Raw genomic sequence first — 56596 nt, forward strand, 5'->3', positions numbered from 1 at the left:
CCCTGACGGGCGCCCGGCAGTCCCCGCAGAGTGCTTCGAGGACGACGGACCCGGACTCCGGCCGCCGGCTCTCGCCGAGCGGGAACAGGTGCCACTGCGAGTGGTAGGTCGTGCTCCGCACCCCCTCGGTGCGGGTCATGCTCGCCCGGTGCCCCAGGCGGAACCGTGCGACGTCGGTGGGCACGCTCATTGATCTCGCTCCGTCTCCCCCTGCGCGGTCCCCCGTCCGTCCGCGCGAGCCGCGATGCTAACAAATGGACGTGTACACGAAAAGGCCCCTGAGCCCGGGGCCCGGGACCCGAGGCCCGGGCCCCGGGAGACCCACTCGTCAGCGCGGCACCGTACGCACCGTGATGGTGGTCCACACGCCCAGGTGAATGCGGTCTCCGTCCCGGAGCCCGATCGGCCGCCTGAGTTCGACCTCGTCGCCGGAGCCGTTCATGAACGTGCCGTTCGCCGTCTCCTGCGCGATCAGCACCAGGCTGCCGTCGTCCTGCTGCTGCAGGTGCCCGTGGTGGTAGCCCACCCCCGGATCGAGGGCGAGGTCGATCTCCGGCGGCACCCGGTGGCGTCCCGACAGGCTCCTGCCGATCGAGAACCGGCCCTCACCCGTGATCGGGATGCGCCGCACCGACCGGTCCGCCGGGAAGTCGGGAATCCGGTACTCCGCCCCGTACAGCGCGAGGTTCCTGCGGTAGTACGCCTGGTCGGCGTGGACCTCCACGACCCACCTCTGCTCCCGCATCGGCGTGCTCCCTCCCGGCCCCGATCGCTCGATCTCCGCCGGAGACGCGCACGACCCGCCGCTCGGTTGCGGGAGATCGGCGTCGGGGACGCGGCCGGCGGCCGGCCGCCGAGGGTCAGGCGGAGCCGCCGTGCGGGCGGGCGGCCGCTGCGGCGCGGGCCGGGGCGGCCGGGGCGGCGGCGTGTTGCGGCCACCAGCCCGACAGCGCGGCGGTCACGATCAGGATGAGGGCGATGATCGTGAGCCGGATGCCGCTGTGCAGCCGTCCGCGGGCTTGGGCGAGCGCGAGCGGGCTGACGCCGGAGCCGCCACCGCTGATCGGATAGGCGACTCGGCCGACGGTGAGGATCGCCAGGCACGCGATGACGAGCGCGATCACGGCCAGTGACGCGGAGAGCCACTGGACCGAGGCGGGTGCCGCACCGCCGGTGGGGCGCAGAACGCCGCAGATGCCGACGAAGCCCAGGACGCCGACCTGGATGGTGTGCCAGCCGCGCGCCGACCCGGCCAGCCCCTCCAACGTGTCTGTGCCCGGCGTCGGCTGGGGATCGGTGGAACCCGTCGGTTGTGTCATCGGACCCTTCCTCCGTCACGCTCTCTCCGCCGCCGGGCCGGACGCCAGGCGGCCTGCCGTGCTCCTCCCATCGTCGGAGGCGGCAGGTGGCGGCGGCAGCCGCCGCGTGAGGGAACGGCCCGGTCATCGGAGTGAACGGCCGGGCCGGCCATCCGATCGGCCGTCGTTCGTCGTGGAGCGCAGTGCCGCTTCGACGGCCTCCGGTGCGCGGGGCGGCGGGGTGCGGGGACGGTCTCGGCGGCCTCCAAGCCGTCCGCATATCCCCGGCTTGTACGCTTATCTGGAAGATCTGTGGTTCGTGGAGGGAGGGCCCCGTGCGCGTCCGCCGGTGGATTGGTGTGATCGCGGGAGCCGTCGTGCTGAGCAGCCCGACGGTCGCCTACGCCCGCGGTGGCGGCGGCGGTCACGGGTTCGGCGGCGGCGGGGGCCACGGTGGTGGTGGCGGTGGCGGCCACGGGGCCGGCTTCCACGGGGGCGGCGGGGGCGGAGTCGGCTTCGGCACCGGCTTCGGGACGGGTTTCGGCGCCGGTGGCGGTGGCGGTGGGCTCATCGCCCTGCTGGTGATCGTGGCCGTGATCCTGCTGATCCTGTGGATCAGGTCCCGGCGCCGCAAGGCGGCGCTGGCGGGCGAGCTGAACACCGTCTCGGACCGCACCGCGCACCGCTCCGACGCGCAGGCGCGCGAACGCGCCGCCCAGGTCTCGGCCCGGGTCGACGCCATCGCCGACACCGACGCGACCTTCGAGCGCTCGGCGCTGGAGCGCCGTGCCGTGTGGCTGTACACGACCGCCCAGCGGGCCTGGACCGGACACGACCACACCACGCTGCAGCAGATCCTGTCCCCGGTGCTGTACGGCAAGTGGGCCGAGGAGCTGCGCGACTACGAGTCGCGCGGCGAGGTCAACGTGGTGGAGATCGTCGACGGCCCGGCGGTCGAGCTGGTCCACGTCGCCAACCGGGCGGGCGAGCTGAACGACACCGTCACCTTCCGGATCACCGCGACGCTGCGCGACTACGTACGCCGCGGCGACGGCCGGCAGGCCGTGCGCAAGGACGGCTCGACCCGCCCGGTCGAGTACTGGACGCTGCGCAAGAGCCCGTCCGGCGAGTGGATCGTGTCCTCGATCGAGCAGGCCGCCGAGGGAGCGCACCGCCTGAGCAGCGACATCGAGACCGACGGCTGGGACCAGAAGGAGGTCGCCCGGGACGCGGTGCTCGAAGTCGCGCAGAGGAGCACCGTCACGGGGGCCAGCGACGTCCTCTCCCTCACCAACATCTCGTGGAGCACGGACGCCGACGCCGCCGCCGGCGATCTGAGCGTCCTCGACGGCCGCTTCGACCGGGCGGTCCTCGAAGTCGCCGTCGAGCGCTTCCTTGAGGAGTGGGTGATGAACGACGGCAGCCTCGACTTCACCCCCGTCCGCACGGCCCGCCGGACCGTCCTGCGCGAGGCCGCCATCACGTCGATCACGGTGCGCTCGCTGGTCTCCCGCGAGCCGATCGTCTTCCGCGTCGCGGTCGACGCGCAGGGCGTCTACTACGAGGTCGACCGCCGCACCGAACAGGTGCTGCGCGGCGACGCGCGCAAGCGCCGGCCGCTCGCCTTCACCTTCGACCTGCGGCTGGACGCCGCCTCGGCCGGCTGGACCGTGGTCGCCACCGACACCCAGTAGCCGCGCCCCGCTCCCGCCACTGCGGCACGGGACGACGCGGTGCGGCAACTGGCGGACGACCGGCAGGACAAGGCCGACGCGCAGGACCGGTTCGACAACGAATGCACGGGCCTCGGCGGCCCGGGCAGCTGAGCGGTACCGGGGCGGGTCGGCCGGGCCCGGGCAGTGTGACGGCTACAGGCCTGCCCGGGTCAGCAGCCGCTCCATGCTGCCGAGGGGCAGGAACGGCGAGGCGGCCGCGGCCTCCGCGACGTGCTCCGAGGAGTCGGCGAGCAGGCGGTGCAGGGACGGCAGCGGAAGGTTGGGGTGGGGTGCGACCACACGGCGGACCCGGTCCTCGGGGTCGGCGGCCAGCTGCTCGGCGAGCTCCGGGGGCAGTTCCGGGTCGCGGGGCGCGAGGGAGCGCAGCCGGGGCTCGGGGTCGGTGGCGAAGCGGCGCAGGGTCTCTTGGGGGAACGTCAGGACCTGCTCCTTGTCCCACCAGAAGGTGAACTTGTCCCGTCGGCGGTAGCGGCGCTCGATGGACTCGGCGGTCGCGTGGTCCACCAGGTGCGGGGCGGTGGAGGCCATGGTGAGGCGGACCGACTGCTCCTCGTCGTGGAGCAGTCGGGCCACCGCGTCGGCGGGAAGGTCCTTGCTGCCGGCCGCCGAGGCGCGGAAGCCGACGTAGGGCGAGTCGACGTGCGGCAGCGGGTCGGCCGTCACCCACGGCAGCCGCAGGATCCGTAGTTCCGTGGGCGCGAAGGCGTTCAGGAGGCACTGCACGACGGTTTCCTCGTCGGCGTCGGGGTCCAGGTCCGGGTCGTCGGCCGCTGGCGCGAGCTCGTGGACCGAGGCGTGGATCCGGGCCCGCGTCTGCTCCGGCGTGTCGGGCCGGGCGAAGACCTTCACCCGGACGTTCAGGGCCGGATCGACGGCGAGGGCCTCACGGACCGACGGCGGCAGGTCGGGATGCCGGGCGAGCTCCGCGCGCACGTCGCCGTCCGGGTCGTCGGCAAGGCGCCGGAGGGTCTCCGCGTCGAGCGCGGCGTGGATCACCGCGCCCGCCCGGGTCACCGGGTCCGCGAGCAGGGCCGGCAGCAGGTCCGCGGGCGGTACCGGATGCGGGTGGTGCGGGGAGGTGGTGGCGCAGGCCGCGGCGCGGACGGTCGCCTCGGGGTCGGTCAGCAGGGTCCGGCGCACCGCTTCCGGCGCCTGGGTCCAGTGCTTCGCCAGTGCCGCGCGGACCGCGGGGTCGGGGTCGGCGGCGAGGCGGGCCCGGAGGTCCGGCGGCGTGCCCCGGTTCTGGGCCAGGCTTTCGCGGACCTTCGACTCGGGGTCGTCGATGAGCAGCTCGAACATCCGCCGCGGCGCGGTCGCGGCGCGGCCGGCGAGCGCGGACCGGATCCCCTCGTCCGGATGGGCCGCCAGGAGGATGCGGAACCGGTCCGGCAGCCGGTCGTTGAGGGCCAGGCTGTGCAGGAGCCAGTGGTCGTCGGTGGCGACGATCTCGTCGATCATGGACTCGGTGAGGTCCGGGCGCTTGGCGACCAGTCCCCAGCCGTGCTGCCGGGCGAACATCCGCCGGATCAGGGGGGCCGGCAGTGCGGGGTTCCTCGCCAGCCCGTCCAGCACGTTGTCGAGGTGGACCGGGGTCGGGGTGTCGGCGTCCATGCGGCCAGGATGCCAGGCACACATGACCACCCGTCGGGCCGGGGTCCCGGCTCGGCCCCGGTCCGGTGGGTGGCCGCCGTCGGTGGGTGGGCGCCGTGCGCGGGTGCGGTGGTCGGGGCCGCGGTGGTCGGGGCTGCGGTTACGGGGTGATGCCGGTGCACCGTCCTCGCGGGGATCGGTTCGCCGTCAGACCGGGCGGCGGCCGTCCGGCGGGGCAGGCGGCAGCGGGTCCTCGTCGCCGAACAGGTCGCGCAGGAAGCGGTCGGGCCGGTTCACGAACGCGCGGGTCAGCGCCACGGGTTCGGCCTGGTCGTACCCCACGTGCTCGATGGTGCCGTCGGCCTCCAGCTGCAGGATCCGGGCGCCCGGGTAGGCGAGCAGGATCGGCGAGTGCGTCGCGACCACGAACTGGCTTCCCTGGGCGAGGAGTTCGCGCATCCTGACCATCAGCGCCAGGCAGCCCTGCACGGAGAGCGCCGCCTCCGGCTCGTCGAGGACGTAGAGGCCCTGCGGCCCGAAGCGGTGGATCGCGAGGTCCAGGAACGACTGGCCGTGGGAGCGTTCGTGCGGGGACCGGCCGCCGTAGGCCGGCAGCAGTGGGGTCGGTCCTTCACGGTCCAGGCGTTCGATCTCGGTGGCGACGTTGTAGAAGCTCTCCGCGCGCAGGAAGTAGCCGGTGCGCGGGCGCCGGTTCCAGCGCAGCACCAGGTGCGCCCCCAGGCTGGACTCACTGGACCGGGTGGCGAAGCGGAACGACGTCGAGCCGCCCTCGGCGTTGAATCCGGCGGCCGTGGCGAGCGCCTCGATCAGGGTGGACTTGCCCGAGCCGTTGTCCCCGACCAGGAACGTCACCCCGGGGTCGAAGTCGATCCGCCCCGCCCCCATGAGGCGGGTGACCACGGGCAGGTCGAAGGGGTACCCCCGGGCCTCGGGGTCCGCCTCGACCTGGAGACTGCGCAGGAACCCCGGGGCGAAGATGCTCATCGGGCGATCCTAGGTCCGGGCACCGACACTCCCCCGGTGGTGCGGCCGGGCCCCGGGGATCCCGGCCGCCCCCGCGCTCTTCGTCCACAGCATCTTCACCTGGGGCAGCGACCTCCGAGTCGGCCACTGTCCTGTCATTCGCCGTCCCATTGGATCCGATATTCCGCCTTTTTGACGATTGCGAGGCAATGGTAATTCCTTTGCCAGAACTTGGGATTCCATTATGATCGACCCGCTGGCCGTTGAACCGTCGGTTCCTACCCGAACCAACCCTGTCCGGGGGGACGAACATGTATTCACCACGTACGCGTCGAGGGGCGGTCGGCCTGACGGCGGCCGCCGGGGTGAAACCGACCTAGCTGACAGAAAGGCGCGACGACCGTGCCATTCCCCCACCCGACCACCGTCACGACCGGCGCCCGTATAGCGGTCGTCGCCACCCGGGTCGTCTTGGTCGCCGAGCTCCTCGTGAGCCTGTGGAGCGCCGTCATGCTGTGGACGCTGCGCGACCTGTCCTACCTGGACGACGACGGCACCGACCTCTTCCGGCTCCGGGTGGCGGCCTGGCCCGCCCTGGCCGTGCTCTGGGCGGGGTTCTGCGGGTGGACTGCCGTCGCCTCCCTCCGCCGCCGCACCGATGGGCCCGGCCCGGCGCACCTGTTCACCGCTGCCGCGGTGGCACACCTGCTGGGCTCGGCCTGGACGGCCGCGCAGGGGGCCTGGCCGTTCGCGACCGGCCTCCTCGCCCTCGCTGCCCTGCTGCTGGCTGCGGGCCGCGCGTTCCGGCCGGCCCGCTGAGGCTCGTGAACCTCCGGTCCGGGCAGCGCCTGGCCGTCCAGGGCGCGGGCCGGAACAATGGCGAGAACGTCATCCGGTGGCCCTGCGGTGAGAACGCCGACCACAGACGGACCAGGTGACCGCCCGAGCACCTGGGAGCGGCCCAACGGTCGTACACGGTAGGGGTTTTGGCCCCGTCGACCATCGCGGAAGCAGTGTCGAACATTTGTAGGAATTCGTGGTGCCTGTGTGGCTCCTGTGTGGGAGCATCGGGGCCGCGGGCGGATCAACGCCCGTGCGGGACTTTGCCACCGGCTTCGAGACAAGGATCTGACACATGATCAATCCGCTCAAGCGTGCTCTCGTGACCGCCGTCGCCTCGGGGACCCTGCTGCTGACGGTCGGCGCCCTGCCGGCCAGCGCCCACAGCGCGGTCACCGGGCAGGCCACGTACACGGGCTACGGCTTCGGTGCCTCCGACATCGGGGCCGCCATGGCCGCGCGGGCCGGCGCCTTCCGCAACGGCGTGAACGCGGGTTACACCGTCGCCCAGTGCCACCTGTCCTTCGGCCCGATGACCATGAGGATCGGCACGTACCTCTGGCGCTCCGTCGCCCAGGTCACCTGTAACGCCTGAGGCAGCGCGCGTCCCGGCGGTGTCGCACCGCCGGGACGCGGTACCACCGGGACGCGGTCCGGACGATGAGGTGGCACGGTGACCGATCACGACGAGGCGGCGGCTGTCCGGCCGTTGACACTGGCCTGGGTGAACCGGCACCTGGCGGCCGGCGAGCGGGTCGTCGGCGCCGAGGCGCTGCACGGCGGCGCCACCGCCGACATGCGGAAACTGACCGTCGGCACGCGGGACGGCGGCACCCGGCTGCTGGTGCTGCGCTCCTTCGTCGACCCGACCCGCCAGGGGCCGGCCGAGGAGCTCCTGCACCGGGAGGCCGACGCCCTGACCACGCTCACCGGCGGCGGCGTACCGGCTCCCGGCCTCGTGGCCGTCGATCCGACCGCCGAGCACTGCGAGTACCCCTCGCTGCTCATGACCCACCTGCCGGGCCGGCCGGTCCTCGACGACGAGGGCCTGGAGACGCGCCTGCCCCTGCTGGCCCGTCAGCTGGTGGCGGTCCACGCGGTGCGGCCCGCCGTCCGGCCCCGGGAGTACGTGGCGCTGTCGACCGCCGACACGGCCGTGACCCCCGAGGGCGCGGACCCTGCGGTCTGGACCGCCGCGACCGACGTGATCCGCAGGCCCGCACCGCGCTACCAAGGACGCTTCCTGCACCGGGACTTCCAGCCCGGCAACGTGCTGTTCGACCTGCCGCCCGAGGATCCGGCCGGGGCCGCCGGGGCCCGGATCAGCGGCGTCGTCGACTGGGCGGCGGCCTCCTGGGGCCCGGCCGACCTCGACGTGGCGCACTGCTCCACCAACCTCGCGCTGCTGCACGGCCCGGCGTGGGGCCTGCGCTTCACCGAGGCGTACCAGGAGGCCGGCGGGACGCTGGCCACGGCCGCGGACGAGCGGCGGTACTGGCAGGTGCGCTCGCCCCTGGCGTTCTCGGAGGAGGTGCAGTGGGTGGCGCAGCCGTGGCGGCAGGCAGGCCGGACCGAGTTGACGACCCGGGCGGTGGAGGAGCGGCTGGACGCCTATGTCACCGCCCTGATGGACGCGCCGGGCTGAGCCGGGAGAGGATGCTCCGATGGCGAACTGGACCCGGATCTGGACGATGACCCACACCAACTTCCGTGCGACCGACCGGGTCGAGCGGTGGACCGCGCGCGCGACCTGGGCGGTGCTGACCGCGACGGCCTGGCTGGCGGTGATGTTCACGACCATCTTCGGGGCCGAGGTCGCCGGGGTTCCCATGGGCACCGTGACGTGGCTGGCGATCGTCCTGTCGCTGGCGGTGCCCGCCGTGTCGTGGGCCGCCGTCACCTCCGGGCCGGACGGGCGCGCCGGGACGCCGGCGTTGACCCTGCTCCTCCTGGTGGCGGCCGCCGTGCTCGTCGTCGCCTTCGTCTGATTCGTCTGATTCGTCTGATCAGAAGCGCGGGGCCGGGGGCACGTGGGGGGCGGGTGTCACCCGCGCGAGTTCCGGACGGCCGCGGCGACCGCGGCGAAGCCGTGGTCGAGCATCTGGGCCTCATAGGAGCGGACCGCCTCCAACAGGGGTGCACCCGTGAGGAGTCGGGAGGCGAGCAGCCCCGCGTCGTGGAGCGCGACGCCCGCACTGATCCCGGCCGGCGGCATCGGGTGCGCCGCGTCGCCGACCAGGGTGACCGGGACGGGTGCCGACGGCCCCGGTGCGGGGCGTTCGGAGACCTGGATGCCCGCGGGCACCAGGTGCCCGGGCTCGCTCAGTTCGACCAGCGCGCCCAGTGCGGGGTGCCAGTCGGCGAGGGCGGTCGTCGCCAGCTCCAGCAGGTCGGCGGCGCCGAGTTCGAAGAGGTCGGGGCCGAGGGCGGCGGCCGGGGCGGTCAGGGCCCACATGAGGTAGTCGTCCGCCGACGGCAGCCCGAAGTCGGCCGGGTTGCGGCGGAAGCGCTGCGCGGCCAGGGCGAGGCCGCGGCCGCCGGGGCCGATCACGCTCAGGAACCCTTCGAGGGCCGGCGGCGGTACCAGGCGGCGGGCACGGGCGGTCAGCGGCGTACGGCCGTAGATCAGCCGGGCGTCCTGGTCGGTGACCGGGAAGTCGGGCAGCAGTTGGCGGCGGACCCCGGAGTTGGCGCCGTCGGTGGCGACCAGCAGGTCTCCCTCGGCGGTGGAGCCGTCGGTGAGGTGAACGCGCACCGTCCCGTCGTCCAGCAGCCGGTAGCGGGAGAAGCCGGCGCCGAAGCTGGTCGCGTCCGCCAGGTCCCGCAGCATGATCCGGCGCAGGGTGAGCCGGTCGACGGTGATGCCCGCGGTGCCCGGGAGGAGCTCGATCCGGGTGAACTCCCGCAGGTCGGGGCCGGTGGTGCTGACACCGCCGCCGGGTCGGCAGGAGGTGGCGAGGGCCTGCTCGTAGTCCCGGGCGGGCAGCCACCGGCGCAGGGCCGCGTCGCCGTCGCCGCTGATGTGGATCCGGTACCCCTGGGCCCGGGCGTCGACGGCCGCGTCCCGTTCGAAGAGTCGGACGTCGTGGCCGTGTCGGCGCAGGGCGTGGGCGAGGCAGGGGCCGGCCAGGCCCGCGCCGATGATCAGGACGCGCACATCAGCCTCCTGAGCTGAGATCGTCTCATCTGAGACTGTCTCAGACGCTAGCATGTTGGTCATGGAGACTCAACGGGTCGACCCGGCCGCCCTCGGACTGCTCATCTACCGCGCCCACCAACTCGCCCGCGCCCGGGCCAACGAGGCGGCCCGGCCGACCGGCATCGAGCTGCAGCACGCCGGCGTCCTGACCGCCGTCCGCGACGGCCGGGCCCGCAGCCAGCGCGAACTGGGCGCCGCCCTCGGCATCGACAAGTCCACCCTGGTGCGGATCGTCGACGACCTGGAGCGGCGCGGCCTGCTGCGCCGACAGCGGGCCGCACAGGACCGTCGGGCGTACGAGATCCTGATCACCGAGGCAGGCGAACGGCACCTGGCGGAGGCGAGCGAGCTGTTCCGCGGCGCCATGGGGGAACTGCTGGAGGCCGCCCTCGACGCCGACCAGCAGCACCAACTCCAGCAGCTGCTGGCCCGGTTCGTCGCCCAGGCCCCGGCCTGAGCGGGGCGCACCCGTACCGGACGGCCGGTCCGGGTGCGCCCGCTCAGGCGTCGAGTTGCCGGGACCGTCCGGCCCACCGGACCACGAACGGCATCGCCAGGCCCGCCGCGACGAAGACGCCGCCCATGACCAGCCAGCCGGGGGCGCCCCAGCCCAGGCAGAGCAGGCCGAGCAGGACCGGGGCGACGGTGTAGCAGAGGCCCATGCCGATGCCGAACACCCCGGAGTACTGCCCCTGCGCGTGCGCGGGGGCCAACCGGAAGCGCAGCTCCATCGACCCGGCCGCGTGCCACAACGACCCCACGGTGTGGACGGCGACGCCGGCCGTCATGACCGCCGCGGCGACCGGGCCCGGCAGGCCCGAGGCCGTCGCGATGACCGCCATGCCGACCAGGAACGCCAGCCCGGCCCGCCGGGTGGCCCGGCCGGCGACCCGGCCGCCCTTGATCCCGCGACTGGTGCGGATCTGCAGCAGGACCACCAGCACGGTGTTCACGGCGAGCGCGACGCCGGTGAACCAGCGCGGTGCATGGGTGTGCAGGACCACCCACAGCGGCAGGGCGTAGGTCACCACCTCGCCCTGGATCCACAGGATGCCGTCCAGCACGACGAACGCCAGGTACGGCCCGTCCCGGAGCGCCGGCCAGCGGTCCGACCCGGTCGGGGCGGGCAACGGCTCCAGCCCGGGCACCCGGAGCACAACGGCCGCGCAGCCGAGGAAGGTCAGGGCATTGGCGACGATGAGCGCGCGGTAGGCGGAGCCGGAGTCGAGCTGGATCACCGCACCGGCGGCCAGCGCGCCGAAGGTGCTCGCCAGGAACGCGGTCGAGCGCAGGTAGGAGCGGAACCTCGGCACGTCGTCACCGCCGAACCGGCGGATCATCGGGCCGCGCGCCGCGCCCCCCGAGGCGCCGGCCAGGTCGGTCACCGCCATGGCCGCCGTGAACGCCGTGAACGAGTGGGCGAACAACAGCGACACCATCGACACCGCCTGGATCAGCAGGGTGACCAGGAAGACGCCGCGCGGGCCACGGCGGTCGGCCAGGTGCCCGACGGGCGGGCCCGCGAGCAGGCCGACCACTCCCGCGACCCCGAGACCGAGGCCGACCTGCCCGATCGGCAGGCCGATCACCCGCAGCGCGTACAGCGGCGCCGTGGCCAGGAAGGCCGCGGTGCCGAGCTGGTTGACGAAACCGCCGAGGGCCAGGCCCCGCTGGGGGCCGGACTCCGGGAGCAGCCCCCGTCGTACCGGCCAGGACCGACGGTCCGGGGCAGTGGCCTCCCGAAGGCCGTCGGGAGGCAGCGTGCCGGTCCGACTCACGTGGGGCTCCTGGGCGTTGGTCGTGGCTGGGCGGGGACGCGCCCCCGGTCCTCGGACCAGGGCTTCGAGATCATCCCAGGACCGGCCGCATCCCAGATTTCTGGGATGGAACGACGTCAACCCCTCGGGACAGAATCGGCGCATACCGAAGCACCCCCCACGAACCAACCCGAAGGGATGTGCCTTTGTTGACCCGTCTCTCCCGTTCCCTCGCCGTACTCGCGGTGTCGGCGACCGCTGTGATCGGTGGCATCGCCACCGCCCCCACCGCGTCCGCCGCCAACAGGTGCGACGTGGAGTACACCGTGGCGTACTACACCTACAAGCAGCTCGGCTACCCCGACCTGGAGGCCCTGATGCACGCGGAGAAGAGCTACGGCCTCTGCCAGGTCAACGGCTGACCCGGCTGCCTCCGGAGCCCTCCGGGGCCGACGGCCGGCCGCGGTGCGACACCGCGGCCGGCCGTTCTGCTGAGCGGGTACGGAAAAGGGGAGGCGCGGCGTCGGGGGCCGGGGCTATGCTGCCGGCGTGGCCGTCGTAGCGATCTCTCGCCGATTTACCGGCCCCCTGGCCCCCGAAGGGCGCCGCAGGGGTCGGACTTCGCCACGTCTCCGGAGCTGAGTCGGCCGACCCCACGCGCGGTCGGGCCCAGGGGCTGGGGGGTGTCGCAACCCCTTCACCACCCCGTCACCGCTCTGGGCCAGGAGGCCGACATGACCGCCCATCTCTCCGCCGATCAGCTTGCCCGCGACCTGTCCGTCCGGGACCTCACGGACCCCGCCGCCGGACCGCACGCCCTCCAACTCGTCCTCGGCCGGGCCGTCCAGGCGCTGGCGGACCGCTGGGGCTGCGAGGTCCGCTGGTGGCGCGGCGAGCGCACGGTCAGCGTCGAGGACAACTACGACAACCTCGGCTACCGCCCGGACGACGTCACCCGCGACGCCCGCTACACCCGTTACGTCGACGACCGGCGCATGCTGCGCAGCCACTCCAGCGCGCTCGTCCCGGGGGCGCTGCGGGCGCTGGCCTCGGCTACCGGTGCGGACGCCGAGGCGGCCGACGACGTGCTGCTGGTCTGCCCCGGGCTGGTCTACCGCCGGGACAGCATCGACCGGCTGCACACCGGGACCCCGCACCAGGTGGACCTGTGGCGCCTCACCCGCCGCCCGGCCCCGCTGACCACCGCCGACCTGGGTGAGATGGTCACGACCCTGGTCGAGGGGCTGCTCCCCGGGGCGACGCACCGTCACGAGGACCGCGTCCACCCGTACACCCTCGACGGCCGGCAGGTGGACGTGGACCGCGACGGCGAGTGGATCGAGGTCGCGGAGTGCGGCCTGGCGCACCCTCGGGTGCTCGAACGGGCCGGGCTGGACGCCTCGTGGAGCGGCCTCGCGCTCGGCATGGGACTGGACCGCGTGCTGATGCTGCTCAAGGGCATCCCGGACATCCGGATCCTGCGCTCGGCCGAACCCTCCATCGCCGCCCAACTGACCGACCTGGCGCCCTACCGGGCGGTCTCCGCGATGCCCGCCGTCCGCCGGGACCTGTCCGTCGCCGTCGACCGCGACGACCTGGCCGAGGACCTCGGCGACCGGGTCCGCGACGCCCTCGGCGCCGACGCCGACTGCGTGGAGTCCGTCGAGATCCTCGGCCGGACGCCCTGCGCCGACCTCCCGCCGCAGGCCCTGGCCCGGCTCGGGGCCCGCCCGGACCAGAACAACCTCCTCCTCCAGGTCACCCTGCGGCACCTGGACCGCACCCTCACCGACCGCGAGGCCAACCTGCTGCGCGACCGCGTCTACGCCGCCGTCCACCGCGGCAGCGCCCACCAGTGGGCGACGGCCGGCTGACCCGAACCGCGGCCGGTGCCCTCGCGATGGGGGCGCCGGCCGCTCGGGGTTTTCCCGTTGACGCCGCTGAAATGATGATCGTATGTACGAGTCCACCTCCACTCCACAGCCCGTCATCCTCGGCATCGACGACCTCCGGCCGCTCCCCAGGGCCACCCGGATCGCCCGCACCAGCCGTGAAGGCATCCGGCTCCTGGAGGAGCACCGCGACCGCTACATCGACGAACTCTGGCTCGACCACGACCTCGGCGGCGAGGACGACATCCTGCCCGTGGTGACCCTGCTGGAGGAGGCCGCCTTCAGCGGACGGCCCTTCCGGATCGGTACGGTCTTCGTCCACAGCGCCAACCCGATCGGCGCCGCCAGGGTCGTCCAGGCGCTCGCCCGCTGGGACTACGAGGTGCGGCGGGCGACGGCCTGATGCGGTGACCGCACCGGTTCGCCGCAGCCGCGCCCGCAGCCGCGTCCAGGAGGGGTCGTCCGCCGGGGCGGCAGACCCCTCCTCGACGCGTGCCGTCGGGCCTACCAGCCGCTGGTGAGGCGCAGCGGGCGGGAGAACGACGCGTTCCCGGTGTTGGCCCATTCGTTCAGCACGCCGGTGGCGTCGTTGCGGGCGATCAGGTGGGCGCGGCCGGTGCCGTAGAAGGTGCCGGCGGTGGTCTGGGAGAAGGCTCCCCAGCCGCCGGTGAGCAGGGTCTTCTCCCCGAAGCCGCCGTCCCCGTTGCCCGGCCACAGGTACAGGTTCCCGGTCGAGTCCTCACGGGCCACCAGGTCCGCATGACCGGTACCGCGGAAGTCACCGGCCGTGGTCTGGGAGAAGCCTCCCCAGCCGTTGGTCAGCTGGGTCTTCTCCCCGAAACTGCCGTCCCCGTTGCCCGGCCACAGGTACAGGTTCCCGGTCGAGTCCTCACGGGCCACCAGGTCCGCATGACCGGTACCGCGGAAGTCACCGGCGGTCGTCTGGGAGAAGCCTCCCCAGCCGCCGGTGAGCAGGGTCTTCTCCCCGAAACTGCCGTCCCCGTTGCCCGGCCACAGGTACAGGTTCCCCGTGGAGTCCTGACGGGCGACCAGGTCGGCGCGGCCGGTGCCGTGGAAGTTTCCGGCGGTGGTCTGGGAGAAGCCTTCCCAGCCGCCGGTGAGGTCGACGGGGTCGCCGAAGCTGCCGTCGCCGTAGCCGGGCCATTCGACGAGGTGGCCGGTGGCATCGTTGCGGGCGATCAGGTCGCTGACGCCGTTGCCGTGGAAGGCGCCGGCCGTGGTCTGCGAGTAGTTCAGGGTCAGCCCGGCCGGGGCGGGCCCGGTGGCGATGGAGTCCGCGATCGCCTGGGCGGCGTTGTCGTTGTAGTGGAGGTGGTCGTCGCCGTGGTTGTAGTAGCCGGCGAACAGCGCGCTCGGGTTGAGCGGGTCGCGCAGGGTCCGGTCGAAGTCGTAGTAGCCGTCGATGTCCGTCGTGCCGCGGAGGTAGGCGTTCAGGCACTGGCGCGTCTGTTCGCCGGCCGCGGTCCAGCCGCCGTAGCCCTGGTACGGCGGGATGGTGGCGACCGTCAGCTTGAGTCCGGCCGCGTGGGCGCGCGAGGCCAGTTGCCGGATGCCCGCTTCGAGGGCGGTGTCCGAGGCGTTGTTCATGACGATGTCGTTGATGCCCTCGTAGAGGATGACGCGCTTCGCCCCGGACTGGGACAGGACGTCCCGGTCGAAGCGGCTAAGCGCGCTCTGGCCGAAGCCCGCGAGGGGGACGGTGGCGTCGGTGAGGAGTTGGTTGCCTGAGATGCCCTTGTTGACGATGCCCATCGGCCTCGGGCCGAGGCGCAGGACCCGGCCCAGGTCGTCGGTCCAGCGGCTGTTGGTGTCGTAGCTGGTGTGTCCGCCGTCGACCTGGGAGTCGCCGAGGGCCACCACCGTTCCGCCGCTGCCCGCCGCGGTGACGTCGAGCCCGCTGAGGTAGGCCCACTGGCTGATGGCGTTCGGGAGGTTCGTGCCCGCCCGGTCGAGGGTGTGGTCGGCGCCGTCGCCGGCCGCGGAGGTGTAGGAGGTGGTGAGGGTGTAGGAGTGGAACGGTGCCGTCGTCACCCCGTTCGGGAGCCAGATGCTGACCAGGAGGTTCTGGTCCCCGCCGACCGGGAAGTTCGCGGCGTCGCTGTAGACCTCGCCGCCGGCGGGGATGACGGTCTGCTGGGCGCCACCGAAGGTGAGGCCGACCGGGGCCGCCGTGGCGGAGGAGCCCGAGCTCTGCGCCGCGACGGTGACGTGGCCGATCGTCACCGGGTCCGGGCTGAAGGTGTTCACCAGGTGGATCCGCGTGCTGCTGCCGCCGATGCTCGTGTGGACGACCATCCGGAGCGTCTGCCGGCCGGTCACCCCCGAGCCGGCGGACGTCTCTCCCGACCCCATGGCGGTACCCCAGCTGCCGGTCCACCCGGACGCCGACGGCGCCGCCGCGAGCGGTGCGTTGGGTGCGAGCGGTTCGTTGGGTGCGAGCGGTGTGCGCGGTGCCGGGGCCGTGCCGCAGCCGGCCGCCGTCGCCTGCACGGTGAGGGCCGCCGGCGCCAGGAGCCCGGCGGTGAACACCGTCGCGGCCAGCGCGGCCCTGCGGACGCCTCGACGGCGGCCGGGCTGCTCGGCGAGGGTGGCGTTCTGTTGCATGACTGTCTCTGTTTCCTAGGGAGTTGAAGGGGGCCACGGGTCGCCGCGGCCGGTTCCGGGGCTGTCCCGACCACCGCCAGGGGAAGCACCACCTTCGCTGCCGCCGGAGGCCGCCTGCCATCGTGGGCGACCACGATTTCGGTTCTGCGTACTGCCCGCCGATCGGCTGGGGCCGGCGGCTCGGACGGCTCGTGGTGGCTGGGCCGTGGCCCTCGCCATGCGGCCCGCGCACGGTGCCGGGGCCGGGGCCGGGGCCGGGGCCGGGGCCGCGCGCCGACTACCAACCGCCAACCGCCGCTATCGCACCTCCTCCAGGGCGTACGCCAGGTCCGCGCGGCGCCGGATGCCGAGCTTGCGGTAGCAGTGCGTGAGGTGGGTCTCCACCGTGCGCACGGCGATGTGCAGCAGCGTGGCGATCTCCCCGTTGCCGTGCCCGGTCGCGGCCATCTGCGCGACCCGCAGTTCGCCGGCGGTGAGCGCGCCGACCCCGGTGTGGTCGGTCCGCTGCGGCCTGGCGCCGCACTCCCGCAGGCTTGCGGCCACCGTCGCGCGGGGTGTCGCGGCCCCCAGCCGCTCGGCCTCCTGCGCGGCTTCCCGCAGCACCCCGCGGGCGCGCCGGTGGCGACCGGCGCCGTTCAGCGCCTTTCCCAGCGAGACGAGCGCGGGGACCGACTCCGGCACCGGCTGCGCCGAGCCGCGCAGCACCTCCACCGCCTGCTCGGCGAGTTCCAGACCGCGCAGGCCGCCGAGGCACACCGCCAGGGCCCGCATCGCCCTGCCGACGGCCCGCGGGGTTCCCCAGACCTGGGCGAGCCGCAGCTCCTGGGCCGCGAGCGGCACGGCCAGTTCGGGGGCGCCCAGCGCCACGTGGCAGTCGGCGGCGGCGGACCGCCACGGCGTCACCACCGGGCTCTCGACCTCGCGGGCGGACTGCCGCCGTCCGCACTCCAGGAGGCTGCCGAGGGCCCCGCGCGGATCGCCCGAGGCCGCGAGCAACAGTCCACGCGCGTAGAGGAATTCGTTCCACTCCCAGGACCCGTACGGTCCGCCGGCGCCGATCGCGTCGGCGAGGCGCCGGGCCTCGGCCAACCGCCCGGTCTCGGTCAGCGCGATCAGGGCCTGGGCACGCAGGTGGAGGGTCCCCAGCCGCGGCCGGGGGCCGTCCGGCGCGGGCACCCGCAGCAGCGTGGTGTCCGTGAGCAGGGCGCCGTACCGGCCGCGCGGCACCTGACCGCGCGCCCGGACGTCCAGCAGGCGCTGGTGGCCGGGGTGCAGCGGCTGCGGCCGTCCGGCGGCGAGCCCCCGGGCCACCAGACGGTCGGCCTCCTGCCACTGGTCCGCGCGCTGGGCCAGGTCGGCGGCGGAGGCCAGGAGGTACGGTTCGAGCAGCGGCTCCACTGGGACGGCCGTCCACGACCGGACCCGTTCCATGACCTGGTCCGCCGACAACAGCCCGGCCGCCGCCGCGTGTTCGGTGAGCAGGGCGTGCGCCGTCGGGACGAGGCCCTCCGGCGACCGCTGCTCCGCCTGCCTGAGCTCCGCCACCACCCGCAGCCAGCTGTCGCCGTCGTGCGCGGCGAACAGCGCCGTCGCCGCCTGCAGCGCGTGCCCGAGCTCCGTGGAGTCCGTGCGGCCGTCCGACACGTCCCGCAGCACGTCCAGGGCGGCGTGCACCTCATCACGGGCGGTCAGCGCCGCGCCGAGGGCGGTGGCGGCCCGCACCTTCCCGCCGGGGCTCCGCTCCAGGCGCAGCGCCTGCGCCAGGTACCGGACGCCGCAGGCCCGTTCGGCCCGTTCCTCCAGTCGGCCGAGTTCGCCGAGTACGGTGCTGCGGCGGTCGGCGGGCAGGGGTTCTTCCAGCGCCCGCCGCAGGCAGGCCGTGGCCTGCTCCGACCGCCCGGCGCGGACCGCCCGGCCGGCCGAGGCGATCAGGGAGTCGGCGGCCCAGGTCGCGCCCACGGCGGGGATCGTCAGCAGCTGCCGCACCACCGCGTCCTCCGCGTCGCCGCGGTGGTGCAGGAGTTCCGCGGCGCGGCGGCGCAGCGCCACCCGCTGGCGCCGGCCGCAGGAGGCGCGGACCGCGTCGCGCAGCAGGGGATGGGCGAAGGTCCACCGGCCGGCCGTCCCGCCGCACCGGAGCATGCCTTGGCGGGCCAGCTCGGCGGTCCAGCCCGGGAGGCGGTCGGGGTCCGCGCCGGTCAGCTCCGCCAGGAGTGCCAGGGCGTCCTCCTCGTCCTCCAGTTCGGCCAGGGTCCGGGCCGCGTCGGCCGTCCGCGCACCGGCGCTGCGCAGCCAGCGGGCCACCGCGCCGGTGTAGCCGCCCGGGTACAACTCCGCGCCGGTCGACGGCAGTTCGGTGGGGCCGGCCCCGGCGGCGGTCTCCCGCAGGTCGGCCAGCAGCGCGCCCAGCAGCAGCGGGTTGCCGCCGCTCGCCCGGAAGCAGTCCTGGGCCAGGGAGTGCGGTGCGCCGTCCCCCAGGGCCGCGCGGACCAGGGCGGCGCAGGCCGGCGGACTGAGCGGCCGCAGCGTGCACACCTCGGCGGTGGGCTGCCCGGGGGCGTCGGCGAAGCCGGGGGACGGCGGGGACAGGTCGTACTGCCACCGCTCGGTGACCACCAGCAGGACGGGGAGCCGGTCCAGTCGGCGTGCCACCTGGGCGAGCCAGCGGCGCGAGGGCGGGTCCGCAAGGTGGACGTCGTCGACGGCCAGCAGGACCGGTCCCGCCGCGGCGCTCGACCGCAGGGACCGCCACAGGCGGGACGGCAGGTCGATGCCGTGCAGCGAGCCGTCCCACCGGTCGGCGCCGATGACGGGCGCGAGCGGGGTGGGCTGGCCTTGGAGTGCGGTGTCGAAGAGCTGCACCAGCACGCCGAAGGGGACGTCCGACTCCTGGTCGGAGCTCCGGGCGTGGAGCACGACCGTCCCGTGCGACCGCTGCTCGCGGACCACGGCGTCGAGGAGCGCGGTGCGGCCGGAGCCGGTCCCGCCCCGGATCACCGCCGTGCCTCCGGTACCCGCGCCGGCCCGGGCGAACAGCCCCCGGAGGCGGGCCAGGGAGTCCTCGCGTTCCCGCAGACAGTCGGGGCGCTCGGGGCGGACGAGGGCGAGGGCGTGGACGGTGGCGGTGGGCAACTCGGTCCTCCTGGGATGTCGGGGTGTGGTGGGTGGTGTCCCTCGACCGACCGACCGACCGGCCGACCGGCCGACCGACCGACCGGCCGGTGCGGGCGGATCGCCGCCGTCGCCCCGGGGAGCCGGCGCTGCATGGGAGTGGTCGACCTGCGTGGGGTACCCGACGTGGTCGGCGTACCGCACCGCTTCGTGGCACTCGACGCCGGGTGCCCGAGGTGTCACGGGCCGGCGGTCCAGGACGCGGCCGGAGTGAGCCTGTCAGCTGCGGATAAGCGCTTGATCAACAACGGGTAAGCGCAGGTGGGAGCCGGTCGGCGGCGGGTGGCACTCCGTCAGGTGCCTCGAAGGCGGCGCCGGACACCGGGTGTCCGGCGGCGGTCCGCGACACGGGTCGGCTCCTTGCTGTCCGGGCGGGGATCACGCGGCCCGGCCGGGCCACCGCACCACCGTCGCGCCCGCCCGGTGCGGTGACAAACGGGGCCCCGCCGGGATGTCCCGAATCCTGCGATCCCCGGCCGTCGTTCCCGCTCGGTTAGGGTGTCCGCCGTGACGACGACTGCCCGCCGCATGGTGATCATCGGATACGACCAAGCGGAGCTGCTCGACATCGCCTGCGTGACCGACACCCTGGAAGCCACCAACCGGCTCGCCGGCGCGGCGCTGTACGAGGTGAGCGTGGTCTCGCTGCGCGGCCTGCCCGTACGCGTGTCGGGCGGCCTCTCGATGGTGAGCCAGGGCGCCCTCGAACGCGTCCGGGGCCCGCTGGACACCGTGCTGGTGTCCGGCGGCCACGGCCACACCAAGGCCGCCGAGGATCCCGAACTCATAGCCCAGGTACGGCGGTTGGCGGCCCGCAGCCGCCGAGTGGCCTCGGTCTGCACGGGCGCCACCGTGCTCGCCGCGGCGGGCCTGCTGGACGGACGCCGGGTGACCACCCACTGGGCCTACGCCGACGAGCTGGCCCGCCGGCATCCGGCGGTCACCGTGGACGCCCGTCCGCTCTACGTCGTCGACGGCGACGTCTGCACCTCCGCCGGGGTGACCAGCGCCCTCGACCTCACCCTCGCCCTCGTCGAGGCCGACCAGGGCCCCGACCTGGCCCGGGCGGTGGCCCGCTGGCTGGTCGCCTACATGCAACGCCCGGGCGACCAGGCGCAGTTGTCCGTCTACGTCAAGGACCCGCCGCCCGAGCACCGGATCCTGCGGCAGATCGTCCTGCACATCATCGGCAACCTCGACGCCGACCTCGGCGTCGAGGCCCTGGCCGCCCGCGCCGGGGTCAGCGAACGCCACCTGTCCCGGCTCTTCCTCGCCCAACTCGGCGACTCCCCGGCCCGGTTCGTCCGCACCGCCCGCAGCGAGGCCGCGGCCCGGCTACTGGAGTCCACCGCCCTCCCGCTGACCGCCGTGGCCCGCCGCTGCGGCTTCGGCTCCACCGAGACCATGCGCCAGGCGTTCCGGGCCGACTACGGCACCACGCCCTCCGCCCACCGGGCGGCCCTGCGCGAGGCCCGGCGCAGCCGCGACTGACCGGGCCGGGCGCAGGTCAGAGCGGCAGGCCCTGCCAGTCGCCGAAGGCGGTGGCCGTGGTGCCGGCCCGGTAGTAGACGCGGCCGTCGGTGCCGATGGCGAACACGTGCAGGACGCGGTTGCCGTCGACGATCGCGGTCGGGAAGTCGAGCACGGTGCCGCCGAGGTCCTGCCAGGCGCCGTAGCCGGCGTTGGGGGCGGTCTGGGCGGTGGTGCTGACGCCGCTGCCACCGTTGCGTTCGAACAGGACGACCTGGCCGCCGAGGTTGGCGGCGGCCGGTTCGCCGACGCCGCCGTGTCCGCCGAGGTTGACCGGGGACTGGTTCCACGGGCCGCCGAGCTGGCTCTGGTAGCTGACCGTCATCGCGCCGGTGCCGGCCTCGCGGTAGACGAGTTCGATCCGGCCGTCCTGGTCGAGCACGGCCTTGGGCGGGCTCGCGGGCGCGGCCGCCGGGACCGGGCCGGGGCCGGCGATGGACCCGTTCGGGGCGGTCTGCCACCAGTTGATGATCCCGGTGCGGGTGCTGGCGAAGACCTCGATCCTGCCGACGCCGTTGCGGATCGCGGTGACCGGGTCCTGGATGTCGGTGCCCCCGAGGTCCGTCCAGGAGTCCGTCCAGACGCCGCCCGGGGTGGTCTGCCGGATGGTGCTGAGGCCGCCGCCGCCGTTCTTGACGAACAGCTCCAGGTGCCCGTCCTGGGAGGCGGCCACGACCGGTACGCCGACCTGGTCGGCGTTGCCGAGCGCGGTGTTGGGGTTGCCGTGGTCGGCCCAGGAGTTCCACCACCAGCCGTTGGGCGCGCCCTGCGGCAGGGAGATGATGTGGTGGTCGGTCAGGCGACGGGCGAAGACCTCCAGCCGGCCGTCGGCGTTGGTGCCGACGGCTATGCCCGGGGCCAGCCGCCCGCCCGGGTCGGCCATCCGCACCGGGCCGCCCCAACTGCCGTCCGAGTTGCGCCAGTACGTGTACAGGGCGCCGGCCCGGACGACGAACACCTGCGGCCGGCCGTCCTGGTTCAGCCCGGCCCAGCAGGTGCCGCGGGACCAGCGGTAGTACATCCGGGAGAACCAGTCGGTGGAGTAGCTCCCCGAGTGGTCGTGGCTGGCGTACTCGGCGACGAACACGCCCTTGGCTGCGACCGTCGCCGGGTCGAGGTTCTTCGGGGAGTCGCTGACGTTGTAGTCCCGGTAGTTCACCTGGATCAGGTTGCCGCCGTACTGGAGGGCGGCCCGGCCGGCGAAGGTCGCGGCGGCGATGTGGTCCGAGTGGTCGCCCGCGTAGCGGCTGTCCGGGAGTTCGTCCTGGGCCCGGAGCACGGTCGGCTGGTAGGTCACCATCAGCTGCCGCAGCACCTCGACCACGTCCGAGGCCGTGTAGGTGGACGGCCCGGACAGCTTGCTCCCGGTCGGGACGACCGTGGTGTCGGTGGCGCCGGCCAGCACGTTGCCGAGTTCGCCGTCGTGCAGGTTGAGGAAGATCAGGTGCACCGGGTGGTCCTTGAGCATGTACCGCTCGACCTGCTTGCCCGCGACCGTCCAGGCCTCGGTCGTCCAGTGCCCGATCTCGTCGGTGCTCGGGTCGTTGTCGCCGACCCCGGTCATCCGGGAGTAGGCGTTGACGGCGCCCATCTGCCGGTTCCAGGTGCGCAGCGGATCCCCGGCCGGGTCCCCGCAGCCCGAGCACGGGTCGCCGGTGATGTTACCGGCGGTGACGAACACCGTGACGGACGGTGTGCCGACCGCGAGGGCGTTGGACAGGTCCGGGTTCATGAACAGGATGTCGTCGTCCTCGTGCGCGACGACCTGCATGAACAGCGGCTTGGTGCCGGTCGCCCCGAACATGCCCGAAGCCGGGGCCGAAGCCGAAGCCGGGGCCGGGGTCGGAGCCGCGGCGGCGCGGGTCGTGGTCCCCCGGACCAGGACGGGCGCCGCGAGGGCGGTGAATGCGACGGAGGCGAGAAGTTGCCGTCGTCCGATTGCCATGTGATTCCCCCCAATTCGAGAACGGCGCGTGATCACGCCGGGGAGGAGGTTATCGCATGGGCGACCAGTAAAACGCCCCGGACGTATTCCGCGAATCCGACGACCGGACGGCGAAAGGGAGCCTTCGTGGTCTGCTGATCCGGCCGTGCGGCGGTTCCGTTCGAGGTCGCGGGGCTTCCGTAGGCCGGACCACTAGTGGTGGCGACCGCACCCACTACGTCATCGAACTCAGCCTTGGAATTCCGCCGAGTGGCATTGGAGAAGGGTGGAGAATGGCCGGAAGTGATTCACCGGCGAGGAAATCCGTCACCCCACCGGTATCCGTTTTCCGCACGTCCCACATATTTCGTCCGTGCCCGATCCGATCGCGGTGCACGGTCCCGCCGCGACGCGGGGCAGTGCCGTAGTGGTTCGGACGCACGGCCGTCGCGCCCGAACCACTACGGGGGCCGAGATGGGGCCGGGACGCGGACGAGTAGGGCCCGCCGTCGGCCCGATGTAAACCGCTCTTCGCCCCCCGTTCACCCCCGATTGGGGGTATGATCCACAGAGTTACAAGAGGCACCTCGTTCGGTGAGGCGTCTTCACGGACACAGGCCACTGACCCGACGACGTCGAGAGACGCCCAGGTTCAGGACAGATCTTCCCGACTTAAGGGTTGATCCCAAGTGGCTTCCCCCGCAGGGGGATTACGCCGTGGAGTGCCAAAGCTCTGACGAGTTGGGGTGTACCGGCGCCGCCGTCGTGGCGGGCCCGGTCCGCTCCTTGCCGTGTCGATCGGCGCGACCACGCGCCCGGCCGGGAGGAGGCGAGAGAGATGGACTCCAGTAGTAGTCCGGGCCACAGTCGGCCCTGCCCTCAGCTTCCCGTCCTCGCCCCCGGTGCGCGCTGACGCCTGTCGGCCTGCTCGCGCGCACCCTCCCCCCGGCCCCCGGGCCGTCGGAGGTTCGATCATGACCCGCCTCGCCTTCCCGACGTTCACCCACGCGCGCACCCCCCACCAGGGCCGCACCCCCGTGCGCGGCACCCGCCTGCTGCGCGGCTTCCTGCGGTCGACGCCGCACCTGCCGCCGCTCACGCTGCCCGCCGACGCGCCGATCGTCCGCGGCCTGCTGAAGCTGACCCTGGAGGACGGCACGCCGCGCCTCTACCTGCTCGACCACCGCGACTTCTCCGCGACCACCTCCCCCGACGTGGCCTACGACTCGCGCGTGCAGACCGCCTACCTGCTCGCCCTCCAGGGCCACGGCCCGGACCGGGTGGCCGAGCACCTGGGCCTCCCGGCGGCCGTCACCGAGGTGATCGCCCAGCACGCCGCCCGCTGCGGCGCGTCCGGGCCGGGCAACACCGCGCCGATCGCCTGACCGCGACGGCGCCCCGGCACGGGTGCTCTGGCGCCGGTACGGGGGCCTACCGCTCCCGCACCGGTGCCAGGGCCCGGCTCAGGCGTGCCAACCACTCCTCGGCCGTACCCCGTACCCGTGGGTGGTCCGCGCGGAAGTCCTCCCAGTCCACGGACCGTTCCGCGGCCCACCGGGCCACCGCGTCCAGGCGCAGGGCGTCGGCGGCCGCCGTGCGGCCCGGCGCACGGCGGAACACCGTGCGCAGCAGCCGCGGTGACAGTCCCCCGACTCCCGCACCGACTCCCGCGCCAACTCCGGCACCGGCTCCCGCACCGGCTCCGGCCTCGGCGAGGAGCACGGCGTCGTACAGGTCCTTGGCCCGGGCCCGGCCCTGCGTGGCGCAGTCGGCGTGCAGCCACAACAGCTTCCAGGCGAGCGACAGTTCACGGCTCGCGGTGCGCACGACGGTCCGCCCGGCGCCGTCGCCGCGGGGTATCGCCGTCCACACCGGGGGCTCGGGGAGCCACTCGTCGAGGGCGAAGTCCAGTCGCACCTCGCCGGGCGGGAGGCCGTCCGCCGACCAGGGGACGGCCACCCGTACGCCCGGGGTGTCGTGCTCCGTGTACGTCCAGGTGGCATCGTGCCGGGCGGCGCCCACGTCGAGGACCAGCCCCGGCGCCACCGTCGGCCGCTCGCGCACCAGGTCGAGCAGGGCCCGGTGCGGCGGGTGGTCCTCCGGCTCGGTCTCGACGATCCAGTGCAGCCCTTCGGGCGGCAGGACGGTCCGCAGTCCTGCCGTCTCGAACTCCTCGGACGTCCAGATCTCGTAGCGCCCGGCCCCGTCGGCGGCCTCCGGCCACTGCTGCACGGTCGCCACGTCGTCCACGTGCCGGTACGGGTGCGCGGGATCGACCGGGACCAGCAGGGGCCGGGGGACGATCCAGTCGAGGTCCGCCGGCTCCCGGGCGTCGGCCCCCACCCAGGCCGGCATCACCATGCTCCCGCGCAGCACCAGGACGTCGCCCAACGGGGAGTCGGCGACGAGGCCGAGCAGGTGGTCGAGCACGGCCCGGTGGGCGCCGCGCCGCCGGTCGTCCGTCACCGCCACCACCCCCCGCCCGTGCCTCGGTTCACCGGTGGCCCACCGTACCGACCACCACTGACACCGGAGCCGGGCGAACAGGTGAGCGATCGCGCTACCGGGATCTGCTAGCTTTTCGGCCTCGGTGCCCTGTCCTGAGCGTGTGACCTGCTGTTGTACGTCTCCGGCCCGTGGCGCCGCTGTCGTGATCGACCACAGGGGGAAGTCATCAACGCATACGCGGGCGCCGACGGCCCGGGCATCTACGGCCCACCGTCCTCCACCGTTCCGGCTCCGTCCTTCGGGGTCAACCCGGCCGACCTGGACGCGGCGGCCACCGTCGCCCACACCGCCGGTCAGGCCATCCCGGAGGAGCTGAAGCACGTCTACCAGCCCTCCGACAACGCGGTCGCCGGGCTCCTCGGCTGGCAGACCGCGGGCTCCCTGCACAGCTGCACGGACGCCTGGGAGGAGTGCCTGCGCAAGCTGGGCAGCGAAGTCGACGGCATCAGCACCAAGTTCTCGCAGACCGCGACCAACTACCGCAACGTCGACAAGAACGGGGCGAACGGCATCGGCGGGGTCGGCAGCGGCCGGTACTCGCTGGAGGGGAACTGATGGTCAGTCTCCCCGAGTTGCGCGATGCCCAGATCGACCCCCTGGACGCCGCGGCCACCGCCTACGACACCCTCGCCAACAACTTCAAGAAGCACGCCGACGACCTGAACACCCAGGTCCTCAAGCACGTCTTCGACGGCAGGTGGGTCGGCAACGCCGCCGGTGCGGCCAACACGGCCATGCAGACGACCAGCACCCGCCTCGACGCGGCCCACACCGAGCTGTCCTGCGTGTCGGGTCTGCTGCGCGAGGCCTCGGAGAGCTTCCGGCTGGCGCAGTCCAAGCTGCAGGAGGCGCTGGCCGACGCGAAGACCGACGGCTTCACGGTGGCCGACGACGGGACGGTCACCTGGCCGCCCCCGAGCGCGGCCGAACGCCACGACCCGGAATACGACACGCCGCAGCGGGGCAAGGCCATCGCCGACCGGATATCCCACGCGGTCAGCGAGGCGGCCAACGCCGACCAGAAGATCTCCAAGGCGCTCGACGGCCTGACCCAGCGCGCCAAGACCGGCGCCGGCCTCAGCCTCGACAACGCCGCCGCCGACCAGAAGAGCGTCACCCAGCTGGGCACTGACCTGCTCAACGCCGGGTTCCCGCCCGAGGGCGCCGGGGCCACCGAGGTCAACTCCTGGTGGAAGGGCCTCACCCCGGACGAGCAGCAGCGCCTCATCCAGGCCCACCCGGACCTGCTGGGCAACCGCGACGGCATCCCCGCGGCCGCCCGCAACCAGGCCAACCTGCTCAACCTGGACCACCTCACCAAGGAGTACGAGAACAAGCCCAACCCCTCGGACGCCGACAAGCAGAAGCTGGAAGGCTTCCGCGCCATCCGAACCAAGCTCGACCAGGCGAAGACCAAGGAGCCGCCGCCGGTCTTCCTGCTCGCCGTCAGCGACGAGGGCCAGGGCCGGGGCTGCCTCTCCTGGGGCAACCCGGACACCGCGAAGAACGTCAGCGCGTACGTGCCCGGGCTCGGCACCAAGCTCTCCGACGTCGGGGGCAAGGACGCCGACCGCGCCCGCAACGTGTGGCAGGCCGCACACAACGCCGACCCCACCGCCGAGACCGCCTCGATGGTCTGGCTCGGCTACGACCCCCCGCCGGGCCCGCTGGACGGGGACCCCCGGACCCTTGAGGTGATGTCCGGCGACCGCGCCCAGAAGGGCGGCGCGAACTACGACAAGTTCATGGGCGGCCTGCGGGCCACCCACGAAGGCGCTCCGGCGCACCTCGTCGCCCTCGGCCACAGCTACGGCTCGACCACGGTGGGCATGGCGGCGACCCAGGGCGGCGGCACCGGGGCCGACGACATCATCCTGGTCGGCAGCCCCGGCACCGGGGCGGACCGGGCCTCGCAGCTGCACATCGACCCGAAGCACGTCTGGGTCGGCGACGCCCAGAACGACCCGGTCAGCCACCTGCCGGCGAAGGAGCGGGTCGCCGCCGACGGCACGGGGGCGGCCATCGGCGCCAAACTCGCCGGACCGCTGGGAGCCTGGACCGGTGGCAAGGTCGCCAACGAGCTCTACGACGACTTCGGCGACACCAACGACCTGTGGTTCGGCAAGGACCCGGCCGCCAAGGACTTCGGCGCCAACCGGTTCGCCGTCGCGGACGGGGCGCCGCTGTCGTTCGACTCCCACTCGAACTACATGGAGGATCCGAACATGGACACCTCGAAGGACCCCGCCAAGCGGGACGAGCTGGAGTCGATCAACAACATCGGCCAGATCGTGGCGGGCAAGTACGACAACGTGACGAAGCAGGACGGACGATGAGCGGCTCGCCGCGGGGCACCCGCGGGCCGGGCGGCCTGGGCGGGCTGGGTGTCGCGCTCGCCGCCCTGGCGCTCGCCCTGACCGCCTGCTCGGCAGGCACGGGCGCATCGGGAGCGGGGACGTCGGGGGCGGGTGCGTCGGGCACCCCGGCCGCCGAGCAGCTCGTACCGCCCGAGCAGGCCCTCCAGCGGATGGACGCGCTGCTCGACGAGTCGCTGGCCCAGGTCCGGCCCGCCCTGCGCTACTGGGACGACAACCCCGACGCGGTCGAGCAGTTCTCCAAGGGCCTGGACGAGCACTCCCTCGGCTACGCGGACGCCAACCGCCGGCGCCACATCATGACCAGGATCGCGCCGGCCAAGTACGGCGCCCTGCTGGACATGGTCGAGAGCGGCTGGAAGGCCAAGGGGTACACCGTCACCCGGACCGCCTCCACCCCGCCCGGCAGCGTCGCGAGCGCCCCGGGCGGCGCGGGCGTCGGGATCACCGTCCACTCCTCCGGACTCATCGAGATCACGGCGCACGTCTCCCCCGTCCCGGTGATCCACGGCGCCTTCGGAACCCCCACCCCCGTTCCGACCCTGCCCAACGGCAACCCCGACGACATCCCCGCGTACGACGACCCGTTCTGGTCGAACTGAAGGCAGCCATGACCCCTGAACAGGCCGTCCAGCAGCTCAACGCGCTGCTCGACGACTCCATGTCCGGCATCCGCCCGCCCCTGCGGTACTGGGACGGCTGGCCCCGCTCCACCGAACAGAGCGCCACCGGCCTCTACGAGCAGTCGCTCGGCTACGCCACCGCCACCCGCGACCGCTACGTCATGACCAAGGTGGCGCGGGCCAAGTACGGCGCCCTGCTGGGCGTGGTCGAACGCAGCTGGCTGGCCAAGGGCTACACGATCACCGCGGTCAACCCCAACCAGCCCGCCATCTTCGCCACCACCCCGGCCGGCGCCGCGATCGCGATCACCTTCGGCGCCCCCGGCAACATCACCTTCACCGCGTCGGTGGGCCCCATCCCGGTCATCCGCGACCGCGACCCCTTCGGCGTCCCCACGCCCGAACCGGTCATGGCCAACGGCAACCTCGACGTCCTCCCCCGGTACGAGGACCCGTTCTGGTCCGCCTGACCGGGCTCCGGTGGGGACCCTCTAGGCTCACCCGTATGGGTCTTGACGAGCAGGAAAACGACAGCCAGGTCCGGGTACCGGTGCCGCCGCTGGAGGACCACGAGTCCGGGCGGCTCTTCCACCGGCTGCTGCAGCTCTTCCTGCGCGACCTGAAGGAGGCCGGGCAGCCGGTCGGCCGGCACCAGTACCTGCTCGGCGCCGTCATGGAACTGCACGGGCCCGCCCGGGCCGAGGGCCGGAACGCCGACCGGCGGCAGCCGCGCTGCGCCTGCTGCCGCACGCCCTACCCGTGCCGCACGGTGCTCGGCGTGGCGGTCGACGCCGGGCTGCCGATCCCGTGGGGCTCCCCCGCCGCCGTGGTCCCCGCCCTGGCCGACGTGGGGCTGGACACCCGGCCCGGCGGCGAGGTCACGGCGCAGCACGTGTACTGGTCGCCGGGCTGGGGCGCGCGGCGGGCCGCGGACGGGAGCTGGGAGATCGGCATCATGGTCGACCGGGGCGGGGTCGAGACCCTGTCCGTACCGGACGACGAGGCGATGGCCCACTACCTCGCCTCGGCCGCGCTGACCCTGGGCCGCCCGTACCCGTACGGCTGGGCCGAGGACCCGGCCGAGGCGGCGGTACGACCGGCCGCGCACCGGCAGGCGACGGAGTGGCGGGAGCGGGTGCGACTGCCCTACCTGGAGCACCACCGCCCGTACGGGGCACCCGGGCAGGGCACGGCCTGACGACGCCCGGAAGCCGCCCCGGCGCCGCTCAGCCCGCGCCTTCCGCGCTGTCGGCCCGGACCGCGAGCGCGTCGAGCTCGTGGCCGATCGCCTCGCGCAGGGCGTCGTGCTCCGGTCCGAGGGCGCTCGCGGGATCGCGCCAGTTCTCCGCGGGGTACAGCCACACCGGGCGCCGGACGTGTTCCGGGCCCTCCCACTCGTAGCGGGGCCACACATGCGCGTGCAGGAAGGCGTCGGCGTTCCCGAGGATCTCCAGGTTCACCCGCCGGAACCCCGGGTCCCGACGCCGACAGGCCCGCTCCACGGCCTCGCCCAGGCGGTCCAGGTCCGCCAGGAAGGCCGTCCGCCGGCTCCGCGGAAGATCGGACAGGCGCTCCACCCCGGGCTCGTCCACCAGCAGGACCGAGTACCCCGGCAGGAACTGCACGTCACCGATCACCGCGAAGCCGGCGTCGAGCCGCCGCAGCACCGTGGGGTTCGTGCCGTTCAGGGCACTGCCGATCCTGTCGTCCCGCCAGTCGTCGACCATGACGAGGCACCCTAGCCGGGACGCGCGCGGCCGAACAGCCCTCGGCCGCGCGCGGGCAGGTCCGGGTGGGGTCGCCGGTTCCGGCCGACCCGCCGGCAGCGACAAGCTGCCTAGTGGACCATGCTCCAGATCTGCCACCGGTTGGAGTGGTTGTCACAGGTCTTCTTGAACTGGCCGATGTCGAAGACCATGTTGTTCGCGTGGCCCGCCTGCCCCCGGTCCAGGCAGAAGTCGACCTCGCTGCGGCCCGAAAGCGGGCCCGAAGGCTGCCAGTTGAAGAACTGGAAGCTGTTGGACGGGTTGCCTGAGGTGTTGCCGACCCAGGTCATGTTCCACTGGTCGCGGTAGTTGCCCGCGTCGCAGCTGTCGGTCTTGGCCTCGTAGCCGTTGCCGGAGAAGAACTGGACCCGCAGGCAGCGGCCGGTCTGGACGTTCTGGATCTGCACCCTGCTGTAGTAGTTGTTCACGTCCGGGGCGTAGGAGGTGACGTTCCACCGCTGGAAGGCCCCGCCGTTGCAGGGCAGGATGTACAGCGACCCGTTGTAGTTGCTGTCCAGGCAGTCCAGGCCCTGGTCCTGGAGGTCCTTCAGCTGGACGTTGCGCTGGTAGGCCGTGGCCTGCGCCGTCCCCGACAGGGCGAGCGTGCCGGCCATGGAGCCCACGGTCATGACACCCACCGCCACCGCGGTCCCGAGCTTCCGCTTCATATCCCGCACACCTGCCAGTTGTGGCTGGCCTCGTTGCCGCCGGTGGCGAAGCTGTGGCCGTTGCCGTAGTAGTCGGTCGGGCGACAGGTCGGCGTCCTGCCGCCGCTGAAGGTGAGCCCGATGTGCAGCCTCGGCTGGCTGTAGCCGTAGCCGAAGCTGTCGATGGACACCAGGCGCGAAGTCCCGAACGCGCCGTACTGGGCGAGGTTCCCGATGTCCACCTTCCCCGCCTGGTGGCCGTTGGCGTCCTGCAGCCAGATGTAGTTGTCGCCGATCATGGACAGGTCGGCGTTCTGGTCCCAGTGCACCTCCGCGTACTCCATCCGGCAGCTCGGGATGTACCCGATGTACAGCTTGCCCATGTGCTTGTTGGAGATGACGCCGAGGTTGTACCCCCAGAGGTCGGTCGGCTTGCTCGCCATGACACGGTCCGACCCGCAGGACGCGGCGTGCGCCGCCTGCGTGTTCACGGCCACCAGGCCGGACGCGGACATCAAGGCCAGCGCCCCCGCCAGGACGGACCTTCTCATCCTCAGTTCCACTGGTTGTCTCGCTTTCGGTGTGCTCGCAGTAGCCCGGCCTGCGCCGCGCGCAGTCCCCGTCGGGCTTGACCCATCCTCACCGGCCGACCGGTGGCCCCACCATGACGTTGACCCGCCGTTGGCCGGACGTTTCGGGCTGCTACCGACCCGGTGTGTCCGGCGCCCGCCGGGGTGGCGTTGAACGAACCTGGCCCGCCCCTTCCGATCGCAGGGTCCCCCGCGCTCGGCGACCGGTGGAGAAGGGACGAGCCCGGTTCGTCCAGCACTCTGGCGGGTCCTCGCAGGAAGGTCCCAGGAGCGGAACCGGAGTTTGGCCGGAAGTTCCGCAGGCCAACCCGGCACCCCGGACCGGAGGTTGACCGGAAGTTCCGCGGCTGATCTGATCGTCAGCTGGTTCGGGGGAACCGCGTGGAGGGGGAGTCCGTGGATGTGCCCGATGTCGGTCCGTTACTGCGTCGGTGGCGGCTGCGGGCCGGCCTGACCCAGGAGGAACTCGCCGAGCGGTCCGGCCTGTCGTCCCGGGCGATCCGCGATCTGGAACGCGGCCGGGTGCGGCGGCCGCGACTCAGCACCGTACGGCTGCTGGCGGAGGCCATGGGGCTGACGGAGCAGGAGCGGACCCAACTGTCGGAGGCCGCACGGCCGGTGGATCCCGTAGCGGATTCCCGGTCATCCGACCGAATGCAGCCGGTCAATCCGACAGTTTGTCGGGTTGACCGGCTGTTTTGTTGTCTGAGGAGGTGGATCGCCCCTCACGGGTTCGTAGGGCGAGCCGCGTTTTTGCCCAGTCGGGTGGGGTGTGTGGGGGCAGGGGTTGTCAGCGTGTCGCGTGGGCGGCCACAGCACCGGCCCGGACGCCGATGCGGCTGCCGGGTCCGGGGACGGGGCGAACGGAAGTCGCGTGGAAACGAAAGTCTGCCTTCGTCCCGGGGCGCCGGGAACCGCCCGGCTCGATCGGGCTGCTCGAACAGCGGCAGAATCTCCAGCCCCGGCACCGTACCTGATGAGGCATCAATTCCTACTTGAAACATGAACCGGATGCCCCGGGGAGTATCAGCGGGGCGCCGCGGTGAGTGGTGCGGGGCCCCTGTAGGTCACAAAGCTGGTGGCGTCAGGGCAGGAGGCGTTCGGCGCCGAGGTGTCGGAGGATCGGTGCGGGTGAAGGCTTGGTTGCAGGTGTCGACGGCGGTAGCTTGGACGTCGAGCAAGGGAGCACAAGGATTAGCTGGCACGTGGTGCAAGAGGCGAGGCTTCAGCTGGGCTGAAGCCTCGCCACGGCATACGGGGTAGTCCTATTCGGTGGGGCGGACTCTGGCATTGATCTGGGGGGCCAGGGCATCGAGTACGGCTTGCGCGCGGGAAGCAGACTCGCTTTCAAGGCCTGCGTGGTGCTCTTTATCCGCTCGCTCGCCGCCAATGAGCCCCTCTACCCATTCAATGCTAGTCGGCCTGTCCCCGGTCTTGTTCCGGCAGAACTCTTCGATGACTCTCTGCAAGACAGACAGGGGGACGACACTGCTCGGTTCCATGAAAACCGGGACATGGATGTCCGAGACTACATTCGGGTCACTCTCGGGCGGCAACGGGTTGTCGGTAATCCAGACGTGGTCATACACCCCTCCCTGTTTCGGGTAGTGTGCACCGACATACCAGACGGCTCCGCCAAACCCGGTCGATTTGTTGAGTGACACCGTGAGAGTGCTGTCGGGGTAAAGGGATTCATGGGCTTTGAATTCATTTAGAATGAATGACGCATTCTGCCCGTACTCCAGATCTTCCAGCACCTGCCGGATCAGTCGGTCCTCATCCTCCCGGGTCTTGGGGTGATGCTGCTGTCGGCCGATCCAAACGGTCAGGAGCATTCAGTCGTTCCAACTTCCGAGTCCGGCGATCGAGTTTGGAATCATTATGCCCTTCTCTGGATCGAACGTCCAAACCCTGAGAGTAGTTCCGTATGGCAGGATGGCCCCCACGGCCTGCCAGCAGCCAGGCACGCCCAGGGCGTCCATCCGGCACACGCCTTCAGTGTTATTGATGACCACATTGACCGTCGCATTGAGACGATCCCCGGACTTCCTCAGGTAGTCCTGAACCGCACGGCGAATATCCCATGCAAGCTTCGTCTCGAGATGATCAGGAACAACGCTCGGCTTCCACCCCCTGCTTACAAGGAAGTTTTGGATGTCCTTATAGACATTCAGATCCCTGCTGCTTGAACGCTGCGCGCCGACCGACTCAATCCCCTTCTCCGTGATGGTGATGATTTGCCCGACCGTCGGCGTCGCCTTGCCATTCGGCCCGCGAACCCACCGGGGGAGTTTGTCGAAGATCTTTTTGAAGTCGAGGCATATGACGTTGTGGACGAGGAGCGGGGTGTCGCCTGCGAGTACGTAGTACGTGTGCAGGTCGTGGACGGTGAGGTTGTAGGCGGGTTCGAGGCCGGTCCAGTGCCGGGTGGAGGCGACCTGGGCGGTGGCGCCGGTGTCGGTGCGCAGGGTGTCGCCGGGGCGGACTGCGGCGGCGTCGGTCCACCGGCCGGTGTTCTGGACCCAGTAGGGGTGATGGTCGGTGGAGGTGACCGTGGACTTCGTGGTGCCGTCGGGGGTGGTGACGGTGAGTTCGGTGAAGTTGGTGTCGTCGGGGTTGTAGATGGTGTCGTCGACGGTCCGTGGGCCGGTGGTTCCGGTTGCGGGATCGGTGGCGGTGACGGTGTCGCCGGTGTGGAGCTGTTCGATGGGCCGGGTTGTCCTGTCGCCCATGAGGACGCGGGTGCCGGCGGGGAAGCTGTTGAGGCAGGACGGTGCGTCGACGAGGCGTCGCAGGATCGGTGCCTTGCCGAGCAGGTTGCGGGTCCACGAGGAGAGGGCACCGCCGGCGGCGTCGAGCTTGGCGGCCCATTTGAAGTACTTGGCGCCGAAGCGCAGAAGCCGGGCACCGGGGACGATGCTGAGGCAGGACCAGAGGACGTCCTCGCCGCTGGCGTAGTCGGCGAAGTACTCGCCCGCGTACCAAGCGCAGTTGACCACCGCGGCCGGCGTCCCGACCCACGGGAGGAAGCTCATCAGGTCGAGAGCGGTGTGTTCGAATGTGGAGACCTGGTTGTACGTGCGACTGAGGAATTCTTCCCAGGGGTCTCCGATCGCCTGGATGACGGCCTGGGTCATCTGCAGGCCCATGCCGGTCAGGAACTGTTCCCGTGCGGCTGTGACGGCTTCCTTCTGGGCGGCGTCGGCGATGGCGCGGGCTTCGGCGCTGCTCTTGCCGGCGTTCTCGGCGGACTGGCGGGCGCTGGCGACCGCGGCGTACGCCCTCGCGGCGGATTCACGGGCCGCTGCGGCGCTGGCCTCGGCGGCGACGGCGGAGTACTGCGCGGATCGGGCGGCCTGGCCGGCTGTGGCCTGGGCGGCGCGGGCGGTGGCTGCGTAGCCGTTCGCCTTGGTGGCTGAGGCCTGGGCGTTGTCGGCTGCGCTCTTGGCCTGCTGGGCGAAGCCGGCGGCGGCGTTGGCTGCGGCTTTGGCCTGGGCTGCGGCGTTGTTGGCGTCGGTGGCGGCGCCGGCGGCGATGGCCGCGTACTGGGCGGCCTGGGCGGCGTTCTGGTCGGCGAGGGCGGCGACCTGGGCTGCGCCGTTGATGGCGTTGTCGGTGGAGGCGGTGTGGGCCGCGGTGAGCTGGTCCTGCTGTTGGGCCCGGTACTGGCCGGTCGTCAGGAAGTCGGTGAGGAGGGTGTAGGGGCCTTCGAGGGCGATCTGGGCGGCGGACTTGACTTCGTCTCCGCCGGTCTCGATGAGCCGGGAGGCCGTGAGGCGGTCGTCGACGGCTTTGGCGTCGTACCGGCCGCGGGTGAGGAAGGTGAGGAGGGAGTCGGGGGTGTTGGTCTCCAGGGCAGCCTTGGCTGCTTCCTTCAGGTGGGGGCCTCCGGTCTCGATGAGCTGGGAGACCTTGACGCGGTACTGGGACAGGGCGGCGGTGTGGCGGCCGGTCTGCAGGAAGGCGTGGACCTGGGTGGCGTCGCCGGTGAGTGCGGTGGCGGCGGCGGTGCGGACGCTGTCGTACTCGCTGGTGTCGGCGAGGTACTGGGTTTCGGCGCGTTCGTCCTCCTGGCTGGAGGTCTGCCAGGCGGTGCGGACGTAGTCGGTGACGGCTTCGTCGCTGCCAGCGAGGGCGAACTCGGCGGCGGACTTGGCCCACGGGCCGCGGACCTTGAGGGCGGCGAGCGCCATTTTGCGGCCGTCGGCGACCACGGTGGCGGGGTCGGTGCCGGGCTGGGAGGCCCGGGCGGCGAGCTGCACCGCTTCCTGGTCCAGGCGCAGGGCCCGGGTCTTGGCGTCGTCGGCCTCGCGCTGGCTGGCGTCGTAGGCGGCCTTCGTGTCCTGGGCCTGGACGATGCCGCGGGCCTTGCGGGCCTTGAGGTTCTCGGCCTCGACGATCTGGGCCTGCTGTTGGACGACGCGGGCCTTGGCGACGGCGGAGCCGGCTGCCGTGGCGGCCTGCCGGGCGTTCTCGGCGTGGGCGGCGGCCTGCTGGTCCGCGGTGGTGGCGTTCCCGGCGTTCGCGGAGGCGTTGCGTGCGGATTCGGCGGCCTTCGTGGCGTGGTCGGCGGCGGAGTTGGCGGCGTCGCGGGCTTCGGCGGCGTACTGGCCGGCGTCCTTGGCGAGCTTGGCCGCGGCGTTGGCGGACCGGGTGGCTTCGGCGGCGTTGCGGCGGGCCTGCGCGGCGGCCTGCCGGGCCTTGGCCGAGGAGGCCCCGGCCTGGTCGGCGTATCCGCCAGCTTCGTCGGCGGCGTCGGCCGCGGCGTTCACGTTGGCGACGGCGGAGGCGGCCCGTTCGGCGGCGATCCCGGCCTGGAAGGCGGCGCCTGAGGCGCGGTCGGCGGCCTTGGCCGCGTATCCGGCCTGCTTCGCCGCCTGTACGGCGGCGGTGGCGGCGTCCTCGTCGGCCTTGCCCGCGGCGGCCGAGGCGAAGGCGCGGGAGGTGGCCTGCGCGGCCCCGCTCGCGGCGGCCGCGGCGCGCCCGGCGGCTGCGGAGGCCACGTTGGCGGCCTGGACGGCGGCCTGAGCGGCGGATATCGAGGCCCTGGCGGCGTCGGCGGCGCGCTGGGTGGCCTCGGCGGCGCGGTCGGCCGCGGCGGCCGCGCGCTGGGCGTCGTTCTTGGCGGCGAGCGTTTCGGCGGTGGCCTCCTGGGTGGCCTTCTTCGCCAAGTTCCGCGGCCTCCACCGCCCGGTCGGAGGCTTCCTTGGCGGCGTCCTTGCGGCGGATGGCCTCGTCGCCGGCCGCCTGGGCCTGCTGCACCAGTTCGTCGATGGTGGCGTGTTCCTGGTCGCGGGCCGCGGCGATGAGCTGGCCGGTCTGCAGGGAGGTGTGGATGTCCTCCGCGTCGCCTTCCATGGCGAGCAGGGCAGCTTGCTTGGTCGCCGCCCCGCCGCTCTCCGCGAGCTGCGAGACCCTGACCCGCTCGTCGCTGTCGGTCAGCGGGAAGCGGTCCTTGTCGAGGAAGGCCTGGATGTCGGCGATCGGCTTGTCCAGTGCGGCGAGGGCGGCGGCCTTGGTGTGGGGGCCGCCGCTCTCGGCGATCTGGGAGACCATGACCCGCTGGTCCTGCTCCAGCGGGGCCTTCCAGCCGGCGATGACGAACGCGGCGACGTCCTGGTCGCTGCCGGTGAGGGCGGCCTCGACGGCAGCGCGCAGCCGGGGGCCACCGATGGTGACCATCTGCAGGGCGGCGGCGCGGTTGTCCTTGGCCTCGGCCTTGGCGAGTTCGCCGTCCTGGGGGTTCTGCGGGGTGCCGAGGAAGAGGCGGACCTGGTCTGCGGTGCCGGTCAGGGCGATCTCGGCGGCGGCCTTGACGCTCGGCCCGCCGTCCTTCCAGGCCTGCAGGACCTGGCCACGGTCGCTGAGCTGCGGCGCGGGCGCGGCTGGCGGTGTCTGATCGGCCGACACCGGGGCTGTGGAGAGCAGGGAGGCGAGGAGCGCGATCGGCAGCACCGTGCGGCACAGCAGCCTGATCCCCGCCCTCCTTCCCCGGATCCCGGAACCTCTCGTACCTGAACTCACGAATGCCTCGCAGAATATGTGTCGTGGATGATTCCGGGCAGCATGCGGCAATCCGGTGGGATTTGCGGCGCACGTAGACAAAAGGCCGGGTCGTTTCCCGCATGAGGGCCCGCAGCCTCACAGTTCGGCCACCGGGCCCGGGCGCCTCGGTGACGCGGTTCGGCCGCCAGGGGACATGAGAATCCACTTTCGTAATCCTCTCAAGGGGCCACAAAAACCTGGCAAATGTCTGGTTCGTCGGATTCGGGTTCTTCCAGGGAGGTCAGCGGCGCGCCAGCCACGCGAAACGACCTGGTCAGAGCAGGCCGATACTCCCGGGCGGCTCGGCCGCTCCGGCCGCACAGCAGACGCAATCCGAAGAACCCGCAGACGCATTGCCAACAACGGTGCTCCACGCCCTGGCACTCTTCACATGGGGTCGCCAGAGCACCGGACCTTCCGCTTCATTCGCGGGAAGAAATTAGGGCCGGCTGGCATTTTCTAGGCATGGGCGAGAATTCTTCGCAGCCACCCTGAATGCCAGGCCCTCGCATGCCTGCAGCAGGTCCGGGCGGGCAGGGCGGAGATCCTTGGTTCACCTGCCGACCGCACTGTTCCGCCGACCGGATGGGAATCATGAGGAATCATTCACGTGTGCGTGGCGTCGTGGCCGCTGCGACCGGCACTGTTATGGCCCTGGCCGCAGGCTGGACCGCGGCTGGACCCGCAGCTGGTGATACACCGCCGACTCCCGCCCCGGCGGATGCGCCGTCGGCCGCGGTGGAGACCTTCGGCTACCCCGGTTCGGCGCAGATCCTGGCGGCGCGGGGGATCACCCTGACCCGTGGCGACGGGGGTATCACGCTGACCGACTGCGGCAAGGCCGGGAGCTTCCAGATCAAGGTGCGGGCGATCACCACGCCGCCGAACCCGAACGACGAGGTCTGCTTCGCCGCACCGGGCGCCTCCGGGTACCTGGCGCTGTCGATCCCGAACGCGTACCGGGTCAGCACGTACGGCCGCTCGGTGCGGGCGAGCCTGTCGACGGACCACAAGCCCACCGAGACGGTCGACGTCGCTGCGGGCGGGGACAAGGGCATCGGCGAGACACTGGACCCGAACAGCCGGGCGGTGGTCCTCGAACTGCGCGTCACCGGATCCACCGCCCCCGCGCCCGCACCCCAGCCCACCGACCCCGCCCTCGCCTTCGCGGCGAAGGTCAACGTCGGTGACGGCAAGCGCTCCTGCACCGGCACACTGGTGGACCGGTACTGGCTGATGACGGCCGCGTCCTGCTTCACCGACACCCCGAACGACCTGTCCACCGTCACCGCCGGCCCGCCGAAGGACAGGACCACGGTCACCGTCGGACGCACCGACCTCACCAACACCGGCACCGGCGCGGTCGTCGACGTGGCCGAGCTGGTGCCGCGCACCGACCGCGACCTGGTGATGGCCCGTCTCGTTTCCCCGGTCAACGGCATCACCCCCGCCACCGTCGGTACGACCGCGCCGGCCGCCGCCGAGAACCTGCGCGTGGCCGGCTACGGCCGCACCGCCAGCGACTGGGTCCCCACTAAGATCCACACCACTACCCACACCGTCGGCGCCGCCGCCACCACCATCGACACCGCCCCCGCCGACGGCCAGGCCCCGATCTGCCAGGGCGACGCCGGAGCCCCGCTCCTGCGCGACAAGAACGGCACCACCGAGATCGCCGCCATCGCCTCCCGCTCCTGGCAAGGCGGCTGCCTCGACACCCCCGCCACCGAAACCCGCACCGGCGCCACCAGCACCCGCACCGACGACATCACCGGCTGGATCCAGCAGGTCCGCGACGCCTACTGGACAGCCGCGACCTCCAACCCGGCGGCCCGCAGCTCCGTCTACGACCCGGTGCGCAAGATCGCCACCGTGTTCGCCGTCGACGCCAACGGCCACCTCGTGTACCGCTCCAGCGACGACGGCAAGACCTGGAACAGCTGGCTCCAGATCGGCGACCGGCAGTTCGCCAGCACGCCCACCGCCCTGTTCAACCCCGCCACCGGCGCCATCGAGCTGTTCGTCATCGGCCGCGACGGCAAACCGTGCCACACCTCTTACATGGCCGACGCCCAAGGCTGGCGCGGCTGGGAGAAGCTGAGCGACACCACCTTCACCGGCAACCCGACCGCCGTCTACAACCCGGTCACCAAGACCGCCGAGGTCTTCGCCACCACCACCGGCGGCCCCGTCGCCCACTCCTACTACACCGCCGGGTCAAGCCCGAACGGCTGGAGCCCCTTCACCACCATCAACACCCGAACGTTCAACGCCACTCCCAGCGCCGTCTACAACCCCGCCACCGGCACCATCGAACTGTTCGCCGTCGGCCGCGACGACGCCACCATGTACCACGCGTACTGGTCCCCCGACGGCAAACCGTGGAGCGACTGGTTCCCCATCTACGGCGGCACCGTCACCGGCAGCCCCAGCGTGGTCTACAACCCGTCCAACCAGACCGCCCAGGTCTTCGCCACCAGCACCAACGGCCCGATCGTCCACTCCTACTACAAGCCGGGCATGGGCCCCTGGAGCACCTGGGCGCCCATCAACGGCAAGGCGTTCTCCGGCTCCCCCACCGCCGTCTACAACCCCGCCACCGGCACCGTCGAACTGTTCGCCGTCGGCCGCGACGACGCCACCATGTACCACGCGTACTGGTCCCCCGACGGCACACCGTGGAGCCCCTGGTACGGCCTGGGCAACTGGAAGTTCAGCAGTGGCCGCCTGGCCACCGCGACCTACAGCCCCTTCAGTGACCGGGTCGACCTCTTCGCCACCGGCACCGACGGCGCCATGAACCACACCTCGTACGCGCCCACGTTCACCAGCTGGGCCTCCTGGGAGACCTTGCCCGGCGCCACCCTCCTCACAAGCTGACACCATCCCGGCAACGGCCTCCCGTGCCGCCTGCCGACCGCACCGTTCCGCCGACCGGATAAGGAATTATGAGGAATCACTCACGTGTGCGCGGCATCGTGGCCGCAGCGACCAGTACCGTCGTGGCCCTGGTGGCAGGCTGGGCCGCCGCAGGACCGGCGGCCGGTGACACACCGCCGACGCCCGCTCCGGCGGATGCTCCGCCGGCCGCGGTGGAGAGCCTCGCCTACCCTGGCTCGGCGCAGATCCTGGCCACCCGGGGCATCGCCCTGAGCCGTGGTGACGGAGGCATCCTGCTGACCGACTGCGGGAAGGCGGGAAGCTTCCAGATCAAGGTGCGGGCGATCACCACACCCCCGAACCCCGACGACGCGATCTGCTTCGCCGCACCGGGCGCCTCCGGCTACCTGGCCCTGTCGGTCCCCAACGCCTACCGGGTCTCCACCTACGGCCGGTCGGTGCGGGCGAGTCTGTCGACGGACCAGAAGCCCACCGAGACCGTGGACGTCGCCATGAACGACACCGCGGGCATCGGCGAGTCCCTCGACCCCAAGGCCCGGGCCGTCGTCCTGGAACTGCGCGTCACCGGCACGAGTGCCACCCCGCCGACGCCCCAGCCCACCGACCCCGCAACCGCCTTCACCGCCAAACTCAACATCGGCAACGGCAAACGCACCTGCAGCGCCGCCCTCGTCGACCGCAGCTGGCTGCTCACCGCCGCCAGTTGCTTCACCGACACCCCGAACGACCTGTCCACCGTCACCGCCGGCGCCCCCAAGGACAGGACCACCGTCACCCTCGGCCGCACCGACCTCACCAACACCGGCACCGGCGCCGTCGCCGACGTCGTCGAACTCGCCCCGCGCACCGACCGCGACCTCGTCATGGCCCGCCTGGCCACGCCCGTCGACGGCATCACCCCGGCCACACTCACCGCCAGCGCCGCCGCCACGGGCCAGAACCTGCGCATCCCCGGCTACGGCCGCACCGCCACCGAATGGGTACCCACCAAACTCCACACCACCACCCACACCGTCGGCGCCGTCGCCCCCACCACCGTCGACACCACCCCCACCGACGGACAAGCCCCCCTCTGCCAGGGCGACGCCGGAGCCCCGATCCTGCGCGACAACGGAGGCAGGACAGAACTCGCCGCCATCGCCTCCCGTTCCTGGCAGGGCGGCTGCCTCGGCACCCCCGCTACCGAGACTCGCACCGGAGCAACGTCCTCACGCGTGGACGACCTCACCACCTGGATCCAGCAGGTCCGGGCGACCGCGTTCGGCTGGAAGACCCAGGCCCTGGTCAAGGGTGACAGTGGCCTGTATCAGGCCACCCGCCTCTACGACGGCAGCTGGACCGCGTTCCAGGACGTCCAGACCAAGGCTGGCACCATCGGTGGCGTCAAAGCCGTGGCGGCCGCCGGCATCAACGGCGACACCCACGTCCTGGCCCTCGGCGGCGACGGCCACCTCCACCACACCGTGCGCACCGCCGCCGGTGCCTGGAGCAGCTTCGGCGACCTCAACAAGGTCGTCGGGGACCTCGGGAACATCACCCAGGTCTCGGCGTCCTCGATCGGCGCCGACCTGCACGTCGTGGTCCTCGCCGACGGGCAGGTCTTCCACACCGTGCGCCGAGCCGACGGGACCTGGACCGGCTTCGGGGCCGTATTCGGCGCCGCCGGACCGCTCAACGGCGTCACCTCCGTGGCGGCCGCGGGCACCGGCGGTGAGCTGCAGGTCGCCGTCACCGCCAACGGCACCATCCAGCACACCGTCCGCCGTGCGGACGGCACGTGGAGCGCTTGGGGCGCGGTCGCCAACGTGGCCGGCCCGATCGGCACCGTCACCTCCGTCGCCATGGCCCGTCAGGGCGACGACATGGACCTCATCGCCGTCACCTCCACGGGCGCCCAGTTCCACACCGTCTGCTTCGCAGACCGGACCTGGCAGCCCTTCCGGCCACTGACCGGCGTCCTCGGCAACGTCACCGGGACCTCCGTCAGCGCCACCCCCGTCAACGGCGACGCCCAGATAGCCGTCACCACCACCGACAACCGCGTGCTGACCACCGCCCGCCACGCCGACGGCACCTGGGCCCCCGTCCAGGCCCTCGACCTGAGCAGCGTCCCCGGCAACCACACCGGCACCGCCATCACCGGCACCCTCTGACCAACGCCCGCACGGCCCTCCCGGCCAGGGCGGCGGCCGGACCAGCCGAGGGAAGGAACGCCCGGCCGGTCCCCACCCCGACGAGAACCTCCGTCAACTACGGTGGGGACCGGCCTGACACGGCCGCCCACACCCGCGCTACGACGGGTGTTCAGGCGTGGAGAAGTGCCTGGCTCCGGTGTTCACGCGGGGAGATCCCGTACGCGGCCTTGAACGCGCGGCTGAACTCGGACGCCCGCGGTAGACCGCAGGCGGCGGCGACGAGGTGGATCGCGACCCCGCGCAGCGCGGGGTCGGCGAGGTCCCGGTGGGCGCGTTGCAGGCGCTGTCGGCGGATCGAGGCGGCGAGGGTCTCACCGCCGCTGTGCCGGGTGAACAGGTGGTGGAGATGGCTGAGGGAGATGTGGTGGGCGGCGGCGATCGTGGCCGGGGTCAGGTCGGGGTCGTGGAGGTTGTGCCGGATGAACCCGCGGACGCTCTCCATCAGGGCCCGCCACTGGGTCTCCTGCGGCAGGGCGGGGAGGGCGTCGAGTTCCCGGGCGGCCCAGGCCGCCACCAGGTCGATCACGACCGTGCCGAGCCGGGCCGCCTCCGCCGGCCCCAGTGTGTGGGCCTGACGGTCCAGCCCGAGCAGGAACTCCGCGAGCAGCGCGCCCGAGCCCTCGTTCGCGGGCAGCCTGCGGCCGAGCAGGTCACCCACCAGGCGGCCGGGGACCGGCAGCAGCGCCTGGGGGATGTCGATGGCCACCCCGGCGGCGCGGGCGTCCTCCGGTCCGGTGCCGAAGACCCGCACGTCGTACGGGGTCGTGTTGTCCATCAGCGACAGTTCCCCGGGCCCGGACTTGTCCCGCTGGTCCCTCCCTCGCGTCAGCGCCTGGCCACCGGAGGTCAGCAGGGTCAGGTGGTACAGCTCCTGGCGGTCCGAGCGCCGCACCAGCCGCTCGTTGCGCACGAAGCGCGCCGACCGGAACGACGTCCAGAACATCGCCACCGGCCCCAGCTCCGAGTACCGCAGCTCCGCCTCGAAACTGTCCGCGTGAGCGCTGGTCGCCTCGCACTCCCGGGTCCTGCCGAGCGTGTCCCGCCAGACCTCGAAACGGTCCTTCGCCGACAAACCCTCGTCCCACCGGGCCCCCGGGAAACCAGCCGCCATCTCAACCCCTCCGGAAAGCGCTCCCCCGCCGAGCCGGCAGGGCTCCCCCGCCGACATCATCGGCCACCCGCCATGCCCCCGCCAAGTCCGTACTCGAAGGAACCCACCCCGAACCCCTCACTCGGCACACACCGGTACAGGTAACTCCCCGGCCCGGGAACACGACGGCACGGCCCCGCCGCCCGTACGCGCCGTCACAGCACCGGCGAGCCCCTCCCCCCCCCGGGGGGGGACGGCGAAGGTCAGCAGCCGCAGCCGGCAGGACGGCGACGGCAACCACTCTCCTCCGACCCTGCGACGTCGTCCGGGCACGGCCCGAACCGCATCCGCGGAACACGGCGTCGAGACGAAGCGTCCCCGGCGACGCCCCCAGGCCATGGCGGGGGCGACGGCCTCCAGGACCGACCGACGGGACGCACCGCGCCAACCGCAGCGGCACCGTGCGACGGAGGTCGCCACCGACACAGCTCGGCGAAGCGGACAGCCCAAGCACAACCGGCCGCCCGCCAGCCGCCGCCGGCGCGCCGCGCCCCGGACAGCGGGCCCCGTCGACGGCCACGCGACCAACCGCCCGAACTCCGGGGCCAGCATCGACCAGGTCCTCCGCCATCACACCGCCCGAATGCGGCATCAACCGTCTGCGGACCACCGGGCCCCGCTCAGCGGCCTGCGGCTCTCCGGCCTCCGGAGCCCAGGACGCTGGCGTGGGAGGCCAGGAAGTCGCGCACGCACCGGGTGCCGGCGCCCGCCCTTCGGCGGTGCGCATCGCACATGGCCCCAGCGTGCCTTCTCTTCTCGTGTGCCGTTCAGAGCCGTGGGAAGTGATCTCCAAGGCGGTGGGAACGATCACCGTGACGGCTCGGCGTTACCGCAGGTCAACGGATTGTGTCGGTTCGCCTTCCCCGGCGGATCCCCTGGCGGTGGATCCGCCGACCGGAGACCTCGCGGCGACAGTTCGCACGGAGGTCGCGGCCACGCCGCCCGGACTCTCGCGGCCCGGCGCCTGGAGGGCCGCCGCCAGCCGTCTGCTGACCCGGGACCCCCTCGGTCGCGTCAAGCGGCTGGGCGCATTGGCCGCCGCGTGCCTGTTGACGGCGGTCAGCGGCGACACCGGTCCGGGCGCCGGCCCGCGTCCGGCGTCCCCGTCGGAGCCCGTCTCCTACGTCGCCCGGGTCGGCAGCGACTCGTTCCCCGCCGATCCCCTGATCGGCAGCACCGGTACGGACCTGGCGGTCGAACGGCCCGTCGCCGCGGGCGACTCGCTCCTCGTCACGGTCCGGCTGATCAATGCGCAGCCCGGGCCGATCACCGTGACCGACACCGCCGGCAACACCTACACGGCGGCGGGCGGGACGACCGACCCGGACGGCAACCGCCTGGTGATCCTGGCGGCGGTCCGTGCCAAGGGCCTGCGGCCGGGCACGGACCGGTTCATCGTCACCTGGCCCGCCTCCGAGGGGGATCAGGTGACGGTCGACGAGTTCCACGGCATCACGGCCATCGGCTCGTCCGCCGGCACGGACTCGGGCCACAGCAGCACGGCCTCGTTCATCGGTCTGCGGTGGCTCTGCTCCGACGCCGCCGACGGGCTCCTGCTCGTCGCGCTCGGGAGCTACGCCCACCGCGCCGGTTTCAGCGGTACCTGGCAGAGCCTTCCCGAACTGACCCTGGACCAGTACCGGTTGGCCGTCGACTACCGCCTCCACGGGTCGAAGTACTTCTGCCCGACGATCGAGAACCCCGTGGGCCCGGCGACCCGGTGGCAGGCGCTCGTGGTGGCGGCGCGCTGACGCCGGCCGACACCGCCGCTGCGCACCGGCTACCCGACGGGGCCGAGCTCGCCCTCGATGACGGTCTGCTCGATCCGCGGCCGGTCCCAGAGGGCCAGCAGCTCGTTGGCGACGGCCACGACGAACAGGGGGTCCTCGGGGCCCCTCACCTCGATGGCGGCGGCGGACAGGCTGCGCGGGACGGCTCCGGCGTCGAGGAGGGCGCGCCAGTCCTGCGGCCCGAGTGCCAGGTACTCCAGGCCGGTCAGCTGCACGATCTCCAGCGGATCGGCGAGCGTACCGGGGTAGGCGCTGAGGGTCCGCAGGCGGGGCAGCCCGGCGACGGGGGCGAGGCTGAGCGGTTCGTCGTCCCACACTCCTATGGACAGGACCTCCAGGCCCGGGTGGGCGGCGGCCTCGATGCTGGTCAGGCTCCTGATGTTGACGTGGGCCACGGGTGACGGAGTGCCGTCGTGCGGGCCGTCGCCCTCGGCGCCGGACCGGTCCAGCACCAGGTCGGTGAGGGAGTCGGCGAGGAGTGCGGCGCCGATGTTGTCCTCGTGGTTGAGGATGATGATCTGCCCGACGTGGCCGCCGGGGCCCGGGGTCAGGTCGATCGCGAGCCGGTCCCCGCCACCGTTGTCCCCGAAGGCGATCCAGCCGGGTGAGCCGACCAGGCCCTGCACCGCGGCGCCGGGCCGCGCGCCGACCGCCGCCTCCATCGCCGCGAACTCCCAACGGCAGTACCGGGATTGCGCGTCGGCGAGGTACAGCTCGTCCAGCGGGAGGAGCTCGCAGCCGACCGCTGCGAAGACGCGGTTCGCCTTCTCATGGTCGTCCCCCCAGTCCGCCCAGCGCGCCCGGGTCACCCGGTAGAGCGCCGTGAGCTCGGCGGGCAGCGTGACGCCGAGGCGCGCTTCCGCGGCGGCGATCTCCGCCTCCGTCGCGCCGATGGCGTCCGGCAACCGCTCGCGGAGCGTCCGCTCCAGCAGCAGCGGATCCGCCGAGGCCGCCGGCACCACCCCGGGCACCGGCTCGGGGAGGCGGCGCCAGGGCTCGGGCAGGGCGCCCTCGACCAGGATGAGCGCCCCCGGGTGCGGGTTGCCGATGCCGGGCTCCACGGCGGGGCTGGGCCCGAGCAGGTGGAGCGCGGTCCTGCCGGTCGGGGAGATCTCCGCCGCGAAGGCGATGTCGTCGATGCCGGCCGCCGCGAGCGCGCCCTGCACCCGGCCCACCGCGTCGAACTCCTCCCGCATGTCCTCGATCTGGGACGCCCGACCGGGCGGCGGCGACGGTCGGCGCAGGGCCAGGCTCCAGCTCTGCAGGCCGATGCGTCCGGCCACCCGGGTGGACCGGTCGGGCCGCCTGTCCGTGCTGCTGGCCAGCAGGAGCCGCAGGATGGGCTCCCACAAGGTGAAGTCGTGCAGCGTCACGCGGTGAGGCGAGGGTGAGAAGGGCTTCTGACGGTCCATGCCCGGACCGTATCCGGTGACACTGACACCGCTCGCCGCCCGGGGACGCCGCCTGCCGGTCGGAGCGGCGAGACCCCTTGTTAGCCATTTAGCCAAGATGCTAAACAGATGGCATGACACAAGCGCAGGACGAGACGGGCGTCTTCCGCGCCCTCGCCGATCCGACGAGGCGCCAGATCCTGGAGGACCTCCGGGGCGGAGAGCTCGCGGCCGGCGAGATCGCGGCCAGGTTCCCGATCAGCGCGCCCTCCGTCTCACGGCACCTCGGGGTACTCAAGGGCGCCGGGCTGGTCACCGAACGACGGGACGGCAACCGGATCCACTACGCGCTGGCCGAGGACCGCCTGGCCACCTGCGTCGGCCGGTTCCTCAGCGCCGTCTGCCCCGAGCAGATCGTGCTGCGCCACACCAGACCGCGCGCGGACGCGCAGGGCGAGGGGGCGTCATGAGGCAGCCGCGACTGGCCAGCGTCGTCGAACGACGGCTGCTGGTGAACTACCGGGTCGCCCCGGAGGCCGCCGCCCGCCTGCTCCCCGGGCCGCTGCGCCCCCAGCTGGTGCACGGGTACGCGGTCGCGGGCATCTGCCTGCTGCGCCTGGGACGGGTCCGGCCCGCCCGGGTGCCCGAGGCCTTCGGTGCGCTCGGGCTGCGGAGCGAGAACATGGCGCACCGGATCGCCGTCGAATGGGACGGCCCGGTCGGCGTCGAGACCGGCGTCTACATCCCGCGGCGCGCCACCGCCTCACGGCTCAACGCCTGGGCCGGAGGCCGCCTCTTCCCCGGCGCACACGACCGCGCCGACTTCGCCGTGCACGAGACGCCCGACCTGCTGCGCGTCGCGGTGTCACCCCGGGACGGCGGCACCCGCGTGGACGTCACCGTCGAGCTCTCCGACGAGCTGCGCGGCAGCGAACTCTTCGCCGATCTCGCCGAGGCCTCCGCCTTCTTCCGGGGCGGGGCCAAGGGCTTCTCGCCCACCCGCTCCGGCCGTCACCTGGACGGCATGGAGCTCGGCACCGACGCCTGGCGGGTGGAGGCCGGCCGCATCCGCTCAGCCGCGTCCTCCTTCTTCGAGGACCCGGACCGCTTCCCGCCGGGCAGCGCGGCCCTGGACTGCGCCCTGGTCATGCGCGACGTCCCGGCCGGTTGGCGCCCGCTCCCGGCCATGGCCACCGGGCGCGGCGCCGAAGCCGTACCAGCCGTTCGAGCGGCCGTCACCCCTTCCGACACCGTCACGGCGTAGCCCCGCGCGCCGTCCGCCGCCGTCACCGGCATCGTGGAACCGCGGCCCCGACCCGAACCCCCGAGCGGGCCCGGGCGCCGCACCAACGGCCGTGGTCCCCGATGAGCATGCCGCTCGTCGGGGACCACGGCCGGGCGCCGGCGACTCGCTGCAGCTCCGCACCGGCGCGCGGGAGGTGGCCCTCCCCGGCGTGGTTCGGCGCGGAAGCACGGACTAGCATCCCGCCATGCCATCAGTGACCTACCCGATACCGTCCCGTCAGCGAAGATCGTTCCTCCTGTGGATCATCGGCCTGTCGGTGCTGCCCGCCGCGTTCATCGTCGCCAACTGGCAGCGGGACGGGTGGTGGGGCGCCGGGATGCTCGGGCCCTGCATCCTCGTGGTCGATCTGATCTACCTCAACCTGGCCTCGGGCCGGACCGTCGTCGACGCCCACGGCATCCGGACGGCCCGTCTGCTGGGACGCCGGTCGTGGTCCTGGAGTGAGATCGGGTCCATCGTCGTCGAGGTCGAGGAGTCCCGCAGGAACGGGGACGTCACGCACCTGACCGTCCATCCGGTCGAGGGCCGCCCGCGCCGCCTGTACGCGCCCTGGGCGCATGACGCGATCCCCGGCTCCGACTTCGACCGGGCGGCGCGCGAGATCACCGAGGCCCTGGCCGCCCACCGACCGGGCGCCACGGCCACCGATACGCCCGGGTAGGAGGAGCGCCTGCTCCCGGTCGTGCCCGCCGGGGGCGTCACGCCGACGGGCCGTCAGTGGCAGACGCAGCAGCTCCGGGCCCGCCGGTCCGGGCCCACCGGTTCCGGCAGCGGGCGGCCGAGGTCGAGCAGGCCCCAGACGGGGATGCCGTCCGTGAAGACCCGGGTGGCGTCCCGGACGGTCTGGACCTCGGCGTCCAGGACCCCGACGAACGCGGTCTTGGTGGTGGTGCGTTGCTGGAAGGCCCGCACGAACTCGGTGGTCATCGGGATGCCGAGGTAGGCGGTGGCGGCTCCGCCGGGCCAGGTCGGGTCGAGGACGGTGCCGCCCGGGCCTGCACACCAGGCGTGCGGCCAGGCCGTGCCGTCGGCGTAGGCGTAGCCCTCCACGTAGGCGGTGCCCGTCAGGTGGGCGACCCGCAGCGCGTTGGGGTGGCAGCGTTCCCGGGTACCGCGGCGGGGTGCGCCCCGGGGCCAGGGGGCGGGGGTGAACAGGCGGCCCTGGTCGAGGACGGCGTCCGGGGCCGACGGGGTGCCGGGGGTGGTTCGGGCCTCGATCGCGGACAGGAGGTCGCGTTCGGCGCGGGTCGGCTGGTCGGCGGGCACGAGTCCCAGTGTGCGGTGGGAGTACGCGCGCGGCGAGCGGGCGCCCGCCGGACGGGGCGTGGCGTGGCGGGGCGTGGCGGGCGGGGCACGACTGTCTCCGCGGATCAGGCCGCCGGCCCGGCCCGGCTCTGCCCGGCCCGGGAGGATGGCGATATGACGATCACACCTCGACTGGTGGCCAGGTACCCGATCCCGGACCGGGCCGACGCCCGGCGCGTCCTCGACGCCGACGGTCCCGTCCCCCGCCTCCAGGTCCGCAGCGCCGCGTCACTGCACATCCACGAGCTGGGCGAACAGGCCGAGCTGGTGGCCGAGTTCCCGGCGCCGCCGGCCACCACCCCGTGGTCACCGGTGTGGGTCGCCCCCGACCTGTCGTTCGCCGTCTTCGGCACCGGGACGGCGTACGTCGCGGTCGCCCGGGACGGCGGCCGGATGCTGTGGCAACAACCCTACGGGGCATGGGAGGTGGGCCGCTGGGGCTACCTCGCGTTCTCCCCGGCCGGTGCCGCCGGCGAGCCCCGGATCTGGTTGCGCCTCCCCTCCGGGCTGCCCGACCGCACCCTGGTCCTCACCCTGGACGCGGCGGGGACGGTCCTGGCCCGGAGCGTGCTCCCGTGCGGCGGCTACGAGCGGTTCGTCAGCCTGTGGTGGGACGGGCACGGCGAGGTCGCCGGCGTGACCGTGACCGACCCCACCGCCGGAGGACGGACGGCGCACACCAGTTACCGGGCGGCGTGTCGGGAGTCCGAGTCCGGTGCCATCGTCCTGGGCGACCGGCTGCCGCCGGACCGGGACCCCTTGCGCCCGGGCGAGCGCGCGTACCTGGACACCGACTCCCGCGCCGCCCGCTGCATGACCCTCGACCGGAGGGGACGGGACGTCAGCTGGCACAGCCTGCCCACCCACCGGGTCACCGCCACGCTCGGCCTGGACGACTTCCCGGCCCCCGGCACCGGCGACTGCTCGGTGCACAACGCCCCGTACCTCTCCTACCCGAGCGGGTTCGTGGACGACGACACCGCGTTGGTGACGCTCCACAACCCGTACGACGAGGCCGCGGTGTACCTGTTCGGCGAGGACGCCTGGCGGGAGTACAGCCACTGGCTCGCCGACCCCGCCACCGGCGCCCTGCACGGCCGCGTCGAGTACCCGATGCCCGAGGTCGACAACGTGCTGCCGCTCGGTGACGGCACCTGGATCACCGGGGAGTGGGACGCCTGCTACCGCTGGCAGCGCTGAGGAAGCCGGGTGCCGGGCGCCGGGCGCGCCCGCGACGGCGGACGTCCGGGCCCTGGGCATCCGCCGGTCCCGGGGCCGCAGTAGGTTGTCGTGATGACCGCAACCCTGCCGCCCGGCGGCATCGAGCTCGGCGCCGACGAACTGGCCGCCCGGTGGGCCGACGCCTGGCGGCCGGAGCAGGTCGCCCAGCGGCTGGAGGGGGTCGGCACGACCTGGTGCGTGGCGGCCGGCTGGGCACTGGACCTCTTCCTCGGGCGGCAGTCCCGGCCGCACGGCGACCTGGAGATCGCGGTGCCCGCGGCGGGGTTCCCGGAGGTCCGGAAACGCTTCCCGGAGTACGTGTTCGACGCGGTGGGTTCGGGGCGCGTCTGGCCCGGGGCGGGTGCGGAGGCGCTGGCGGCCACGCACCAGACCTGGCTGCGGGATCCGTCGAGCGGCCGGTTCCTGTTCGACGTCTTCCGCGAACCGCACGCGGGCGGGACGTGGATCTGCCGCCGGGACGAGACCCTGCGGTTGCCGTACGAGGCGGTCATCGAGCGGACGGCCGACGGAATCCCCTACCTGGCACCGGAGTTGGTGCTGCTGTTCAAGGCGAAGGCGACCCGGCCCAAGGACCGGGCCGACTTCGACGCCGTCCTACCACTGCTGGACCGGACCCGGCGCGGCACGCTCGGCGGGTGGCTGGCCCGGGTACACCCCGGCCACCCCTGGCTGGCGGCCCTGGCGGGGTAGCCGCCGGACGGCGACCGGCCTCGGAGAGCGTTCACGACAGTGGAGGGGACGTTGACGGCGCGCGACAGGTTCAGGATGGCCGTACGGCAGGTCGGCCGCGGTGGCCGGGCGGATCACGCCGCCCGGCCGTGCGGTGTCGTTCGGCACATCGCCTCTCAGCATGCGCAGGAGATGCCCGAGCGCGGGGCGGTCAGGTCGTCGACGGGCCGCTGCTCGGTGCCGGTGGCGGTGTCGTAGGCGAAGCCCTCGCGCACCCAGTACTCGAAGCCGCCGAGCATCTCCTTGACCTGGTAGCCGAGTCGGGCGAAGGCCAGCGCGGAACGGGTCGCGCCGTTGCAGCCGGGGCCCCAGCAGTAGGTGACCACGGTCTGCGCCGGGTCGATCAGCCGCGGCGCCAGGTCGGCGATCCGCCCAGTGAGGATGTGCAGGGCGCCGGGGATGCGGCCCTGGCCCCAGGCGACGTCGCTGCGGGTGTCGACGACCACGACGCCGGGCACGCCGGCCGCCAGGTCGGCATGGACGTCGGAGACGTCCGCCTCGAAGGCGAGCCGGGCCGCGTAGTGGGCGGCGGCCACGGCCGGGGCGGCGGCGGGCACGCTCAGGACGGCGCTGTCGACCCGGCTCCCGGCCCGGCTCTCGCTCCGGGCGGGGGCGGCGGCGGTGGCGGTGGCGGCGGCGTTGACGGGCATGGCGGTACCTCATGTTCGCGCTGGTGGGGAAGGGTTCCGTTGGGCCGCCCTGGGTTCCCCCGGTCGGCGACGGCTCCATCCTGCAGTCCCGCCACCCCGCCCCACGAGTGGCGCGAACGCCTGAGACCGCCAAGATCCCGCCAGGCCTGCGCGGCGTCCAACGCCACCCGGCCCGCCCGGTCAGTGCACGAGGTACCAGGCGGGTACCACGAGGGCGACGAACCCCGTCAGCACCATCAGACAGCTCGACGAGCAGCATCCGCCACTCTCCCGGTACTCCTGCATACCCCGGGGGACGATCCCCGGATGCCGGTCCCCGTAGTGGTCGAGCATCCTCTCGTCGGCCACGGACTGCGGGAGCCAGGCCGTGTGCCAGCCGCACTCTCCGCATTCGTTCCGGTAGTGGCTTGCCATACCCGACCTCCAAGCATCCGTGGATCTCGCTCTTCGGTACGTACGTCGACGTCAGTCGGCATTTCCACTGTCGCCGGAACTATCCCAGCGGACAAGGGAGTTGGCGAAGGAATCCCGGGTATCCGGCGGCCGGGGTTCCCCATCCCGACGCCGTCCCGGCTATCGTGTCCGGCATGACGTACCGCGTGCAGTACACCGTCGAGGCGAAGGCGACGATCGACACCCTGCCCGCCGAGCGTCGCGACCTCCTGGAGCGGGCGCTGGGCGTCCTCGCGCGCGACCCGTACCACAAGACGGCGACGGCGCCGATCGGCCCCGACGAGCACCTGCGGAAGGCCTACGCGGCGCCCGGCGTGGTGGTGGAGTTCATGGTCGCCGACCACGTGCTGGTCGTCGTCGTGCTCCAGGTCTTCGACGAGCTCCAGTACCTGATCGACGAGGCCGACGCCCGCTGAGGCCCCCGGGTCGGGTCAGCCCGGCAACCCGATCAGCGCGATGCCCTCGTCCTGGGCGACGGCGAGGCGGCGGCCGTCCGGGCTGAGCGCCGCGACCGGGGTCGGGATGTGCCGGACGCCGTAGCAGCCGGTCCTCCGCGCGACCGGCACCTCGGGCCACTGCGCGACCACGGCACCGGTCGCGACGTCGACCAGGCGCGGGTGCCCGTGGAGCGAGACCACCTGCGAACCGCGGCCGAGCAGCACGCCGCCCGTATGGTCCAGCGCGCTGCGGTGGAGCCATCGCCGCGCCGAGATCGACCAGGCCCCGAGCCGGTCCACCTCGGTGCCCAGGTCCTGGTCGTCATCCGTTGTCGCGATCGCCAGCCGGTCCGCGTCCAGCCAGCAGGCGGACGTGACCTCGGCGTCGATCCCGTCGGAGACCGACGAGACCGGCAGCACACCGTCCCGGTCCAGCACCGCCGGATCGGTGAGCGCGGCCGCGAGGTCGTACACCTCCGCGATGCCGTACGGGTGCCACACCCAGCCCGCCACCAGCAGGTGACGGCCGTCCGGGCTCACCGCGGGCCGCGAGTGGAAGACGTCCACGTCCTCCCGGGCCCCCTCGGTGAGGCGGCGTCCCGACGCCAACTCCTCGATCTGGAGCACGTTGTACTCCTCGGGGCAGTGGACCAGCACCTCGCGCCCGTCCGGCAGTCTGCCGAGCGCGACCGGGTAGTCGTAGTCGTCGGCCCTGTACCCGGCACGGACGAGTTCGCGCACCACCCGCCGGCCCGCGAGGTCGACGACCAGCCCCCTGGTGCCGCGCTCCTCGTGGACGACGGCGTGCCGCCCCGACGGTGAGAGCACGGCCCGGTCGAAGGCCGGACCGAAGTCGTCGAAGGCCGGCTCCGCCGTCCCGGCCTCCGGCCGCCAGCGCCGCCCGCCCCCGGCCGGATCGACCAGGTCCGCCCCGTCCCACGCCAGCGAGCGCACCCCGCCCTCGACCGGCAGCACCGTCACCGCAGCCATCGCCCTCTCCCCACTCCCCCGCCACCTCCAGGCGGCCGCGGCCACACCGCGGCCACTCCGAGGCCGCAAACTAACAGCCCTCCCCCGCCCGCCGCACCAGGTTTCCCGCCGATGTCAGTAGCCGCGTCGGCGTAGCGCGGCGAGTGCGCGCCCGGCGATCTCCTCGTGGGTGCCCGCAGCGTCGATCGTGGTGAGGAGGTCCTGGTCGGCGTAGTACCGGATGACCGGTTCGATCATCGCCCGGTAGGTGCTGATCCGGCCCCGGACGCGTTCCTCCCGGTCGTCCTCGCGCTGGTACAGCTCACCTCCGCAGACCTCGCAGGGGCCGTCGCCGAACACTTCGCCCGGCTGGTACGCGTCCCCGTATCCGTGTCCGGGTCCGAGGCCGTGCGTCGAATCCTCGCGACAGAGGCGGCGGGCCGCCCAACGGAGGATGCGACGCTCCGTCTCGTGCTCGGAGAGGTGCAGGTGCAGCACTCCGCCGAGCGGGATGCCGAGCTCGCGGAGCATTTCGTCCAGTGCGCGTGCCCGGGTGGTGTTGTGCGGGTGCCCGTCGAGGAGGAAGGCGGCGGGGACCGTCCGCCGCAGGCGTTCGTGCACGACCGCCATGATGATCTCGTCCGTCACCGGCCCGTCGGACCGGATGACCTCCCTGCACCGGTTCCCCAGCTCGGTGCCCTGGGAGAGGTGAGCACGGAAGAGGTCTCCGAGCCCGATGCGTGGCGTGGCCAGGGTCTCGGCGAGCACGTCGGCCGGGGACCCCAACCGCCATGCCGGTGGCTGCAGGAGAACGACTCGCACGGCACATCACTCCTTGGATTCATACGGTTTCGGCTCTCAGCCCGCCGCGGAGCCGTCGACGCCCAAGTCGACGCGCATGACACCGCGCATCTCCTCCCAGCGTTCCCAGAGCCACTTCAGGTGGTCCCGGATCTCGTCGAAGGACCCGCCCGGTTCCGGATTGCCCTCGTGCAGGCACATCGTCCTGCGGTACGCCTCGGACAACATCTGCGTGACCTCGTCCAGTTGCTCCAGCACCGCCGACGAGGCGACCATCTGCGCCTCCGCGAAGGCCGCGTGGTGCGCCTGACGGGCCTGCTCCAGCGCGTCCCTCTCCCGCTCGGTCACAAGGCCCTGGTGGGAGAACCAGAGGAAGTTCAGGATCTCGACGCGGTACCGGCGGTAGGCCGCGTTCGTGGCCACGTAACACCCCCGACGCAGCGCCAGGTCCGCCCGCTCACGCTCACGCTCCCACTGCGTCCGAGCGGCCGCCTGCTGACGCTCGAAGTCGTCCCTCGCCGCCCGGGCCTGAACCCGCTGCGAGAGCCACGGCGCCAACAACGTCCCCAGCACACCGAAGACGGCCACCACCAACGTGACCACCGCACCGGACATCCCGCCCCCACCCCCGCGGTCCAAGGAACCAGCACACCCCCGACACCGTCAAGAACGACACCGGCCCGGCGGCCGGCACCTACTGCTTCGGGGCTCCCCACCAGGTGCCGTCCTGGTAGTAGACGCTGTTCCAGTCCTCATCAGAGGCACCGGCGGGGACCGGTACGAGCATCGCGTGCGTCGCCGCGTGCACCTGCTCGACCTGAGCCGAGGTCAGCAGGCGGCAGTTCCACAGCAGCCCTGCCATCTCGGCGGCCAACGGATCATCGGGCCAGCGTGGTTCGGGGAGTTCGACTCCCACGACGGCAGCCAGGTCGCCCTCGGGGATGCCGAGGGTGCGCGCGAAGCCGGCGACCATATCCGGAGTCAGGGGAGCGTCACCGCGGGCCAGGGAGGCGATCGTGGTCTCGGCCAGGCACAGGTGGCCGTTGGTGAGCATGAACAGGAGCTTGGCCGCAGCACTCAGGGACCTCAGGTTCCGGTTGCCGAACAGCAGGTTGAAGAGTGCGGCTCCGAAGCCCGCCCCCTGCTGGTCCGCCGTCCGTGGTGGCTGGAGCGGACCTTCGTGGGGCTCCCGGCGCAGTTGGTCGACCAGGCGATGCACGCGGTCCCGCTGGTCCGGCGCCAGTGCGAGCGCGTACTGGACGAGGTCCGCGAGCCGACGCCCAGGAGCCGGCTCCCGAGGCGTCAGGGCCTGCGGCACCGGGAGGGCCGCGATCACATAGAGGTCGGCCGTGTGGAACCCGAGCGCGGGCGCCAGCGCCTCCACCTGCACGGGTAGCGGTGCCGTACCCGCGAGCAGCCCACGAAGTTCGGGCGCCGGAACGCCGGACTCCGCGGACAGCCATCCGACGTCCACCCCACGGTGGCTCAGCAACCGGGCCAGTATCGTGCCGAAATCCGGATAACCCATCATGAACCGCCCCTCGCCCATCTCCCACCCAGGAACTACTCGACCCGACGGCTGCACGGCCCCTGCCGATGTCACCCCAGTCACGCACACTCCAGGCGCCCGTCCCACGGCGCGGCGGAGTGCAGCCCCGGGCCGATGTCCTGTCCCGGAACCGAGTCCATGCCAACAGGGACCAAGAGCCGCACGGTTGAGGGGAATCCCCTATCGACCACCCTCGCAGAGGACACTTCCTGGGAGTCTCGAAAAAGCCAGGATTGCCTCGTTCAGCTCAACCGCGAGAAGCCCCCGGTTCTCCTGCAGAAGTCGGCGAACTTCATTCGCGGGCCGCTCCTGCTCCGCGCTCAGCCTGAACCTCTCCCACGCTTCGAACGTACGACGCGTATGCCTGGTCAAGACATCGGAGACCAAGGACTGCTCACGAAACGTCAAGCCCCTTACCGGCGGGCGGAGATAGAGTTGCGCATTCTCGGCAATGAATCTCCCCACCAGCACACAGAGCTCATGCCCAAGGAATTCGCAGGACAGCATGGCAATAGCCAGATTCAATGGGGTCGAGGCTGCCGACCCTCGCAGGGAATCCGGAACCTCCCACCTCTCCCTCGGCTCGTCCAGCCACTCCCACCCCTCAAGCCGATCCATCTTCCATCCT

General features: G+C 72.7%; 51 protein-coding genes, 1 pseudogene and 1 riboswitch (2 of these 53 running past the window's edge). Of the genes and pseudogenes, 26 read left to right on the top strand and 26 right to left on the bottom strand.

Annotated features, from left to right (window positions below; genetic code table 11):
* The 3 genes from ACIP4P_RS06990 to ACIP4P_RS07000 form a co-directional block, all read right to left on the bottom strand.
* Nucleotides 1–190: the 5' portion of a hypothetical protein gene (locus ACIP4P_RS06990; RefSeq protein WP_400915548.1), read on the bottom strand. It extends 272 nt beyond the left edge of the window; only the first 190 of its 462 coding nucleotides appear in the window; its start codon is at nt 188–190; its stop codon lies off the left edge, out of view.
* A gap of 138 nt (nt 191–328) precedes the next feature.
* Entirely contained in the window at nt 329–745 is a 417-nt protein-coding gene (locus ACIP4P_RS06995; RefSeq protein WP_400915550.1) for an FHA domain-containing protein, read from the bottom strand.
* Nucleotides 746–860: 115 nt separating this feature from the next.
* Nucleotides 861–1319, bottom strand: coding sequence for a hypothetical protein (locus ACIP4P_RS07000; RefSeq protein ID WP_400915552.1), 459 nt, complete (start codon nt 1317–1319; stop codon nt 861–863).
* A gap of 356 nt (nt 1320–1675) precedes the next feature.
* Here ACIP4P_RS07000 and ACIP4P_RS07005 point away from each other — a divergent pair, with 356 nt between their 5' ends.
* Entirely contained in the window at nt 1676–2992 is a 1317-nt protein-coding gene (locus ACIP4P_RS07005; protein ID WP_400915554.1) for a TIM44-like domain-containing protein, read from the top strand.
* Nucleotides 2993–3166: 174 nt separating this feature from the next.
* Here ACIP4P_RS07005 and ACIP4P_RS07010 read toward each other — a convergent pair whose 3' ends face one another.
* Together ACIP4P_RS07010 and ACIP4P_RS07015 are read right to left on the bottom strand one after the other, a co-directional pair.
* Complete coding sequence (locus ACIP4P_RS07010; RefSeq protein WP_400915556.1) at nt 3167–4645, bottom strand: hypothetical protein; 1479 nt, start codon at nt 4643–4645, stop codon at nt 3167–3169.
* A 186-nt stretch (nt 4646–4831) separates the two neighbouring features.
* On the bottom strand, nt 4832–5629 hold the full coding sequence (locus tag ACIP4P_RS07015; protein WP_400915558.1) for an AAA family ATPase: 798 nt from the start codon (nt 5627–5629) through the stop codon (nt 4832–4834).
* A gap of 489 nt (nt 5630–6118) precedes the next feature.
* Between ACIP4P_RS07015 and ACIP4P_RS07020 the strand changes: the two genes are divergently transcribed.
* The 4 genes from ACIP4P_RS07020 (at nt 6119) to ACIP4P_RS07035 (ending at nt 8436) form a co-directional block, all read left to right on the top strand.
* Complete coding sequence (locus ACIP4P_RS07020) at nt 6119–6427, top strand: hypothetical protein (protein WP_400915559.1); 309 nt, start codon at nt 6119–6121, stop codon at nt 6425–6427.
* Nucleotides 6428–6743: 316 nt separating this feature from the next.
* Entirely contained in the window at nt 6744–7043 is a 300-nt protein-coding gene (locus ACIP4P_RS07025; RefSeq protein WP_400915561.1) for a hypothetical protein, read from the top strand.
* Nucleotides 7044–7121: 78 nt separating this feature from the next.
* On the top strand, nt 7122–8093 hold the full coding sequence (locus ACIP4P_RS07030) for a phosphotransferase family protein (protein ID WP_400915563.1): 972 nt from the start codon (nt 7122–7124) through the stop codon (nt 8091–8093).
* Between the two features lie 19 nt (nt 8094–8112).
* A complete protein-coding gene (locus tag ACIP4P_RS07035) occupies nt 8113–8436 on the top strand; it encodes a hypothetical protein (RefSeq protein WP_400915565.1) in 324 nt (107 codons plus the stop codon).
* Between the two features lie 56 nt (nt 8437–8492).
* Here the strand turns inward: ACIP4P_RS07035 and ACIP4P_RS07040 are convergent, their stop codons facing one another.
* Nucleotides 8493–9605 carry an FAD-dependent oxidoreductase gene (locus ACIP4P_RS07040; protein WP_400915566.1) on the bottom strand — a complete coding sequence of 371 codons (1113 nt, stop codon included), beginning with the start codon at nt 9603–9605 and terminating at the stop codon, nt 8493–8495.
* 61 nt (nt 9606–9666) lie between these two features.
* On the opposite strand from ACIP4P_RS07040, the gene ACIP4P_RS07045 reads away from it, so the two are divergent.
* On the top strand, nt 9667–10104 hold the full coding sequence (locus ACIP4P_RS07045) for a MarR family winged helix-turn-helix transcriptional regulator (RefSeq protein ID WP_400915568.1): 438 nt from the start codon (nt 9667–9669) through the stop codon (nt 10102–10104).
* Nucleotides 10105–10147: 43 nt separating this feature from the next.
* Here ACIP4P_RS07045 and ACIP4P_RS07050 read toward each other — a convergent pair whose 3' ends face one another.
* Nucleotides 10148–11425, bottom strand: a complete 1278-nt coding sequence (locus ACIP4P_RS07050; RefSeq protein WP_400915570.1) for an MFS transporter — start codon at nt 11423–11425, stop codon at nt 10148–10150.
* Nucleotides 11426–11613: 188 nt separating this feature from the next.
* On the opposite strand from ACIP4P_RS07050, the gene ACIP4P_RS07055 reads away from it, so the two are divergent.
* From ACIP4P_RS07055 to ACIP4P_RS07065, 3 genes are all read left to right on the top strand, one after another.
* Nucleotides 11614–11826, top strand: a complete 213-nt coding sequence (locus ACIP4P_RS07055) for a hypothetical protein (RefSeq protein ID WP_350512461.1) — start codon at nt 11614–11616, stop codon at nt 11824–11826.
* 312 nt (nt 11827–12138) lie between these two features.
* A complete protein-coding gene (locus tag ACIP4P_RS07060) occupies nt 12139–13278 on the top strand; it encodes a hypothetical protein (RefSeq protein ID WP_400915572.1) in 1140 nt (379 codons plus the stop codon).
* A gap of 82 nt (nt 13279–13360) precedes the next feature.
* A complete protein-coding gene (locus ACIP4P_RS07065) occupies nt 13361–13699 on the top strand; it encodes a cyclic-phosphate processing receiver domain-containing protein (protein ID WP_400915574.1) in 339 nt (112 codons plus the stop codon).
* A gap of 101 nt (nt 13700–13800) precedes the next feature.
* On the opposite strand, the gene ACIP4P_RS07070 is transcribed toward ACIP4P_RS07065, so the two are convergent.
* Nucleotides 13801–15921, bottom strand: a complete 2121-nt coding sequence (locus ACIP4P_RS07070) for an FG-GAP-like repeat-containing protein (RefSeq protein ID WP_400915576.1) — start codon at nt 15919–15921, stop codon at nt 13801–13803.
* A 297-nt stretch (nt 15922–16218) separates the two neighbouring features.
* Entirely contained in the window at nt 16219–19053 is a 2835-nt protein-coding gene (locus ACIP4P_RS07075) for an AAA family ATPase (RefSeq protein ID WP_400915578.1), read from the bottom strand.
* A gap of 546 nt (nt 19054–19599) precedes the next feature.
* On the opposite strand from ACIP4P_RS07075, the gene ACIP4P_RS07080 reads away from it, so the two are divergent.
* Nucleotides 19600–20583, top strand: coding sequence for a GlxA family transcriptional regulator (locus tag ACIP4P_RS07080; RefSeq protein WP_400915579.1), 984 nt, complete (start codon nt 19600–19602; stop codon nt 20581–20583).
* Between the two features lie 16 nt (nt 20584–20599).
* Here ACIP4P_RS07080 and ACIP4P_RS07085 read toward each other — a convergent pair whose 3' ends face one another.
* Nucleotides 20600–22567: a PIG-L family deacetylase gene (locus tag ACIP4P_RS07085; RefSeq protein WP_400915581.1), complete on the bottom strand. Its 1968-nt coding sequence runs from the start codon at nt 22565–22567 to the stop codon at nt 20600–20602.
* Between the two features lie 558 nt (nt 22568–23125).
* Nucleotides 23126–23299: riboswitch (M-box (ykoK) riboswitch) on the top strand.
* A gap of 221 nt (nt 23300–23520) precedes the next feature.
* Here ACIP4P_RS07085 and ACIP4P_RS07090 point away from each other — a divergent pair.
* Entirely contained in the window at nt 23521–23931 is a 411-nt protein-coding gene (locus ACIP4P_RS07090) for a hypothetical protein (RefSeq protein WP_400915582.1), read from the top strand.
* A gap of 46 nt (nt 23932–23977) precedes the next feature.
* Here the strand turns inward: ACIP4P_RS07090 and ACIP4P_RS07095 are convergent, their stop codons facing one another.
* Nucleotides 23978–25012 carry a nucleotidyl transferase AbiEii/AbiGii toxin family protein gene (locus tag ACIP4P_RS07095; RefSeq protein WP_400915583.1) on the bottom strand — a complete coding sequence of 345 codons (1035 nt, stop codon included), beginning with the start codon at nt 25010–25012 and terminating at the stop codon, nt 23978–23980.
* Between the two features lie 153 nt (nt 25013–25165).
* Here ACIP4P_RS07095 and ACIP4P_RS07100 point away from each other — a divergent pair, with 153 nt between their 5' ends.
* From ACIP4P_RS07100 to ACIP4P_RS07120, 5 genes are read left to right on the top strand one after another with little or no spacing between them, the layout of a single operon-like run.
* On the top strand, nt 25166–25609 hold the full coding sequence (locus tag ACIP4P_RS07100; protein ID WP_400915585.1) for a WXG100 family type VII secretion target: 444 nt from the start codon (nt 25166–25168) through the stop codon (nt 25607–25609).
* Nucleotides 25609–27390, top strand: coding sequence for an alpha/beta hydrolase (locus ACIP4P_RS07105; RefSeq protein WP_400915586.1), 1782 nt, complete (start codon nt 25609–25611; stop codon nt 27388–27390). Before ACIP4P_RS07100 ends, ACIP4P_RS07105 begins: the two co-directional genes overlap by 1 nt.
* A complete protein-coding gene (locus ACIP4P_RS07110) occupies nt 27387–28031 on the top strand; it encodes a hypothetical protein (protein ID WP_400915587.1) in 645 nt (214 codons plus the stop codon). Before ACIP4P_RS07105 ends, ACIP4P_RS07110 begins: the two co-directional genes overlap by 4 nt.
* An 8-nt stretch (nt 28032–28039) precedes the next feature.
* Nucleotides 28040–28522 (top strand): hypothetical protein, encoded by a 483-nt coding sequence (locus ACIP4P_RS07115; RefSeq protein ID WP_400915588.1) that lies wholly within the window; start codon nt 28040–28042, stop codon nt 28520–28522.
* A gap of 35 nt (nt 28523–28557) precedes the next feature.
* Entirely contained in the window at nt 28558–29250 is a 693-nt protein-coding gene (locus tag ACIP4P_RS07120; RefSeq protein ID WP_400915589.1) for a hypothetical protein, read from the top strand.
* 28 nt (nt 29251–29278) lie between these two features.
* Here ACIP4P_RS07120 and ACIP4P_RS07125 read toward each other — a convergent pair whose 3' ends face one another.
* From ACIP4P_RS07125 to ACIP4P_RS07135, 3 genes are all read right to left on the bottom strand, one after another.
* Nucleotides 29279–29779: a diadenosine tetraphosphate hydrolase gene (locus ACIP4P_RS07125; RefSeq protein ID WP_400915591.1), complete on the bottom strand. Its 501-nt coding sequence runs from the start codon at nt 29777–29779 to the stop codon at nt 29279–29281.
* A gap of 110 nt (nt 29780–29889) precedes the next feature.
* Nucleotides 29890–30486: an RICIN domain-containing protein gene (locus tag ACIP4P_RS07130; protein ID WP_400915593.1), complete on the bottom strand. Its 597-nt coding sequence runs from the start codon at nt 30484–30486 to the stop codon at nt 29890–29892.
* A complete protein-coding gene (locus tag ACIP4P_RS07135; protein ID WP_400915595.1) occupies nt 30483–31016 on the bottom strand; it encodes a hypothetical protein in 534 nt (177 codons plus the stop codon). Before ACIP4P_RS07135 ends, ACIP4P_RS07130 begins: the two co-directional genes overlap by 4 nt.
* 441 nt (nt 31017–31457) lie before the next feature.
* On the opposite strand from ACIP4P_RS07135, the gene ACIP4P_RS07140 reads away from it, so the two are divergent.
* Nucleotides 31458–32054 carry a helix-turn-helix domain-containing protein gene (locus ACIP4P_RS07140; RefSeq protein ID WP_400916394.1) on the top strand — a complete coding sequence of 199 codons (597 nt, stop codon included), beginning with the start codon at nt 31458–31460 and terminating at the stop codon, nt 32052–32054.
* A 266-nt stretch (nt 32055–32320) separates the two neighbouring features.
* On the opposite strand, the gene ACIP4P_RS07145 is transcribed toward ACIP4P_RS07140, so the two are convergent.
* The 3 genes and pseudogenes from ACIP4P_RS07145 to ACIP4P_RS07155 all read right to left on the bottom strand — a co-directional run.
* Nucleotides 32321–32890: an Imm1 family immunity protein gene (locus ACIP4P_RS07145; RefSeq protein WP_400915597.1), complete on the bottom strand. Its 570-nt coding sequence runs from the start codon at nt 32888–32890 to the stop codon at nt 32321–32323.
* Complete coding sequence (locus ACIP4P_RS07150; RefSeq protein WP_400915599.1) at nt 32891–36226, bottom strand: polymorphic toxin-type HINT domain-containing protein; 3336 nt, start codon at nt 36224–36226, stop codon at nt 32891–32893.
* A gap of 187 nt (nt 36227–36413) precedes the next feature.
* Nucleotides 36414–37079, bottom strand: a pseudogene (locus ACIP4P_RS07155) (ALF repeat-containing protein); the annotation flags it as partial.
* A gap of 759 nt (nt 37080–37838) precedes the next feature.
* Here ACIP4P_RS07155 and ACIP4P_RS07160 point away from each other — a divergent pair.
* Together ACIP4P_RS07160 and ACIP4P_RS07165 are read left to right on the top strand one after the other, a co-directional pair.
* Complete coding sequence (locus ACIP4P_RS07160) at nt 37839–39980, top strand: trypsin-like serine protease (RefSeq protein WP_400915601.1); 2142 nt, start codon at nt 37839–37841, stop codon at nt 39978–39980.
* A gap of 86 nt (nt 39981–40066) precedes the next feature.
* Entirely contained in the window at nt 40067–42154 is a 2088-nt protein-coding gene (locus ACIP4P_RS07165; RefSeq protein WP_400915603.1) for a trypsin-like serine protease, read from the top strand.
* Nucleotides 42155–42305: 151 nt separating this feature from the next.
* On the opposite strand, the gene ACIP4P_RS07170 is transcribed toward ACIP4P_RS07165, so the two are convergent.
* Nucleotides 42306–43307 (bottom strand): helix-turn-helix domain-containing protein, encoded by a 1002-nt coding sequence (locus ACIP4P_RS07170; protein ID WP_400915605.1) that lies wholly within the window; start codon nt 43305–43307, stop codon nt 42306–42308.
* Between the two features lie 704 nt (nt 43308–44011).
* On the opposite strand from ACIP4P_RS07170, the gene ACIP4P_RS07175 reads away from it, so the two are divergent.
* Nucleotides 44012–45097 carry a hypothetical protein gene (locus ACIP4P_RS07175; RefSeq protein ID WP_400915606.1) on the top strand — a complete coding sequence of 362 codons (1086 nt, stop codon included), beginning with the start codon at nt 44012–44014 and terminating at the stop codon, nt 45095–45097.
* 29 nt (nt 45098–45126) lie between these two features.
* Here the strand turns inward: ACIP4P_RS07175 and ACIP4P_RS07180 are convergent, their stop codons facing one another.
* Entirely contained in the window at nt 45127–46548 is a 1422-nt protein-coding gene (locus tag ACIP4P_RS07180; RefSeq protein WP_400915608.1) for an SMI1/KNR4 family protein, read from the bottom strand.
* Between the two features lie 113 nt (nt 46549–46661).
* On the opposite strand from ACIP4P_RS07180, the gene ACIP4P_RS07185 reads away from it, so the two are divergent.
* The 3 genes from ACIP4P_RS07185 (at nt 46662) to ACIP4P_RS07195 (ending at nt 48494) form a co-directional block, all read left to right on the top strand.
* The gene (locus ACIP4P_RS07185; protein ID WP_400915610.1) at nt 46662–46997 is read left to right on the top strand and encodes a metalloregulator ArsR/SmtB family transcription factor; all 336 of its coding nucleotides are present in this window, start codon (nt 46662–46664) and stop codon (nt 46995–46997) included.
* Nucleotides 46994–47791 (top strand): DUF2071 domain-containing protein, encoded by a 798-nt coding sequence (locus tag ACIP4P_RS07190; RefSeq protein WP_400915612.1) that lies wholly within the window; start codon nt 46994–46996, stop codon nt 47789–47791. Before ACIP4P_RS07185 ends, ACIP4P_RS07190 begins: the two co-directional genes overlap by 4 nt.
* 226 nt (nt 47792–48017) lie before the next feature.
* Nucleotides 48018–48494, top strand: coding sequence for a hypothetical protein (locus tag ACIP4P_RS07195; protein ID WP_400915613.1), 477 nt, complete (start codon nt 48018–48020; stop codon nt 48492–48494).
* A 53-nt stretch (nt 48495–48547) separates the two neighbouring features.
* On the opposite strand, the gene ACIP4P_RS07200 is transcribed toward ACIP4P_RS07195, so the two are convergent.
* Nucleotides 48548–49099, bottom strand: a complete 552-nt coding sequence (locus ACIP4P_RS07200) for a hypothetical protein (RefSeq protein ID WP_350512439.1) — start codon at nt 49097–49099, stop codon at nt 48548–48550.
* Nucleotides 49100–49252: 153 nt separating this feature from the next.
* Here ACIP4P_RS07200 and ACIP4P_RS07205 point away from each other — a divergent pair, with 153 nt between their 5' ends.
* Together ACIP4P_RS07205 and ACIP4P_RS07210 are read left to right on the top strand one after the other, a co-directional pair.
* Nucleotides 49253–50338: a hypothetical protein gene (locus ACIP4P_RS07205; protein ID WP_400915616.1), complete on the top strand. Its 1086-nt coding sequence runs from the start codon at nt 49253–49255 to the stop codon at nt 50336–50338.
* Nucleotides 50339–50431: 93 nt separating this feature from the next.
* Nucleotides 50432–51070, top strand: coding sequence for a nucleotidyltransferase domain-containing protein (locus ACIP4P_RS07210; RefSeq protein WP_400915618.1), 639 nt, complete (start codon nt 50432–50434; stop codon nt 51068–51070).
* Nucleotides 51071–51225: 155 nt separating this feature from the next.
* On the opposite strand, the gene ACIP4P_RS07215 is transcribed toward ACIP4P_RS07210, so the two are convergent.
* A complete protein-coding gene (locus tag ACIP4P_RS07215; RefSeq protein ID WP_400915620.1) occupies nt 51226–51759 on the bottom strand; it encodes a rhodanese-like domain-containing protein in 534 nt (177 codons plus the stop codon).
* A gap of 587 nt (nt 51760–52346) precedes the next feature.
* On the opposite strand from ACIP4P_RS07215, the gene ACIP4P_RS07220 reads away from it, so the two are divergent.
* Nucleotides 52347–52628 carry a hypothetical protein gene (locus ACIP4P_RS07220; protein ID WP_350512434.1) on the top strand — a complete coding sequence of 94 codons (282 nt, stop codon included), beginning with the start codon at nt 52347–52349 and terminating at the stop codon, nt 52626–52628.
* 15 nt (nt 52629–52643) lie between these two features.
* On the opposite strand, the gene ACIP4P_RS07225 is transcribed toward ACIP4P_RS07220, so the two are convergent.
* From ACIP4P_RS07225 to ACIP4P_RS07245, 5 genes are all read right to left on the bottom strand, one after another.
* Nucleotides 52644–53639 carry a hypothetical protein gene (locus ACIP4P_RS07225; protein ID WP_400915622.1) on the bottom strand — a complete coding sequence of 332 codons (996 nt, stop codon included), beginning with the start codon at nt 53637–53639 and terminating at the stop codon, nt 52644–52646.
* Nucleotides 53640–53753: 114 nt separating this feature from the next.
* Nucleotides 53754–54440 (bottom strand): adenylate kinase family protein, encoded by a 687-nt coding sequence (locus ACIP4P_RS07230; RefSeq protein WP_400915624.1) that lies wholly within the window; start codon nt 54438–54440, stop codon nt 53754–53756.
* Nucleotides 54441–54476: 36 nt separating this feature from the next.
* On the bottom strand, nt 54477–55034 hold the full coding sequence (locus ACIP4P_RS07235; protein ID WP_400915627.1) for a hypothetical protein: 558 nt from the start codon (nt 55032–55034) through the stop codon (nt 54477–54479).
* 79 nt (nt 55035–55113) lie between these two features.
* Complete coding sequence (locus ACIP4P_RS07240) at nt 55114–55911, bottom strand: hypothetical protein (RefSeq protein ID WP_400915629.1); 798 nt, start codon at nt 55909–55911, stop codon at nt 55114–55116.
* A 661-nt stretch (nt 55912–56572) separates the two neighbouring features.
* On the bottom strand, nt 56573–56596 hold the end of the coding sequence (locus ACIP4P_RS07245) for a ricin-type beta-trefoil lectin domain protein (protein ID WP_400916396.1). It continues 630 nt past the right edge of the window; the window shows 24 of its 654 coding nt (coding positions 631–654); its start codon lies beyond the right edge, outside the window — the gene reads right to left on this strand; its stop codon occupies nt 56573–56575.

Source organism: Kitasatospora sp. NPDC089509, assembly GCF_044749365.1.
Classification (GTDB): Bacteria; Actinomycetota; Actinomycetes; order Streptomycetales; family Streptomycetaceae; genus Kitasatospora.

Excerpts from the sequence above, each read along its gene's own strand:
- ACIP4P_RS06995 (WP_400915550.1), bottom strand. The coding sequence starts at position 745 with ATGCGGGAGCAGAGGTGGGTCGTGGAGGTCCACGCCGACCAGGCGTAC.
- ACIP4P_RS07000 (WP_400915552.1), bottom strand. The coding sequence starts at position 1,319 with ATGACACAACCGACGGGTTCCACCGATCCCCAGCCGACGCCGGGCACA.
- ACIP4P_RS07010 (WP_400915556.1), bottom strand. The coding sequence starts at position 4,645 with ATGGACGCCGACACCCCGACCCCGGTCCACCTCGACAACGTGCTGGAC.
- ACIP4P_RS07015 (WP_400915558.1), bottom strand. The coding sequence starts at position 5,629 with ATGAGCATCTTCGCCCCGGGGTTCCTGCGCAGTCTCCAGGTCGAGGCG.
- ACIP4P_RS07020 (WP_400915559.1), top strand. The coding sequence starts at position 6,119 with ATGCTGTGGACGCTGCGCGACCTGTCCTACCTGGACGACGACGGCACC.
- ACIP4P_RS07025 (WP_400915561.1), top strand. The coding sequence starts at position 6,744 with ATGATCAATCCGCTCAAGCGTGCTCTCGTGACCGCCGTCGCCTCGGGG.
- ACIP4P_RS07035 (WP_400915565.1), top strand. The coding sequence starts at position 8,113 with ATGGCGAACTGGACCCGGATCTGGACGATGACCCACACCAACTTCCGT.
- ACIP4P_RS07045 (WP_400915568.1), top strand. The coding sequence starts at position 9,667 with ATGGAGACTCAACGGGTCGACCCGGCCGCCCTCGGACTGCTCATCTAC.
- ACIP4P_RS07060 (WP_400915572.1), top strand. The coding sequence starts at position 12,139 with ATGACCGCCCATCTCTCCGCCGATCAGCTTGCCCGCGACCTGTCCGTC.
- ACIP4P_RS07065 (WP_400915574.1), top strand. The coding sequence starts at position 13,361 with ATGTACGAGTCCACCTCCACTCCACAGCCCGTCATCCTCGGCATCGAC.
- ACIP4P_RS07070 (WP_400915576.1), bottom strand. The coding sequence starts at position 15,921 with ATGCAACAGAACGCCACCCTCGCCGAGCAGCCCGGCCGCCGTCGAGGC.
- ACIP4P_RS07085 (WP_400915581.1), bottom strand. The coding sequence starts at position 22,567 with ATGGCAATCGGACGACGGCAACTTCTCGCCTCCGTCGCATTCACCGCC.
- ACIP4P_RS07090 (WP_400915582.1), top strand. The coding sequence starts at position 23,521 with ATGACCCGCCTCGCCTTCCCGACGTTCACCCACGCGCGCACCCCCCAC.
- ACIP4P_RS07105 (WP_400915586.1), top strand. The coding sequence starts at position 25,609 with ATGGTCAGTCTCCCCGAGTTGCGCGATGCCCAGATCGACCCCCTGGAC.
- ACIP4P_RS07110 (WP_400915587.1), top strand. The coding sequence starts at position 27,387 with ATGAGCGGCTCGCCGCGGGGCACCCGCGGGCCGGGCGGCCTGGGCGGG.
- ACIP4P_RS07115 (WP_400915588.1), top strand. The coding sequence starts at position 28,040 with ATGACCCCTGAACAGGCCGTCCAGCAGCTCAACGCGCTGCTCGACGAC.
- ACIP4P_RS07120 (WP_400915589.1), top strand. The coding sequence starts at position 28,558 with ATGGGTCTTGACGAGCAGGAAAACGACAGCCAGGTCCGGGTACCGGTG.
- ACIP4P_RS07125 (WP_400915591.1), bottom strand. The coding sequence starts at position 29,779 with ATGGTCGACGACTGGCGGGACGACAGGATCGGCAGTGCCCTGAACGGC.
- ACIP4P_RS07130 (WP_400915593.1), bottom strand. The coding sequence starts at position 30,486 with ATGAAGCGGAAGCTCGGGACCGCGGTGGCGGTGGGTGTCATGACCGTG.
- ACIP4P_RS07135 (WP_400915595.1), bottom strand. The coding sequence starts at position 31,016 with ATGAGAAGGTCCGTCCTGGCGGGGGCGCTGGCCTTGATGTCCGCGTCC.
- ACIP4P_RS07145 (WP_400915597.1), bottom strand. The coding sequence starts at position 32,890 with ATGCTCCTGACCGTTTGGATCGGCCGACAGCAGCATCACCCCAAGACC.
- ACIP4P_RS07170 (WP_400915605.1), bottom strand. The coding sequence starts at position 43,307 with ATGGCGGCTGGTTTCCCGGGGGCCCGGTGGGACGAGGGTTTGTCGGCG.
- ACIP4P_RS07180 (WP_400915608.1), bottom strand. The coding sequence starts at position 46,548 with ATGGACCGTCAGAAGCCCTTCTCACCCTCGCCTCACCGCGTGACGCTG.
- ACIP4P_RS07185 (WP_400915610.1), top strand. The coding sequence starts at position 46,662 with ATGACACAAGCGCAGGACGAGACGGGCGTCTTCCGCGCCCTCGCCGAT.
- ACIP4P_RS07190 (WP_400915612.1), top strand. The coding sequence starts at position 46,994 with ATGAGGCAGCCGCGACTGGCCAGCGTCGTCGAACGACGGCTGCTGGTG.
- ACIP4P_RS07195 (WP_400915613.1), top strand. The coding sequence starts at position 48,018 with ATGCCATCAGTGACCTACCCGATACCGTCCCGTCAGCGAAGATCGTTC.
- ACIP4P_RS07205 (WP_400915616.1), top strand. The coding sequence starts at position 49,253 with ATGACGATCACACCTCGACTGGTGGCCAGGTACCCGATCCCGGACCGG.
- ACIP4P_RS07210 (WP_400915618.1), top strand. The coding sequence starts at position 50,432 with ATGACCGCAACCCTGCCGCCCGGCGGCATCGAGCTCGGCGCCGACGAA.
- ACIP4P_RS07215 (WP_400915620.1), bottom strand. The coding sequence starts at position 51,759 with ATGCCCGTCAACGCCGCCGCCACCGCCACCGCCGCCGCCCCCGCCCGG.
- ACIP4P_RS07220 (WP_350512434.1), top strand. The coding sequence starts at position 52,347 with ATGACGTACCGCGTGCAGTACACCGTCGAGGCGAAGGCGACGATCGAC.
- ACIP4P_RS07225 (WP_400915622.1), bottom strand. The coding sequence starts at position 53,639 with ATGGCTGCGGTGACGGTGCTGCCGGTCGAGGGCGGGGTGCGCTCGCTG.
- ACIP4P_RS07235 (WP_400915627.1), bottom strand. The coding sequence starts at position 55,034 with ATGTCCGGTGCGGTGGTCACGTTGGTGGTGGCCGTCTTCGGTGTGCTG.